At 68.6% G+C, this 48,176-nt stretch carries 44 protein-coding genes, 8 tRNA genes and 1 other RNA gene; 30 read left to right on the top strand and 23 right to left on the bottom strand.

From position 1 onward, the window contains the following. Positions 1–282: 282 nt before the first annotated feature. Positions 283–852 carry a hypothetical protein gene (locus tag PV679_RS31260; protein ID WP_319684044.1) on the bottom strand — a complete coding sequence of 190 codons (570 nt, stop codon included), beginning with the start codon at positions 850–852 and terminating at the stop codon, positions 283–285. Positions 853–990: 138 nt separating this feature from the next. After that, a complete protein-coding gene (locus tag PV679_RS31255; RefSeq protein WP_319684042.1) occupies positions 991–1,239 on the bottom strand; it encodes a GntR family transcriptional regulator in 249 nt (82 codons plus the stop codon). Between the two features lie 148 nt (positions 1,240–1,387). Here PV679_RS31255 and PV679_RS31250 point away from each other — a divergent pair, with 148 nt between their 5' ends. The 3 genes from PV679_RS31250 (at position 1,388) to PV679_RS31240 (ending at position 3,045) form a co-directional block, all read left to right on the top strand. After that, on the top strand, positions 1,388–1,774 hold the full coding sequence (locus tag PV679_RS31250) for a hypothetical protein (RefSeq protein ID WP_319684040.1): 387 nt from the start codon (positions 1,388–1,390) through the stop codon (positions 1,772–1,774). A gap of 201 nt (positions 1,775–1,975) precedes the next feature. Then, positions 1,976–2,713: a GntR family transcriptional regulator gene (locus PV679_RS31245; protein ID WP_319684039.1), complete on the top strand. Its 738-nt coding sequence runs from the start codon at positions 1,976–1,978 to the stop codon at positions 2,711–2,713. Next, on the top strand, positions 2,710–3,045 hold the full coding sequence (locus PV679_RS31240) for a hypothetical protein (RefSeq protein WP_319684038.1): 336 nt from the start codon (positions 2,710–2,712) through the stop codon (positions 3,043–3,045). Before PV679_RS31245 ends, PV679_RS31240 begins: the two co-directional genes overlap by 4 nt. A gap of 256 nt (positions 3,046–3,301) precedes the next feature. On the opposite strand, the gene PV679_RS31235 is transcribed toward PV679_RS31240, so the two are convergent. The 3 genes from PV679_RS31235 to PV679_RS31225 are packed head-to-tail and all read right to left on the bottom strand — an operon-like array spanning position 3,302 to position 5,800. Next, entirely contained in the window at positions 3,302–4,213 is a 912-nt protein-coding gene (locus tag PV679_RS31235; RefSeq protein ID WP_319684036.1) for an FkbM family methyltransferase, read from the bottom strand. A gap of 37 nt (positions 4,214–4,250) precedes the next feature. Continuing rightward, entirely contained in the window at positions 4,251–5,006 is a 756-nt protein-coding gene (locus PV679_RS31230; RefSeq protein ID WP_319684034.1) for a glycosyltransferase family 2 protein, read from the bottom strand. A gap of 5 nt (positions 5,007–5,011) precedes the next feature. After that, positions 5,012–5,800: a GntR family transcriptional regulator gene (locus PV679_RS31225; RefSeq protein WP_319684032.1), complete on the bottom strand. Its 789-nt coding sequence runs from the start codon at positions 5,798–5,800 to the stop codon at positions 5,012–5,014. A gap of 565 nt (positions 5,801–6,365) precedes the next feature. Here PV679_RS31225 and PV679_RS31220 point away from each other — a divergent pair. Further along, positions 6,366–6,659 (top strand): hypothetical protein, encoded by a 294-nt coding sequence (locus tag PV679_RS31220; protein WP_319684031.1) that lies wholly within the window; start codon positions 6,366–6,368, stop codon positions 6,657–6,659. After that, complete coding sequence (locus PV679_RS31215) at positions 6,656–7,798, top strand: DUF2637 domain-containing protein (protein ID WP_319684030.1); 1,143 nt, start codon at positions 6,656–6,658, stop codon at positions 7,796–7,798. The genes PV679_RS31220 and PV679_RS31215 overlap by 4 nt, the downstream gene beginning before the upstream one ends. A gap of 221 nt (positions 7,799–8,019) precedes the next feature. Here the strand turns inward: PV679_RS31215 and PV679_RS31210 are convergent, their stop codons facing one another. Further along, complete coding sequence (locus PV679_RS31210; protein WP_319684028.1) at positions 8,020–8,490, bottom strand: hypothetical protein; 471 nt, start codon at positions 8,488–8,490, stop codon at positions 8,020–8,022. A gap of 159 nt (positions 8,491–8,649) precedes the next feature. Between PV679_RS31210 and PV679_RS31205 the strand changes: the two genes are divergently transcribed. From PV679_RS31205 to PV679_RS31165, 9 genes are all read left to right on the top strand, one after another. Continuing rightward, entirely contained in the window at positions 8,650–10,926 is a 2,277-nt protein-coding gene (locus tag PV679_RS31205) for a cell division protein FtsK (RefSeq protein ID WP_319684026.1), read from the top strand. Positions 10,927–11,066: 140 nt separating this feature from the next. Continuing rightward, positions 11,067–11,318: a hypothetical protein gene (locus PV679_RS31200; RefSeq protein ID WP_319684024.1), complete on the top strand. Its 252-nt coding sequence runs from the start codon at positions 11,067–11,069 to the stop codon at positions 11,316–11,318. 38 nt (positions 11,319–11,356) lie between these two features. Further along, on the top strand, positions 11,357–11,545 hold the full coding sequence (locus PV679_RS31195; protein WP_319684023.1) for a hypothetical protein: 189 nt from the start codon (positions 11,357–11,359) through the stop codon (positions 11,543–11,545). 14 nt (positions 11,546–11,559) lie between these two features. Continuing rightward, entirely contained in the window at positions 11,560–12,165 is a 606-nt protein-coding gene (locus PV679_RS31190) for a hypothetical protein (RefSeq protein WP_319684022.1), read from the top strand. Beyond that, a complete protein-coding gene (locus PV679_RS31185; RefSeq protein WP_319684020.1) occupies positions 12,162–12,377 on the top strand; it encodes a hypothetical protein in 216 nt (71 codons plus the stop codon). The genes PV679_RS31190 and PV679_RS31185 overlap by 4 nt, the downstream gene beginning before the upstream one ends. A gap of 86 nt (positions 12,378–12,463) precedes the next feature. After that, the gene (locus tag PV679_RS31180) at positions 12,464–13,399 is read left to right on the top strand and encodes a bifunctional DNA primase/polymerase (RefSeq protein WP_319684017.1); all 936 of its coding nucleotides are present in this window, start codon (positions 12,464–12,466) and stop codon (positions 13,397–13,399) included. Next, positions 13,396–14,931 (top strand): YfjI family protein, encoded by a 1,536-nt coding sequence (locus PV679_RS31175; protein WP_416069840.1) that lies wholly within the window; start codon positions 13,396–13,398, stop codon positions 14,929–14,931. Before PV679_RS31180 ends, PV679_RS31175 begins: the two co-directional genes overlap by 4 nt. 279 nt (positions 14,932–15,210) lie before the next feature. Continuing rightward, a complete protein-coding gene (locus PV679_RS31170; protein ID WP_319684014.1) occupies positions 15,211–15,453 on the top strand; it encodes an excisionase family DNA-binding protein in 243 nt (80 codons plus the stop codon). An 11-nt stretch (positions 15,454–15,464) separates the two neighbouring features. After that, a complete protein-coding gene (locus tag PV679_RS31165) occupies positions 15,465–16,748 on the top strand; it encodes a site-specific integrase (RefSeq protein ID WP_319684013.1) in 1,284 nt (427 codons plus the stop codon). Between the two features lie 146 nt (positions 16,749–16,894). Here PV679_RS31165 and PV679_RS31160 read toward each other — a convergent pair. Beyond that, a tRNA-Ser gene (locus PV679_RS31160) sits at positions 16,895–16,982 on the bottom strand. A gap of 73 nt (positions 16,983–17,055) precedes the next feature. On the opposite strand from PV679_RS31160, the gene ffs reads away from it, so the two are divergent. The 6 genes from ffs to PV679_RS31130 all read left to right on the top strand — a co-directional run bounded on the left by ffs (position 17,056) and on the right by PV679_RS31130 (position 25,948). Continuing rightward, positions 17,056–17,150, top strand: an RNA gene (gene ffs / locus PV679_RS31155) — signal recognition particle sRNA small type. A gap of 52 nt (positions 17,151–17,202) precedes the next feature. Then, the gene (locus PV679_RS31150; RefSeq protein WP_319684011.1) at positions 17,203–19,512 is read left to right on the top strand and encodes a DNA polymerase III subunit gamma and tau; all 2,310 of its coding nucleotides are present in this window, start codon (positions 17,203–17,205) and stop codon (positions 19,510–19,512) included. Between the two features lie 72 nt (positions 19,513–19,584). Continuing rightward, on the top strand, positions 19,585–20,835 hold the full coding sequence (purD, locus tag PV679_RS31145; protein WP_319684009.1) for a phosphoribosylamine--glycine ligase: 1,251 nt from the start codon (positions 19,585–19,587) through the stop codon (positions 20,833–20,835). A 567-nt stretch (positions 20,836–21,402) separates the two neighbouring features. Next, positions 21,403–23,112: a hypothetical protein gene (locus tag PV679_RS31140; protein ID WP_319684007.1), complete on the top strand. Its 1,710-nt coding sequence runs from the start codon at positions 21,403–21,405 to the stop codon at positions 23,110–23,112. 362 nt (positions 23,113–23,474) lie between these two features. Continuing rightward, positions 23,475–24,932, top strand: a complete 1,458-nt coding sequence (locus PV679_RS31135; protein ID WP_319684005.1) for a N,N-dimethylformamidase beta subunit family domain-containing protein — start codon at positions 23,475–23,477, stop codon at positions 24,930–24,932. Between the two features lie 116 nt (positions 24,933–25,048). After that, positions 25,049–25,948 carry a phosphoribosylaminoimidazolesuccinocarboxamide synthase gene (locus tag PV679_RS31130; RefSeq protein WP_319684004.1) on the top strand — a complete coding sequence of 300 codons (900 nt, stop codon included), beginning with the start codon at positions 25,049–25,051 and terminating at the stop codon, positions 25,946–25,948. Positions 25,949–26,018: 70 nt separating this feature from the next. Here PV679_RS31130 and PV679_RS31125 read toward each other — a convergent pair. The 8 genes from PV679_RS31125 to PV679_RS31090 form a co-directional block, all read right to left on the bottom strand. After that, positions 26,019–26,091 (bottom strand) — tRNA-Gly (locus PV679_RS31125). Positions 26,092–26,113: 22 nt separating this feature from the next. Next, positions 26,114–26,752 carry a response regulator transcription factor gene (locus PV679_RS31120; RefSeq protein ID WP_319684002.1) on the bottom strand — a complete coding sequence of 213 codons (639 nt, stop codon included), beginning with the start codon at positions 26,750–26,752 and terminating at the stop codon, positions 26,114–26,116. Then, positions 26,749–28,095 (bottom strand): sensor histidine kinase, encoded by a 1,347-nt coding sequence (locus PV679_RS31115; protein WP_319684000.1) that lies wholly within the window; start codon positions 28,093–28,095, stop codon positions 26,749–26,751. Before PV679_RS31115 ends, PV679_RS31120 begins: the two co-directional genes overlap by 4 nt. Before the next feature lie 29 nt (positions 28,096–28,124). Beyond that, the gene (locus PV679_RS31110) at positions 28,125–28,904 is read right to left on the bottom strand and encodes an ABC transporter permease (RefSeq protein ID WP_319683999.1); all 780 of its coding nucleotides are present in this window, start codon (positions 28,902–28,904) and stop codon (positions 28,125–28,127) included. A gap of 5 nt (positions 28,905–28,909) precedes the next feature. Then, positions 28,910–29,881, bottom strand: a complete 972-nt coding sequence (locus tag PV679_RS31105) for an ABC transporter ATP-binding protein (RefSeq protein WP_319683997.1) — start codon at positions 29,879–29,881, stop codon at positions 28,910–28,912. Positions 29,882–30,174: 293 nt separating this feature from the next. After that, positions 30,175–30,247: transfer RNA gene (locus PV679_RS31100), tRNA-Gly, on the bottom strand. A 68-nt stretch (positions 30,248–30,315) separates the two neighbouring features. Then, positions 30,316–30,387 (bottom strand) — tRNA-Gly (locus PV679_RS31095). Positions 30,388–30,489: 102 nt separating this feature from the next. Beyond that, a complete protein-coding gene (locus tag PV679_RS31090) occupies positions 30,490–30,825 on the bottom strand; it encodes an Lsr2 family protein (RefSeq protein ID WP_319683995.1) in 336 nt (111 codons plus the stop codon). Between the two features lie 374 nt (positions 30,826–31,199). Between PV679_RS31090 and purS the strand changes: the two genes are divergently transcribed. The 8 genes from purS (at position 31,200) to purM (ending at position 39,151) form a co-directional block, all read left to right on the top strand. After that, on the top strand, positions 31,200–31,445 hold the full coding sequence (purS, locus tag PV679_RS31085; protein ID WP_319683994.1) for a phosphoribosylformylglycinamidine synthase subunit PurS: 246 nt from the start codon (positions 31,200–31,202) through the stop codon (positions 31,443–31,445). Then, entirely contained in the window at positions 31,442–32,125 is a 684-nt protein-coding gene (purQ, locus tag PV679_RS31080; protein WP_319683992.1) for a phosphoribosylformylglycinamidine synthase subunit PurQ, read from the top strand. Before purS ends, purQ begins: the two co-directional genes overlap by 4 nt. Continuing rightward, positions 32,122–34,371, top strand: coding sequence for a phosphoribosylformylglycinamidine synthase subunit PurL (gene purL / locus PV679_RS31075; RefSeq protein WP_319683991.1), 2,250 nt, complete (start codon positions 32,122–32,124; stop codon positions 34,369–34,371). The genes purQ and purL overlap by 4 nt, the downstream gene beginning before the upstream one ends. Before the next feature lie 83 nt (positions 34,372–34,454). Then, positions 34,455–34,667, top strand: a complete 213-nt coding sequence (locus PV679_RS31070; RefSeq protein ID WP_319683990.1) for a DUF4177 domain-containing protein — start codon at positions 34,455–34,457, stop codon at positions 34,665–34,667. 81 nt (positions 34,668–34,748) lie between these two features. Continuing rightward, a complete protein-coding gene (locus tag PV679_RS31065) occupies positions 34,749–35,540 on the top strand; it encodes a maleylpyruvate isomerase family mycothiol-dependent enzyme (protein ID WP_319683988.1) in 792 nt (263 codons plus the stop codon). 93 nt (positions 35,541–35,633) lie between these two features. Continuing rightward, positions 35,634–36,443: an META domain-containing protein gene (locus PV679_RS31060; protein WP_319683987.1), complete on the top strand. Its 810-nt coding sequence runs from the start codon at positions 35,634–35,636 to the stop codon at positions 36,441–36,443. A 63-nt stretch (positions 36,444–36,506) separates the two neighbouring features. Then, on the top strand, positions 36,507–38,033 hold the full coding sequence (gene purF / locus PV679_RS31055; protein WP_319683986.1) for an amidophosphoribosyltransferase: 1,527 nt from the start codon (positions 36,507–36,509) through the stop codon (positions 38,031–38,033). A gap of 47 nt (positions 38,034–38,080) precedes the next feature. Next, the gene (purM, locus tag PV679_RS31050; RefSeq protein ID WP_319683985.1) at positions 38,081–39,151 is read left to right on the top strand and encodes a phosphoribosylformylglycinamidine cyclo-ligase; all 1,071 of its coding nucleotides are present in this window, start codon (positions 38,081–38,083) and stop codon (positions 39,149–39,151) included. Positions 39,152–39,283: 132 nt separating this feature from the next. On the opposite strand, the gene PV679_RS31045 is transcribed toward purM, so the two are convergent. Both PV679_RS31045 and PV679_RS31040 read right to left on the bottom strand, forming a co-directional pair. Beyond that, complete coding sequence (locus PV679_RS31045; RefSeq protein ID WP_319683984.1) at positions 39,284–39,535, bottom strand: DUF3073 domain-containing protein; 252 nt, start codon at positions 39,533–39,535, stop codon at positions 39,284–39,286. Between the two features lie 280 nt (positions 39,536–39,815). Then, on the bottom strand, positions 39,816–40,898 hold the full coding sequence (locus tag PV679_RS31040; protein WP_319683983.1) for a Leu/Phe/Val dehydrogenase: 1,083 nt from the start codon (positions 40,896–40,898) through the stop codon (positions 39,816–39,818). A 155-nt stretch (positions 40,899–41,053) separates the two neighbouring features. Here PV679_RS31040 and PV679_RS31035 point away from each other — a divergent pair, with 155 nt between their 5' ends. Together PV679_RS31035 and bldC are read left to right on the top strand one after the other, a co-directional pair. Beyond that, positions 41,054–41,893 (top strand): hypothetical protein, encoded by an 840-nt coding sequence (locus PV679_RS31035; RefSeq protein ID WP_319683982.1) that lies wholly within the window; start codon positions 41,054–41,056, stop codon positions 41,891–41,893. 466 nt (positions 41,894–42,359) lie between these two features. Continuing rightward, complete coding sequence (gene bldC / locus PV679_RS31030) at positions 42,360–42,566, top strand: developmental transcriptional regulator BldC (protein WP_003949541.1); 207 nt, start codon at positions 42,360–42,362, stop codon at positions 42,564–42,566. 375 nt (positions 42,567–42,941) lie between these two features. On the opposite strand, the gene PV679_RS31025 is transcribed toward bldC, so the two are convergent. The 6 genes from PV679_RS31025 to PV679_RS31000 form a co-directional block, all read right to left on the bottom strand. After that, positions 42,942–43,139: a DUF6274 family protein gene (locus tag PV679_RS31025; protein WP_319683981.1), complete on the bottom strand. Its 198-nt coding sequence runs from the start codon at positions 43,137–43,139 to the stop codon at positions 42,942–42,944. A gap of 275 nt (positions 43,140–43,414) precedes the next feature. After that, positions 43,415–43,489: transfer RNA gene (locus PV679_RS31020), tRNA-Asp, on the bottom strand. A 113-nt stretch (positions 43,490–43,602) separates the two neighbouring features. Continuing rightward, positions 43,603–47,637: an ATP-dependent RNA helicase HrpA gene (gene hrpA, locus PV679_RS31015; RefSeq protein ID WP_319683980.1), complete on the bottom strand. Its 4,035-nt coding sequence runs from the start codon at positions 47,635–47,637 to the stop codon at positions 43,603–43,605. A gap of 122 nt (positions 47,638–47,759) precedes the next feature. After that, a tRNA-Phe gene (locus tag PV679_RS31010) sits at positions 47,760–47,836 on the bottom strand. A gap of 20 nt (positions 47,837–47,856) precedes the next feature. After that, positions 47,857–47,931 (bottom strand) — tRNA-Asp (locus PV679_RS31005). Between the two features lie 38 nt (positions 47,932–47,969). Then, positions 47,970–48,042, bottom strand: a tRNA-Glu gene (locus PV679_RS31000). Positions 48,043–48,176: the final 134 nt, after the last annotated feature.

The raw sequence follows: 48,176 nt of genomic DNA, 5'->3' as shown, positions 1-48,176 counted from the left end.
ACCCGGCCCACCGCGCCGGGCCCTCACCATGCCCACCGACCGACACCGCTCCAAACGACCCCGCTCAGCCAGCCATCAGCCGCAACTGAAACGGCGAGGTTAGGATCTTGCTCCGTTCAGTCCAATACGCCGCGGTTCGTGACCGTTCAGGTCCGTTCAACGTCAGGCCACGCATGGCCCACATGCCTGCTCCGGCCGAGGCGCACGAACAAGCGGTTCGCCGTGTTGCTCCGATGCGGGGCAGCCATGAAACCTGGCCAAGTGGGCCGACCTCGGCAGGGGTTACGTGGCCTGACCGTCGTCCTCACGACGAGCGGCCGGCAGCAGAAGGTCGCGCTCGGGGTGCTTCTCGCCGCTGACGTTCCCCTGCACGCCGAGATCCACCCGGGCGGCTTCGTGGAAGGCGTTGATGCCCCGGAACCCGGCGCGGTTGCGCTCGCGCCATTCTTCTAAGGTGCCCACGGTTTTCCCGGTGGCCTGCCACTCGATCGCCACCGTCGCGGCGTTCAACTCGTGCGCGGCCTCGACCACGTCATCGCCCCCGAGCAGCATGACTTGCTCGAAAGCCCGCCCGCGGTATCGCTCGGCCTCGGCCATCTCCGCAACCATCTCCACCTCGGAGTGCTCGCTACGGCGAAGCCCCTCCCGATGCTCATAGAGCTGTACAGCGAGGAAGATCCCAGCCCGCACCCGGTCGACGTAACCTCCGTAGGCGTCCAACTTCCGGTTGTCCCACCGAGTCACCAACTCCCGCTGATGACGACTCCGCTCCATCGCGTAGTTGGTCAGGTGCGTGGTGAGCGCGCCCAGCAACACAGCAGCGATCGTGACGAGTTGTTCGCCGGTACCCAACTCGTCCCCCAGAGATCAAGTCATCTACAGCTCTGGAGAATCTTAGGAGTCGGCCCGCCAAGTAGACCAGGGGATGCCTGAAACACGGCAGCACGGCCGGTCAGGTGCAATGAAGCTGTGGCGGCGGCAGGCCCAGCGTCACCCCTCGTCGGCTGGCTGAGCGATGACGTATACGCCCATGCCTTTCACCGTCTCGACCAGGCCCTCATCCTTCAGCACCTTCACCGCTTTGCGGAGGGTGTCCCGCGCGACGCCGTATTCCTGCTCCAACTCGACGAGCGAGGGAATCCGCCTGCCCACAGGGATCGACCCGTCAGAGATGCGGAGGCGCAGGATCGCGGCGATTTGCTGGTACGGCGGGATGGGCCCCTCGCGGTCGATGGTCACGAATCGAAACTAGGCAGGGGGCGACGGCTTGCCATAGCTAGCCACGTGGGTAGTAGGGGGTAGTACAGTCTATATGGGTGAACCAAAGACCCCCGCAGCCGATGGCACGGCCCGGGGGTGTGGACGATCGCTTCGAAGGAGCGACGACATGGCCAATCCTACTGAGACCCTCGCCCACTCGGATGAGCCCCCGGACGGGTGCGCTCTGAACCGGGAGTACGGGCAACATCGCAAGATCGGCGTGATCGCGCGTATGTGGTGTGCTGCGGCAGGGGCAAGACGTCAGCTCATGCCTACTCCGAAGGGCGAGCACCGGCGCCGGGAGACGACAAACGGGCCTGAGGCGCGCTACGCGGGGCCCGCACTTGCATCTCAGTTGCTGCCACACCGCCACGGCGAGCCGATCCGCGCCGAAGACAAGGCCCTGGTCCGTCCGTATGTACTGACGGCAGAAGAACGCGCGCAACAGCGAAGCGCGGTCAAGCGGCGCATTCTGCTGGTCAGTCCGCACTTCGATGCTGCGGAGCTCTGCTGATGTCCATCAGCTATCCGCGACGACCACCAGGTCGTGCCAACGCAGTGCCCTATCGCTCAATCCGCTGCCGGTTGGGCGCGCACGCTGAGTGCAAAGAAGCCGTCCCCAGGCACCCGCTGGCCGAACTGCCGCTGATCTACGAGACGTGCGCGTGCCCGTGCCATCAGAGCCGACTCGACACCTCCGGCAAAGGAGAAATCCATGGCTAACCGCTACGAGCGCATCGCGGATGACCTGCGGCGCCTCATTGCAATGGGTACGTGGCTGGTGGGCGAGCGCCTGCCCTCGGAGCTTGAACTTGCCGCGCGCTACAGGGTCAGCACCCCGACCCTGCGGAACGCTCTCGAAGTACTTCAGAGCGAGTGCCTGGTGGAGAAGCGCCACGGTAGCGGTAACTATGTCCGTCGGCCCGGACAACGGATGACGTACGTGGTCGACGGATGTGGAGCGGAACAGAGTGCGGTGACCAGCGTGGCTGTCGACGTCAGTTTCGAAACCGCCATGGTGGCGGCCGACGGCCGGCTGTCTCTGCTCTTGGACGTGCAAGCGGGCAGTCCGCTGACCGAGTACGTCTTCATCAGCCATCTGGGAACCTCGCCGCGCAGTTTGACCCGCGTCTACGTGCCACACGCCGTGGCGCAGCTCGGCACGCTCGAAGAGAACGGGTCCCCCTGGGGCAACGGCGTCCGGAACTTGTTGGCTGCGGCCGGAGTCCAGGTGATGAGTACCACCGAGCGGGTCACCGCCCGATTCCCGACGGCGGACGAGGCCCAGACGCTGCACATCACGAGCCGCACACCCGTACTGGCTGTGCAGCGCGTGTCGATCGACGTCAACGAGCGTGTCGTGGAAGGAACTCTCTTGGTTATGCCCGGGGACCGCACTGAGATTCTCTTCACCACTGGTTCGGCGGTCAAGAAGTTGGCGGTGGCAGGATGACCGAACACGAAAGCATTCTTCGCTTGCTGCCATGGACCAACTCGGATGGAAACCCGTGTTTTTTGAGCACTGACGACAACGACGGTTTCATGTCCCGGCTCGCCGATGCGGCGGAAAGGGAGCAGACCGACCTGGGGGCCGACGTGCTTGAAATGGTCAAGGCCGTCCTTGCGAATCCTCAGACAGATCGGCGTGAGCTCCGGTCCGCCCTTACCCACGCAGCCGAGGCACTCGGCGACGTGCTGCGAGTGGCAGAGAGCCGAGGCGCACGCTTGCCAACGCCGGAATTCGAGAATGGAGGCCCCCAACAGCCGGCGGAAACTTTCGGATGACTGGCTCTACCCAAACCCGTGTGAGGGCAGCACCGCCCGGGACTCACTGCGGGTCCTGCGCTGGACACCGGGTCATCTGGTGCCCGGACTGCTGCGGCTTCGAAGGTTGCCTGACGTGCCATCGAACGTACCGGGTTCCCTGTCCTGTCTGCGCGAACGGGACCCACAACCCGATCAGGTGGTGAAGAACGCCATCACCAACTATGGCCCGACTCCTCGTACCGAGGGGCCGGGCCATAGCACATACGTGAAAAGGTCAGCCGAGCGTCTCCGCATCCACCCGGGAAAAGATCAGATCACTTTCGTCGACAACCGGTCCACGCCACCGGACAGGGGCGACAGATTCCCCACGCAATGCCAACGGATAACTCTCCGGTGCGTAGTCGTTTGTGAGCCGATAGACGTGAAACCCATGGCTTCGCATCGTCTTAAGCAAATCATCAGCTGAATCGCCAATTCGGGCCATTCGATCGGGAGTCACCTCGACAGTGATCTCTGCGTCGGGTCTAAGCATGTCGAGCATGGGCGCCATCCCTCGCACGACTGGCCACTCAGCGCCCTCGACATCAATCTTGATCACCCGTGCGCTGGCGATTTCCGCCGGTTCTAGAAGCTCCGGGAGCGGGCGGGCCTCGATCTCGAATGAGGACTCTGCGGGTCCGTCGTATGGCACGATGCTATTCGCGCCCATATTCGCTGAACTGGCCAACACGAACTTCAGATTCTTCCGACTGTCGGCAACAGCGGCATTGACCGCACGCACATTGCGGCACTGATTGAGCCGCACCTGCTGTAGCAGCGTCTGATGGAACGCCGGTGACGCCTCAAGCGAGACCACCCGCCCCGAGTCCCCGACGAGCCGCGACGCCAACACGCTGTAGTACCCGATGTTCGCGCCGACGTCGATGAACGTATCCCCAGGACGTAGCCGACTCTGAAGCCATCTCGTCATGTGCGGTTCCCACACGCCGAAGAGGTAGAGGTAGCGCTGAATGAGGTCCTGAGTGTCAACGGCGAACCGGGCCCCGAACTGAGATCGGACGACCCGCTGAAGCGGATGGTCGCGCAACTGCGGATTCAAGAACTCTGCGGAAAGCTGCATTTTCCCGAGCAACCCCGGACCATGACGCACGTACGTGCGGCTAAGGCAGACCAGTGCGGCCAGCATCTGGCTATTCACCTGATTGCCACGGGCCCATTACGCCTCACGCTCCCGGATAGGTCCAACGAAGGCACGAGAGCGCTCGTGTTCTGGCCTCCACCACCGCCATGCGGGCATCGCGTTCGGATGGATCAGTGTGCGCCGCCTGGCCGGTCGCCTGGCCTGGCCACTTGCGATACAGCAGACCCACATCGGCTGAGAACCAGCCGCGGCTGACCGAGTCCAGCGCGAGGAGAAGGCCCGTATCCTCCGAGGCCGGCAGCGCCATCCAGCCGCCGAGCGCGACCACCAGGTCCCGGCGGGCGAAGAGGGTCGCCGGGTGGACCGGCGCCCGGAAATCGTGGGCTGTCCAATACTCCGATACCGTCCCGCGTTCCAACGGGCCGTGGTCCGGGTCCCCTTCGAAGCCGACCGTCGTGCCGTCGGGCAGCAGATCCAGTACGCGTGAGGTCGCCCAGCCGAGCGTGGGGTCACCTTCGAGCGCGGCCAGGTCTCGGGCCAACGCGCCTGCGGGCAGCTGGTCGTCGGCGTCCAGGACCTTGATGTACTCACCGTCCGCGTGCGCCAAAGCCAACGTACGGGCGGTACCAGGACCACCGTGGCGCCCCTGCTTGAACGTCACGCGCGGGTCGTCGGGCACATGCGGAGCGACTTCCTCGCCCTTGCCGTCCTCCTGGACCAGCCAGTGCCACTCCCAGCCGTCGGGCAACTCCTGCGCGCACAGCGACTTGTACGCCTCCTGCAGGAAGTGAGCGGACGGCCCGTGTACGGCGGTGATGACGATGATGCGCCGGCTCACGGCGTTCACCACTTTTCCAGGGGAGTGGTGAAGTGCAGTTCGGTGCGGTCACCGGGGAATGTCACGTCGGACATCTCTACGACGCGGTCACGAATGTCGTACGACGTCTTCCGCAGTACCAGGACCGAGGTGCCTGGCGGCAGTTCCAGTTCCTCCGCTTCCTCCGGGGTCGGAGGGCGGGCGGTGACACGTTCTTCAACACGGTCCAACTCGACGCCGACCGTGTGCAGTTGACTCTGCGTGCCGCCCGGCCATGGCTCCTTGGTCTCGTCCAGGAGGTCCGGGTTGGCTTCCACCATCGTGCGGACGAGGTACGAGGTGACCAGCGTGAACGGTGCGCTCTCGACCGCGTACCGAGTCCGGTACGTACGGACCACGACTCCGGTCCCCTCCGGGACGCCGAAGGCCTCCGCGATGTCCTTCTCTGCCTTGCCCTCCCGGTAGGACGCGTGGAAGACGAGATCGTCCACCTGGAGCCCGGTGTCGTGCTCCGTCGAGCCCGTCCTCAGCCGCTCGCTCTCCGGCTCGCGTGCCCGGTCCTTTTCCCACTGGTGGCGGTCGTTCGTGCGCAGCACCCTCGTACGTGCCTTGCGGACGAAGGTGCCTCGGCCGTGCTGCTTCTCGACCAAGCCCTCGTCCTGCAAAACCCGGAGCGCGTCACGGATTGTCGGCACGCTCCGCCGGTGGTCCTCGGCGAGCTGCGCCTCCGAGGGCAAGCGGTCGCCAGGCCGTAGCTCACCTGCGCGGATGGACTGTCGGAGCGCGTCTGCGATCCGCTCGTACGCCTTGGCCATGAGTGTTCACCGTCCTGTTTTCGTGACGGCGACAGCATACGACTCCTAAAGAGGTCTTGACGACTAGAGGAGAGCTGAGTCATAGTCAGGGCAACTCCTAAAGAGGTCTTGAAGACAAGATCTCTTGAAGAGTTCATCGCGCCCTGAGGGCCCCGTGAAACGGGTCCGAGGGAAGCGCTTGCTCCTTGCGAACTGAACAGTGTGCTGAAAGCACGAGTGCTTTTGATCTCCGGCACCCGGCCACCTCCACACAAGGGCAGTGGTCAGGGCGTCGGAGGTCATGACCACTCGTCTCCTGACGAGCGGTCTCGTCGGCCAGTCAGTCCGCCCGCGCGCTCGGCACCGACTGGCCCCTGATGTTCCTGTCGGGCCTCTGCGGCTTCACCGCGGTGATGACCGCATACCGATGGGCACCCCGCCTCACCGGCCCTCGACGCTTCCGCGTCTGAGCGCCATTTTTTCTCCACCACCGTCTGACCCACCTACCACCCAACGGCCAGCGGCCCCGGTGTTCGAGCACCGGGACCGCTGTAGGGCCGCCTGCCTTCTGAGGAGAGCACGACCCATGAAGAACATTGTGTCTGGTCATGTGGCCGTTTCGGCCGATGAATTTGTAGAACTGGCCCTCGGTACCCCGCTGGATCTGTGGCTGGGCGTCGAGGGCGAGAGCGAGATGGAGCGGGCGGCCCGTATGGACGCGGCCCGCGACATCCTCGCGGAGGAGCTGGAGCTCCTGGACCGGGTGAGCGTGGTCGCTGCTGAGGCGATCGAGGCGTTTGCCCCGAACCTGTTCAACGTCATCCCGCTGTCCTGCGCTGCGGCTCGGCGCCGTCCGGTCCGGAAGGGAGCGGTGGCATGAGCACCCGGAACGGGGCCCACGTCATGAGTTCTTCTGAGATGGAACTGCGCGGGGTTCCGCCCCTGACTCGCCCGGAACTAGGTCTCATGGGCTCGGTGGCGCTTGCTGCGGCCGGTGTCGGTGCGCTCGGTCTGGCGTCGTCCTTCAGCGCGGTTTCGGAGGCGGCGGCGCGGTGGGAGTTCTCTTCACCGTGGATGCTGCCGATCGGTATCGACATCGCGATCCCGGTGTTCACCGGGGCCAACCTGCTGCTCATCCGTACGGATATGGCGTTGGGGTGGGTGCGGTTCGTGCCGTGGGTACTGACGCTCGTGACGTGTTACCTGAATGTCGCGGCTGGCACGTCGGCGTCGGCGAAGGCGGCGCACGGGACCATGCCGTTGCTGTGGGTGGTGTTCTCCGAGATCACCGCGCACGTCTACGCGGTGCGGATCGGTGCGGCGACCGGTAAGCGGATGGAGAAGATCCGCAAGAGTCGATGGCTGCTCGCGCCGCTGTCGACGTTCGCCTTGTGGCGCAGGATGACGCTGTGGGAGATCACTGCCTACGCGGTCGCTCTCGATCGGGAGCGGGAACGGCAGTTGGCGCGGGCCGATCTGCGGGAGCGGCACGGTCGACGCTGGCGGTCGAAGACCCCGCACCGTGAGCGGGTGCTGTTGAAACTGGGGGAACTGACCCCCGATTCGCCGGCCCCAATCACTCCGGTCGTAAACCAGGAGGAAACACCGTTCAGTGCAACAAATCAGTCGGGGTCTGATCTGCCGGTATCGACCCCAACGCCCACCGAGCCGGATACCGGCTCATCGGCTGCTGTGGAGGTCGACTCCGCACCGGCTCTTCCCGGGCCGGTTGAGTCGATTCCCGTGGAGTCCGCTCCGGTCGATCGGGTGCGGCGTGGTTCCGTGCGTCGCCCGACGGGTCCGGTTCCCTCGGCTGCCCGATCGAGTCGGCCGCGCCGCACGATGGATCAACTCCTTCTTGAGGCACGTGAGTTGACTGCTGATTGGTCGGACAGTGCGCTGACGGGTGAGGCGATCCGGAAGGCGCTGCGGACCGCTCCGGACAAGGCCCGGAAGCTCCGCGACACGCTCAGGGCGGAGCGTGGCGAGGCCGACGGTACTGAGGTTGACGCCGCGTAGTGGGTGGTCGTTTCTTCGACCCGGACGGGGCGCGCTACGGCATCCCAACTGGAGTTCACCCGGGTCCCCCAAGACGTCCGGCGGCTGCATCGGCCCAAGTGCGCAGGTGAGCACCTGCCGCCGGATAATCCGACAAGCGCACCAGGTTCTCGCAATCACGAGCAGATTTGCGAGTACAGCCAGGAACTTGCCTGTTCATCCGGGGATTCGGAACTCGCTCCTCAAGCGATCCATGCCTCGCCGTGTCGATGCCGGTCCAACCCCACGGCTGAGAACTCGTCCTCGCTGGCGCTTGCCACTACGCCCAACCGCCGAAGTGCCTGAGAGATGGGACTGCCAGCAGGCGGAAACGGCTCGCCCTCCTGCACATGGAGGGGTCCCAGCACGATGGTGCCGGCGTCCCAGACGGCAGCCTGCTGCTCGCCCACACCGCCGAAGTACTCGGCTTCCACGTAGGCCACTGGCCCAGCGGTAGACCAGTCAGCCAGAGTTTTTCCGAACTCTTCCGGCAGCCGCCAGAACCCCAAAGTGCCCACGTCGCTGCCGTCTGCGAAGGAATCAAAGAAGACGTCTGTCATAGGCATCAGCGACAGCCCCTGACCGATCGATGCCAGCCGCGCATCCGGCACGTCAAGCGCCGTGCCGCGCAGCACTTCCCCGTCAGCAATCACTGCTCGCAGGTCGTAACCCATCCCAATGCCCCCTCCACCGATCGGAGGCCCCATCTTGACGCAGACACCGAAACCGAACCCGCGCGGCACCCCCGACCAAGACCACCACACCCCCAGCGGGTTCTCGCAAGACCGCCGTCCAGACCCCTTCCAACCCCTTGTGTCCGGGGAGGACATTCAGTGAATCACGAGGAAGAGAACGAACACCTCAACCAACTCGAAGCCGACCTCGTGGCCGACTTCACCCCCGACCCGTCGCCCGATTCCGGGGGCGACTCGGGGGCGGATGTGGTCGACCTGGACAAGGCACGGTCGGCCCGCAACGATTTGGCCGACCCGTCGCCCGAATCGGCTGCTGGGCAGTCGGGCAGCGGGTCTGCCGACGGGTCAGTCCCGGAGTCGCGCGACCCGTCGGCGACCGTGATGGTCGACGGTCCGGCGCCGGTCGGCCCGGGTTACCTGGGTCGGCTGATGGGGGCGAAGCGGCGGGACACGATCCCGGTGTGGCTGCGCTCCAGCGCTGAACTGAAGACGGCTACCCGGTGGGCGGCCGGGCACTACGGCCACCTGGTCGGGTACCACGCGTTGCGTTCCCCGTACTACGCGGGCCGACTGGCGTTGCAGTCGCCGCGTGGGGCTGCGACGTTCCTGGGTGGGTCGATGCGGTGGGTTGCCGACCGTGAGGGCGAGCCGGTCAGGCTCGCGTCGGTCCGCCGCGAGGATGCTGCCGAGTACCTGAAGCTGTCCCGTCAGCGGGATGGTCGGGTACGGATGCGTACGCTGGTCACGGCGTTGGCGATCTTCGTCGGGCTCGGTGCGGCACTCGCCGTCTACGTGCTAGCGCCCGGTTGGTTGCAGGCCCTGTCCGTCGGGGCGGTGGTGCTCGCTTTGGGTGCGGCCGGCACACGGGCCGATGCGCCGGTCGTGACCCGCGCGGTCGAGTTGCCGACCGCGCCGAAGTTGACCAGTGACATCGTGCTGCGGGCCCTCGGGTCGCTCGGCGTCCCCGCCATCAACCAGGCGCAGAGCAAGGGCCGGGACGGTTTCCAGTTCACCGCGCCGATCACCCGAGACGGGCCCGGGTGGCGTGCGGAGGGGAACCTCCCGTACGGGGTCACGGTCACCGATGTCATCGAGCGCCGTGACCGGCTCGCGTCCGGATTGCGCCGCCCGCTGGGGTGTGTGTGGCCCGAAGCGGTGCCGGACGAGCACACCGGCCGGTTGGTGTTGTGGGTGGGTGATCAGGACATGTCCAAGGCAGTCAAGCCCACGTGGCCGCTGGTCAAGGGCGGTGCGGTCGACCTGTTCAAGCCGGTCGCCTTCGGCACCGACCAGCGCGGGCGGTGGGTGGAGATCACCCTCATGTACATCGCCGGTGTCATCGGGGCGATCCCGCGTATGGGCAAGACGTTCCTGCTGAGGTTGCTGCTGCTGATCGCCGCGTTGGATGTGCGTGCTGAGCTGCACACCTACGATTTGAAAGGCACCGGCGACCTTGATCCCGTGGGCGATCCGGTCTCGCACCGGCACCGCGCGGGGGAAGAGGAAGAGGACTTCGAATACGCCCTGGCCGACCTGCGGGAAGTACGTGAGGTGCTGCGGCAGCGGGCGAAGTTGATCCGCTCCCTGCCCCGTGATCTCTGCCCCGAGTCCAAGGTGACATCCGAGCTCGCGAGCAAACGCAAGCTCGGGCTGCACCCGATCGTGATCGGGGTCGACGAGTGCCAGAAGTGGTTCGAACACCCCAAGTACGGGGCGGAGTTCGAAGAGATCTGCACCGACCTCGTCAAGCGCGGCCCAGCCACCGGGATCGTGCTGCTGCTCGCCACGCAGCGGCCGGACGCGAAGGCCCTGCCCACGGGTATCAGCGCGAACGCCTCGGCCCGGTGGTGCCTGAAGGTCATGGGCCAGTTGGAGAACGACATGGTCCTCGGCACGTCCAGCTACAAGCGGGGCATCCGGGCGACCATGTTCGCCTGGGGCGACAAGGGCATTCACTACTTCGTCGGCGAAGGCGCGGACGCCCGCATCGTCAGCGCCGCGAACATCGACGCGGTAGTAGCCGAACGGATTGCCCTGCGGGCCCGCAAGTTGCGCGAGGCGGCCGGCACGCTCTCCGGGTACGCGCTCGGCGAAGCCTTCGAGGTCAGCGACACCAGCGGGGAAACGCTGTTGGCGGACGTCCTCGCCGTGATCCCGGCGGATGAGGCGAAGGTGTGGAACGAGAGCGTGGTCGAACGCCTCGCGGACCTGCGCCCGGAGCGGTACGGCGACTGGGCCCGTATGTCGGGTGAGGAGCAGACCGCGCACCTGACGGCTGCCCTCAAGCCGTATGGCATCGCAGTGGGGCAGGTCGGGCGCCGCATCGACGGAAAGTTCGTCAACAAGCGCGGTATCAAGCGAGCTGACATCGCCTCTGCTGTTGCGGAGCGTGACGAAAACCGGGACGCGAGCTGACCGTCCGGGGCTGCTATCGATAGCGCCTGCACCTGCTATCGATAGCAGCCCCGATAGCGGCCCATTCGGTATCTGATCAGGCCGCTAGCGCATAGCGGCCTGCCTGCGAAAACCCTGGAAACTGCCCGGGAGGGCCTCTGATGACCCCTGTCTTCGCTGCTAGCGCACTCCTTCTCGCTGTCACGTTCTGTTATGTCGGGTGGTGTGCGGTGTCCCCGTTCGGGAACTGCCGCCGCTGCCGTGGGTGGGGCTTCGTGATGAAGACCGACCGCAAGGGCCGGGCCAAGCGCGGCAAGGACTGCCGCCGCTGCAAGGCCACCGGCAAGCGCATACGCGTCGGCCGCCACCTCTACAACGTCGCGACCCGCATCCACCACGACGGGACCAACTGACCGCCCCTGCCTCACCTCACCGAAGGGAGCCCGCTGCCGTGGCTCTGACCATCTCTCTCGTCTTCCTGTTCGGCCTCGTCCTGTTCTTCCTGCTCCGCTCCAACTCCCTCGGCTACGGGGCCGCGTTCATCGCCGTGATGTTCGGGTTCTTCCTCGCCTCGACCGGGGCGGCCGGGCCCATCAACCAACTCGCCACCGCCGTGATGACCGCCGTCCAAAACCTGTGAAGGAGCGGCCCACCATGAACGAACCACTGACCCATTCCCACTGGCTCGCTCACGCCGCCCCCAAGGTGGTACCCGCCGTCGCGACATCGACGGTGCTGATCCTCGGCAGGATCTGGAACGCGAACGGGGCCGAACACAGCGTCGGCAACGCCGCGTTGATGATCGTGCTCTCGGCTGGAGCTGGAGTCGCCGGGGTGTTCGCGGCGGCCGGCCGCTCCGGGGGTGACGGGGTCCTCGCAGGAATCGCGTTCGCCACCTCCGGGAGCCTCGCTCTCGCAGGGGTCGCCGGATACGCCGACGGACTGCCGCTCCCCCTCCTGCTGTGGGCCGTGGCGACGGCCGTCGCGTACGGGATCGCTGCCCGGTACTGGCGCACCGACCGGCGGGACACCCTCGCCTACGAGCGCGGCACCACGATCCGGCACGAGGAACACGCGCACGTGGAACGGATCGAGACCATCCGTGGCCACACGCAGATCGAGGTAGCGCGCGAGGGAGCGGCGTATGCCGAAGCGCTCGCGCAGGCACTGGCTGCCCGCGCCGCTCTGCCCGGCTTCAATCCGCAGACGCTCGAAAAGGCCGGACTGCCGGAACTCCCCGCCGGAAAGGACGCGGCATGAGGGCCAATGACCCCGTCTCCGACGGACCGATCCCCGCCCCACCGTTCGGCTTTGCCGGCGACGCCGGGCAGCGCGACGTCCTGTTGAGCGAACTCGAAGCGGCAGGCGTCGATCTCGGCACCTACGACCTGCGGATCGTGGACTGGCTCGCGGGATGGGACTGGTCGACCGTCTCGGTCATCGCCAGCCTGATCCGCCGCGCCGCCAAGTAGCTACGCCCGGGGCGGTCCGTGCCTCGCCAAAGTCCCGGACCGCCCCGGCTCTCCCCGCTCCATCACAGAACAGGAGAACCGCCAGCATGACCCATCCCCCCGCAACCGCGTTGCTGTCCGCCGCGCTGAGCGCAGCCGAACACGGCTGGCCCGTCTTCCCTCTGCGCCCCAGCGACAAGCGGCCCACAGGACACCCCGAACGCCACTGCCCCCGCACCGGCCGCTGCGCAAGCGGTCACCGCACCCCCGAGCAGCGCGCGACCCTCGACACCGCCACCATCACCACGTGCTGGCAGAGGGCCCCGTACAACGTCGGTATTGCTACCGGACCTGCCGGGCTTGTCGTGGTGGACCTGGACCTGCCCAAGCGTGCCGATGACGTCCCGCCGCCGGAGTGGGCCGCGTTGGGCGTCGCGGACGGCCTGGACGTGTTCGCCGTGCTGTGCGAGCGGGCCGGAGCGCGGATGCCGACCGAGACGTACACCGTGCGCACCCGAAGCGGTGGGCAACAGCTCTACTTCACGGCGCCTGAGGGAAAGCGGCTACGCAGCACGGCGGATGCCCTGGGGTGGAAGGTCGATACCCGGGCCTGGGGCGGGTACGTGGTGGCGGTCGGCAGCATCGTGGGCAACCGCCAGTACGAGGTCATTCACGACGCGCCCCCGATCCCCCTCCCTGCGTGGCTTACTGACCTGCTCACCCCGCCGCCCGCACTGGCCCCGATGCCGCTCGCGGACCTGGCCGCCCGCATGCGCAACGCCACCGCCTACAGCACCGTCGCTCTTCGTGGGGAGCTGGAAAAGGTGCAGTCCGCCCGCGAGGGCGGCCGTAATCGTGCTCTGTACTTCGCCGCCTACGCCCTCGCCCGGCTTGTACGGACGCAAGACCTCACCGAGGCAGATGTCACCAGCGAACTCACGGCGGCCGGGATGGCGCTGGGCTTGTCGGCGGGCGAGTGCCGCACCGCTGTCTGCTCCGGACTCACCCGGGGCGGTGCCCTGGAAAGGGTGAGTGCGGCATGAGCACCGACCTGTGGGACGACGCGTCCCCGCCCGAGGCGGACGAGGTGCTGCCGCCGGTGTGGGAGGAGCCCGTACCGCTCACCGGCAACCGGAAGCTGCGCGACTTCCCCTCCCACACGTTCCCCGCGTGGGTGCGGGAGTTTGTCGAGGCGGTGGCTGAGGAGACTCAGACCCCGGTGGACCTCGCCGGATGCGTCGCCCTGTCAGTGCTGGCCACGGCCGCCGGTGGGCGTGCGGTGGTCCATATCCGGGGGAACTGGCGCGAGCCGACGAACCTGTTCACGGTCACCGCGCTGCCGCCGGCCAACCGGAAGTCCGCCGTCTTCGACCTGCTGACCGGCCCCATCTTCGATGCCGAGAAGCAGCTCAAGACCAACACCCAACCGGCCATCGCCGAAGCGCAGATGACCGCCCGCATCGCCAAGGAAGCAGCAGAACGAGCCGCGACCAAAGCGGCGTCCGCCGATGCCGGACAGCGCGACGCGCTTGTAGTAACGGCCGTGGGCATGGCGGAGGCCGCCGAAGCCGTGACTATCCCGGTGGAGCCGCAGTTGCTCGCGGACGACGCCACGGCGGAAACCGTCATTTCCCGCATGGCAGAGCAGGGCGGACGCATCTCCGTCATGTCGGCGGAAGGCGAGATCTTCGACATCATCGCGGGCCGCTACTCCGGCGCCCCGAACATGGGGCCGTTCCTCAAAGGCCACGCCGGGGACCGGCTGCGCGTGGACCGGCAGACGAGAAGGGAGTACATCGACCACCCCGCGCTGACCATGGGCCTGTGCGTGCAACCTCAGGTTCTGGATGACATCGGCCGCATCAAAGGCGGACGCGGTCGTGGCTTGCTCGGGCGTTTCCTGTACTCGCTGCCCGAATCGATGGTCGGTCGCCGCAAGTCCGCCCCGGACCCCATCCCGGCGGAAGTCCGTGAGAAGTACACGCAGCGGATCATCGATCTGACGCTGTTCCTGGCCGATTGGACGGACCCGGCGGTACTTCAGCTCACCACTGACGCGGACGCGGCTCTCCTGGCCTTCCAGGACCGCGTAGAGCCCAAACTCGCCGCGAGGGGTGGGGCGTTCGGGCACATCAGCGACTGGGCGGGAAAGCTCGTCGGCGCGACCGCCCGGATCGCCGGGCTTCTGCACCTTGCCGAGCACGGCACCAACGCCCACACCCGCCCCGTTACGGCGGACACCGTGAGCGCGGCCATCGAACTGGGCGAGTACTTCGCCACACACGCCCTGGCCGTCTTCGACCGCATGGGAGCCGATCCCACCGTCGCCCGCGCTACCACCGTGCTGGAGACGTTGCGCCAGCACGACGCGGTGGACATCAGTAAGCGCGATCTGCTGGTCAAGCTCTCGCGCTCCGAGTTCGCCACCGTCGCGGACCTCGAACCCGCCCTCGATCTCCTCGACGACCACGGCTGGGTGCGCATGCAACCGGTCCAGCGGACCGGCGGACGCGGCCGGCCGCCCTCCCCCCGCTACCTCCTTCACCCCCGCATCTGTGGCGTCGCCACCGGCTGAGCGGGCCGGACCGCGTAACAGAAACCACGTAATACACAAAAACCCGACTGCAACCCCCTGACCAGCACCGGAACCCCCAACCGGGGGTCCTGCGCCCCTGCCACAGAAACACCCGGAAGTCACACAAAATACCCGCGCCTTATTTCTGTGGGACTTCCAATCCTTTCTGTGGCAGCCAGCCCAACCGCCCAACAGTCCACGAAACCGCAGATCAAACCGTCGACCCCGGCTTTCTGTGTATTACGTGGTTTCTGTGGCGGCACGCAGAGGAGCGAGCCCATGAACGCCCCTGAGAGCGCTGCGACGCTCACCGACTACGACCAGACCCTTGTCCTCCTGAAGGTGGAAGAGGCAGCCAGGCGCCTCCGCATCGGCCGGACGCTCTGCTACAGCCTCGTGAGCTCAGGGCAGATCGAGTCCGTCACCGTCGGCCGTCTCCGCCGGATTCCAGCGGATGCGGTCATCGATTACGTCGCCCAACTTCGCCAATCCCGGCACACCCCTCTCACTTCCGCTGCCTGAGGAGGCTGTCTGTGACAGAGAAGAAGCGCACACGCCAGCCGAATGGTGCCTCGTCCATCTACCTCGGCAATGACGGTAAGTGGCACGGCCGCGTCACCGTCGGCGTCCGTTCTGACGGCAAGCCGGACCGCCGACACGTCGAGCGAAAGACCCGCGCCGAAGTCACCGAGGCAGTTCGCGAGCTGGAGCGTCAGCGCAAGGACGGGAAGGTACGGAAGGCGGGGCAGCAGTGGACCGTCAAGACCTGGCTTGAGCACTGGGTCCAGAACATCGCCAAGAAGTACGTCAGCGAGAACAGCTACGACGGATACGAGGTGGACGTCAGAGTCCACCTCGTGGCCGGCCTCGGTGCCCACAAGCTGGAGAGGTTGGAGCCAGAACACCTCGAAGAGTTCTACGAGCGGATGCAGAAGAGCGGCAGCGCCGCCGGAACCGCCCACCACGTTCACAGGACCATCCGCGTCGCGCTGAGCGAGGCGGTCCGTCGCGGCCACGTCACCAAGAACGTTGCCGAGATCGCCAAGGCCCCGAGCCTCGATGAGGAGGAGATCGAGCCGTACACCATCGAGGAGATCCAGAGTCTCCTACTGGAGGCGTCGAAGCTCCGGAACAGCACCCGCTGGGTCATCGCCCTTGCCCTCGGCCTGCGCCAGGGTGAGGCGCTCGGGCTGATGTGGGAAGACGTGTATCTGGACGCCGGGTACATCCGTATCCGCAAGAACCGCCTGCGCCCGCGGTACGAGCATGGTTGTGGCGACAAGTGCGGCCGGAAGCCCGGCTATTGCCCGGAGCGCAAGCAGATCCGCCGGGAGTTCAAGAAGACCAAGTCCCGTGCCGGCCGTCGGACCATCGGTCTCCCGAGCCCGCTCATCAAGCTGCTCCGCAAGCACATGGAGGAACAGGCAGGAGAGAAGAAGGCAGCCGGTGAGCTGTGGGAGGAGAAGGGATACGTCTTCGCGCAGCCGACCGGCGGACCGCTCATCCCGAACACGGACTACCACCGCTGGAAGCAACTCCTTAAGGACGCGGGCGTACGGGACGGGCGCCTGCACGATGCGCGCCACACCGCCGGGACCGTGCTGCTCCTGCTCGGGGTTCCCGATGTGGTCGTGGACGCCATCATGGGATGGGAGCCGGGCGGCTCAGCACGGATGAGGGCCCGGTACATGCACGTCACTGGACCCATGCTGAAGAACGTCGCGCAGCAGGTCGGTGAAGCGCTCTGGGGCCCTGCGCCGGAAGCGAGCGCAGACAGCGGAGACGGCTCGAACGAGGGCCCCTCAGACCGTAACTGAGACGAAAACTGAGACGGAAGATCACGAAGGGCCCACCGCGTCGCCGCGTGTGATGTCTCACTGCCCGGTCTCGGACCGGCACGCGAAGAAGGCCCTGACCAGTCGAAACTGGTCAGGGCCTTCTTCGTATTGCCCGGTGAGAGCAATGGCGGAGGATACGAGATTCGAACTCGTGAGGGGTTGCCCCCAACACGCTTTCCAAGCGTGCGCCCTAGGCCTCTAGGCGAATCCTCCGCGGCAAACAATACAAGACGCCGAGGAGTGCTCGCGAACTCGTTCCCCACCTCTGGCATCGGGTACTGTGTGCGGAGCCCCTCACGTGGCGCTATCTGACTGAACTCCCCCAGGGCCGGAAGGCAGCAAGGGTAGGTCGGCTCTGGCGGGTGCGTGAGGGGCGCTTGCGTGGGGTGGTGGTACGGGTGCGTTGTCGGAGCGGGCCGATATCGTCGTAGGTGTGTCGTCCCTTGCGCTGTATCGCCGTTATCGCCCCGAGTCATTCGCCGAGGTCATCGGGCAGGAGCATGTCACTGATCCACTGCAGCAGGCGCTGCGGAACAACCGGGTCAACCATGCGTACCTGTTCAGTGGCCCGCGTGGCTGCGGGAAGACGACGAGCGCGCGCATCCTCGCCCGCTGTCTGAACTGCGAGCAGGGGCCCACGCCGACGCCGTGCGGGAAGTGCCAGTCCTGCCAGGACCTGGCCAGGAACGGTCCGGGGTCGATCGATGTCATCGAGATTGACGCCGCCTCGCACGGTGGTGTGGACGACGCCCGTGACCTCCGGGAAAAGGCGTTCTTCGGCCCGGCGGGCAGCCGGTACAAGATCTACATCATCGACGAGGCGCACATGGTCACCTCGGCGGGTTTCAACGCCCTGCTGAAGGTGGTCGAGGAGCCGCCCGAGCATCTCAAGTTCATCTTCGCGACCACCGAGCCGGAGAAGGTCATCGGCACGATCCGGTCGCGTACGCACCACTATCCGTTCCGGCTGGTGCCGCCGGGGACGCTGCGCGACTACCTCGGCGAAGTGTGCGGGAAGGAGCAGATCCCCGTCGCGGACGGCGTGCTGCCGCTGGTCGTACGGGCCGGTGGCGGGTCCGTGCGTGACTCGATGTCCGTCATGGACCAGCTCCTCGCCGGCGCGGCCGAGGACGGTGTGACGTACGCCATGGCCACGTCCTTGCTCGGATATACGGACGGATCGCTGCTGGACTCCGTCGTCGACGCCTTCGCGGCAGGTGACGGAGCCGCGGCGTTCGAGGTCGTGGATCAGGTCATCGAGGGCGGCAACGACCCGCGGCGTTTTGTCGCCGACCTGCTGGAGCGGCTGCGCGACCTCGTCATCCTGGCCGCCGTGCCGGATGCCGGGCAGAAGGGGCTGATCGACGCTCCCGCCGATGTCGTCGAGCGGATGCAGGCCCAGGCCTCGGTCTTCGGCGCGGCCGAGCTGAGCCGGGCGGCCGATCTGGTCAACACCGGGCTGACCGAGATGCGCGGTGCCACGTCGCCGCGGCTGCAACTGGAGTTGATCTGCGCGCGGGTGCTGCTGCCGGCGGCCTTCGACGACGAGCGTTCGGTGCAGGCGCGGCTCGACCGGCTGGAGCGCGGTGCCGCGGCCGCCGTCTCCACCGGTGCGGCCGCCTTCTCGGCCGGAGGCCCGGTTTCCGCGATGGGATACGTGCCGCAGCCGGGGCCGCACGCTCCCGCACCACCGTCGATGCGTGGCGGCCCGGATCCGGCGCCGCCGCAGGGCCCCGTGCCCTCCATGCCCGCGCCTGCCATGCCCGCGCCCGCCGCCCCGCCCGTGTCCGATCCCGTCGCGGAGCCGGCGCGGCCCGGCGCCTGGCCGGGTGCCGCCGTGCCGGGTGCCGCCGCGCCCGGTGCCGCCGCGCCGGAGGCCGGTCGCCGTCCCGGTGGCTGGCCCACCGCGTCCACACCGGGCCAGGGACAGAGCCAGGGGCAGGGCCAGGGTCAGGGCCAGGCAACAAAACAGCCCGTACCCGCTGCCGCGCCGGAGCCCGCCGCGCCTGCCGCTCCCGCGCCCGCCGTCGCCGGCTCCGGCGCGGCGCAGGGCGCCGGCCAGGTGCGGAACATGTGGCCGGACATCCTGGAGGCCGTGAAGAACCGCCGCCGGTTCACCTGGATCCTGCTCAGCCAGAACGCACAGGTCGCGGGCTTCGACGGGACGACGCTCCAGATCGGCTTCATCAACGCGGGAGCCCGTGACAACTTCACCAGCAGCGGCAGCGAGGAAGTGCTCAAGCAGGCGCTGGCCGAGCAGTTCCACGTGCGGTGGAAGATCGAGGCGATCGTCGACCCGTCGGGCGGCACTCCGCAGCCGGTGACGGCCGGTGGCGGCGGCGGGACCGGTGGCGGATTCGCCGGTGGCGGCGGGTACGGCGGTGGTGGCGCCGGAAGCGGCGGCGGTGGTTACGGCGGCGGAGCGGGGAACGGCGGTGGATACATCGCCGGGCCGGCCGGCCCGGCCCAGGCCTCGCCCTCGGCGCAGCGCCCCGCTCCTCCCGCCGCACCGTCGCCGCCGCCCGCGGCTCAGGCGTCCACCGGCCCCGCACCGTCGCGTTCCGCGCCGCCACGGCCGCCGGACGGCAGATCCGGCTCGCCCGTCGCACCGCCTCCGGTGGCCCCGGAGGACGACACTCCGGAGGAGGACGATCCGGATCTCGTCGACTCCGCGCTCTCCGGTCATGACCTGATCGTGCGCGAGCTGGGCGCGACGGTTGTGGAGGAATACACCAACGAGTAGCGGGCCGTCTCTCGGCGGCCCCTCCAAGGCCCGCAAACGAAGACGGCCTCCGTCCCGGCTAGGCTGCCCCACGTGAAGGTCCTTGTCATCGGCGGCGGCGCCCGCGAACACGCCCTGTGCCGCTCTCTCTCCCTCGACCCCGACGTCACCGCTCTGTACTGCGCGCCCGGCAACGCCGGGATCGCCGACGTTGCCGAGCTCCACCCGGTGGACGCGCTGGACGGGACGGCCGTGGCCCGGCTCGCGACCGAGCTGGAGGCCGGGCTTGTCATCGTCGGGCCCGAGGCGCCGCTCGTGGCCGGGGTCGCGGACGCCGTACGGGACGCGGGCATCCCGTGCTTCGGCCCGTCGCGGGAAGCGGCCGAGCTGGAGGGCTCCAAGGCCTTCGCCAAGGACGTGATGGCCGCGGCGAACGTGCCGACGGCCCGTAGCTATGTCTGCACCACTCCGCGGCAGATCGACGACGCGCTCGACGCCTTCGGTCCGCCGTTCGTCGTCAAGGACGACGGGCTCGCCGCAGGCAAGGGCGTGGTCGTGACCGAGGATCTCGCCGTGGCCCGCGAGCACGCGCTGGCCTGTGGACGGGTGGTCATCGAGGAGTTTCTCGACGGTCCCGAGGTATCGCTCTTCGCCATCACCGACGGCGTGACGGTCCTTCCGCTTCAGCCCGCGCAGGACTTCAAGCGCGCCCTCGACAACGACGAAGGTCCCAACACCGGCGGCATGGGCGCGTACTCCCCGCTTCCCTGGGCCGATCCCAAGCTGGTGGACGAGGTCCTGGAGACCGTCCTCCAGCCCACGGTCGACGAACTGCGCCGTCGCGGTACGCCTTTCTCGGGCCTGCTGTACGCGGGGCTCGCGATCACGGGCCGCGGAGTACGGGTCATCGAGTTCAACGCCCGTTTCGGCGACCCGGAGACCCAGGTGGTCCTGGCCAGGCTCAAGACGCCGCTGGCGGGTGTCCTGCTGGGCGCGGCCGAGGGAACGCTCGCGGATCTGCCGCCGCTGGCCTGGCGTGACGACGCCGCGGTCACCGTCGTTGTCGCCTCGCACAACTATCCGGACACACCGCGCACCGGCGACCCGATCGAGGGCCTGGACGAGATCGTGACGCGGGACGCGCCCGACGCGTATGTCCTGCACGCCGGGACCAGGCGGGACGGCGACACGGTCGTGAGCGCCGGTGGCCGCGTGCTGTCGGTCACGGCGACGGGCAAGGACCTGACACAGGCCCGCGAGCGGGCGTACACGGCGCTCGGCCGGATCCGCCTGGCGGGCTCCCAGCACCGTACGGACATCGCCCGCGAGGCAGCGGGCGCCTGACCGCCTGACCCGGCGCGCGGCCAGCCGTACAGCGCGCGGCCTCAGCCGTACAGAGCGCGGCCTTCGTCCTACGGCGGATGTCGCGCGCTCCCCGCCGTACGGCGGACATCGTCGTACGGCGGACCTCGCCAGGGTCCTCGGCACTCTGTCCCGCGTGTTCCGGTGGCCCGGTGCCCCGGCGTCACGGGACAGGGATTCCCACTCTCGCGCACGCCGCCCGATGGCGCGCCCGGAGCGCCGGTCCTGTCCGCTCCGGGCGCGCCCATCCCCGCAGGTCACCGGCGGATCCCGGCCCGCACTCCGGCTCACGCGCCCGCGCGTTCCGGCGGCGCCCGCGGCCGGAACGCCCTCAAACCTGGGCCCGAACCCCGCCGCGTCAGCGGCTTTGACCAGAGCCATTCCATCGGGTGATGGATGGTCCATCCGGATGACGGGTCTCCGGAGCCCAACTAGGGTGCGGCGCAAGCGCTCCGGCACTTGGCCCACCGGCATTGCGATGTCGGTGGCGGGTGCCACAGTGGGGGAGTGAGCTACACCGCCGCAGGGCAGAGGGGGTGAGGTCCGACCATGTCCGGTTCCGGTTCACGTATCGGCGAGGAAATGGGTGCTCTGGGTGCCCGTGCCCGCGCCCTCGCCGTGCTGCGTATCCGCAGCAGGGCGGTTGCCGTCGCCCTGCTGCCTGCGGCCTTCGCGGTCGTGCTGTTCGCGGGTGAGGCCACCGGCCATATGCGAGGCGGGAGTTGGGACGCCGCCCGCTGGGTCGTGACGGCCCTCGCGCTGGTGGTGCTGGTCCTCGCCGGCGCCGTCGCGGCCGTCGTCGCCCGCGCCCGGCCCGCCCTCAGCCCCACCGTGGCGCTCACGGAGAAGGCCGCGCCCGATCTCTACCGGCTGGTCCGCGATCTCGCGGAGCGGCTGGACGTACCGGCTCCCTCCGCCATAGCCCTCACGCCCGACTGCGACAGCTGGCTGGAGGACCGTACGCATCCGGCGCACGCCCATGCCCATCCGCGCCCCCTCCCGGGCGCCGGACGCCGAAGAGGCCGCGCACGGAGCGCCGCCACACCCGTACTGGTGATCGGCTCGCCGTTCCTCTGGTGGATGCGGGTCGCCGAGCTGCGCGCGGTGCTCGCCCCGGTCGTCGCCGGTACGGGGCCTTCGGCGCATCCGGACATAGCGGCCGCCCGCCGTTTCGTCCGCGGCCTGGACGCCGCGGTCGCCGTCGCGTCCAGACCGGGCCGCTGGACCGTACGCGGCGCGGTGCTCGGGATCGTCGGCCGTGTCGCCCGGCTGCTGCTGCGCAGTTGTGGCGAGCATGCCGCGCAGATGGAGCGTGGCGTGGCGGCGGCCGCGTCCGAGCGTGCGCAGGCGGTGGACTACGGCGTGCGGATCGTCGCCCAGGAGCAGGTCGGCCTCGCCTACGCGGGCTGGGACCGGCTGCTGACCCGGGTCGCCCTGCCCGCCTGGCGCATGGGCCGCTGGCCCTCCCGGCTGGACGCGGGCGTGGTGTCGGCCCTCACCGAGCTCGCGCGCCGCGACCGCCTCGCCGAGGGCTTCGCGTCCCGGCTCGGCGAGCGGCCCGCCTGCGATCTCCTCGAAGAACCCGGCGCGATCGACGAGGCCGCTTCCCTGCTGGCCGCGCGCCTCTTCCACGGCGGTCCGGCCGGGTCCGGTTCCGACTGGTCTCCGGTCGACTGGCAGCAGTATCCGGAGGAGGTCGTCGACCGTAAGTGGCGTACGGAAGCCGCCAGGCTGCACCGCGTCCTGGACGCCATGGGGATACGGCGCTCGGTCGATCCTTCGGGTGCCGTCCTGGCGCCCGGCCCCACGCTGGAGCGGGTGCTGGACCACCTCTCCGGATACGAGAGCGGATCCGCCGGAGGCCGGCCGGCCGGTGCCGCTCTGGCCGCCGGGATCAGCGCGGAGCTGGCCCGCGAGGAGGCGGCGAGCCCACCGGCGCCGGCCGAGGGCGGAGGCGACGCTCTCGCGCTCTGGGGCGCCGAGCCGCTGCCTCTCTTCCCGCTTCAGCCGCCCCGCACCGAACGCGAGCTGCTCGCCGACCATGTCACGGCGATGGTCTGCTGTTCGGCCGTCGACACGGCGGGCGCCGCTCCCGGCCTGGACTGGCTCGACGGTCCGGCTCTGCTTGTCGACGGCCGGCGCCGCACGGATCTGGGCGGACGCGTCCTCAGCCTGGTCGAGGACGGCGACGCCGAGCCACTGCGCTCCTGGCTGGCCGCGCTGGGAGTGCGCGCCGAGAAACCGGTACGACTCGTGTGAGCCCCCGCGCCGCCCTCGCGCCTCCCGCGCCCCACGAGCCGCCTTCTGCGCCTCTACGCAACACCTACGCTCCCCGTCCACTCCCCTCACCACATCTGTCCGTTCCCGCACTCCGACACGCACGCCCTACCACACTCCGCACGCGAACCAATACGTTCCGTTAACGTCTTTTCGCGACGAACGGTGACGGACCGCGTGCGTTATGTGATGTGCTGGGGGTCGGGGCTCGCAGCCGGCCGCGTCATCGGCCGGATAAACGGTCGTATCACCGGCTCGTCGACGCTCACATCAACGCTCGTATCAGCGGCCGTGCCAACTGTTGTCGCCAACCGTTGGCACGGGGGCTCGGAGGAGGGGAGCACATGGGGGCGGACCACATCAGGCGATGGGAATCGGGCGCTCTCGCCCATGCGATCAGCGATCCCTTCGGCCAGGGCCCACTGCCCTGGCTGCGCGGCAGCGAGAACTACTTCGACGACACGGGCCAGGTCGTGCCCTGGTACGCCGACCCGAGCCTGGGACGCAGCGGCGGCGGCCCGCGTACCGCCGACGACGTACGCCGTCAGATCAAGGGCTTCGCGTCCAACGGCGCCGTCGCTCCCGGCGAGGCGATCGACTTCCATGTCACCGTCGACCCGCCCCAGCAGTTCTCCGTCGACGTCTACCGGATCGGACACTACGGCGGCGACGGCGCCTTCAAGATAACCACCAGCCCCCGGCTCTCCGGCATCGTCCAGCCGCCTCCGCTCGCCGCGGACCGCACGCTCTCCTGCCACCACTGGTGGCTGTCGTGGCGGCTCCAGATCCCTTCACACTGGTCGCTCGGCGCCTATGTCGCGGTGCTCACCACGCTCGACGGCCACCGCTCCCACATCCCTTTCACCGTCCGCGACAACCGGCCGGCCGATCTGCTTCTTCTGCTGCCCGACATCACCTGGCAGGCGTACAACCTCTATCCGGAGGACGGTCACACGGGCGCCAGCCTCTATCACGCCTGGGACGAGCAGGGCCGGCTGCTCGGCGAGGAGGACGCGGCGACCACGGTCTCCTTCGACCGTCCCTACGCGGGCGCGGGCCTGCCGATGCATGTCGGTCACGCCTACGACTTCATTCGCTGGGCGGAGCGTTACGGCTACGACCTCGCCTACGCCGACACCCGCGACCTGCACGCCGGCCGTATCGATCCGACCCGCTACCGCGGCCTGGTCTTCCCGGGCCACGACGAGTACTGGTCGGTTCCGATGCGGCGCACGGTCGAGCTGGCGCGCGAGCAGGGCACGTCCCTCGTCTTCCTCTCCGCGAACACCATGTACTGGCAGGTGGAGTTGGGGCCGTCGGCCTCCGGCGTCCCCGACCGGCTGCTCACCTGCCTCAAGCGCCGTGGCCCCGGGCGGCCCACGCTCTGGCGTGAGATGGACAAGCCGGAGCAGCAACTGCTCGGTATCCAGTACGCGGGCCGGGTCCCCGAGCCGCATCCGCTGGTCGTACGGAACGCCGATCACTGGCTCTGGGAGTCCACCGGCGCGGGCGAGGGCGACGAGATCGAAGGACTGGTCGCCGGCGAGGCCGACCGCTACTTCCCGCGCACGGCCCTGCCCGAGCACCAGGACCGGATCCTGCTCGCGCACTCCCCGTACCGCGACAGCGAGAACGCCCGGCGCCACCAGGAGACCTCGCTCTACCGCGCGCCGTCCGGAGCCCTGGTCTTCGCCTCCGGCACCTTCGCCTGGTCCCCGAAGCTGGACCGCCCGGGCCATGTCGACTCCCGCGTCCAGCGTGCGACCGCCAACCTCCTGGACCGGATCTGCAAACGGGACTGACGCCGCCCGTCCGCGCGGCGCGGAACCGGCGAACGCCACCCCTGCGAGCCCCGACTTCCGGCATACGGGAGAATCGAGACGATCTCCAAGATCGGACAGAACCACGGGGAGGAACCGTGTCCGGATTCGTAGAAAAGCCCGAGCCCCTTCAGGTGCCGGGTCTGGTGCACATCCACACCGGCAAGGTGCGTGATCTGTACCAGAACGAGGCGGGCGACCTCGTGATGGTCGCCAGCGACCGTATCTCCGCGTACGACTGGGTGCTGCCCACCGTGATCCCCGACAAGGGCCGGGTCCTCACCCAGCTCTCGCTCTGGTGGTTCGACCTGCTCCAGGACCTCGTACCGAACCATGTGATCTCGACCGATCTTCCCGATGGCGCTCCCGCCGACTGGGCCGGTCGCACGCTTGTCTGTACATCGCTCCGGATGGTCCCGGTGGAGTGCGTCGCCCGCGGCTATCTCACCGGCTCGGGCCTCATCGAGTACGAGGAGTCCCGCACCGTCTGCGGACTCGCGCTGCCGGAGGGCCTGGTGGACGGCTCCGAGCTGCCCGCGCCGATCTTCACGCCCGCCACCAAGGCCGCCGTCGGCGACCACGACGAGAATGTGCCGTACGAGGAAGTGGCCCGCCAGGTCGGCGCCGAGACCGCCGCACTGCTGCGCCGGACCACTCTCGACGTCTATGGCCGGGCCCGTGATGTCGCCCGCGACCGCGGGATCATCCTCGCCGACACCAAGTTCGAATTCGGCTTCGACGGAGAGCGGCTGGTGATCGCGGACGAGGTGCTGACCCCGGACTCCTCGCGCTTCTGGCCCGCCGAAACCTGGGAGCCGGGCCACGCCCAGCCGTCGTACGACAAGCAGTACGTACGCGACTGGCTGACCTCGCCGGCCTCCGGCTGGGACCGCAAGAGCGAGCAGCCGCCGCCCGCGCTGCCGCAGGAGGTCGTCGACGCCACCCGGGCCAAGTATCTGGAGGCGTACGAACGCCTCACGGGCACGAGCTGGCAGTAGACCGGCAGACCGCCGAAGCGGCGGACACGAAGAAGTCCCCGGCCGAATCGACCGGGGACTTCTTCTTCTGAGCGGACGACCAGGTTCGAACTGGCGACCTCAACCTTGGCAAGGTTGCGCTCTACCAACTGAGCTACGTCCGCATGCGCCGTGGCGCGAGCACCACTATACCCAACCCCGCTCGCGGGCGAGACGCACTGCCGTATGACGGTTCTCCGCTCCCAGTTTGGAGGCGGCCGAGGACAGATAGTTACGTACGGTCCCCGGCGAGAGCGAGGCGCGCTCCGCGATTTCCGCGATCGGAGCGCCGTCCTCCGCGAGCTCAAGCACCTCGGCCTCCCGCGCCGTCAGCGGCGAGTCACCGGCGGAGATCGCGTCGGCCGCCAATTCCGGGTCGACAAAGCGGTTTCCGGCGTGCACGGTACGGATGATCTCGGCGAGCTGCCGTGCGCTGACCGTCTTGGGTACAAAGCCCCGGACGCCCGCGGCCAGCGCCCGCTTGAGATGGCCGGGCCGGCCGTGGCTTGTCACGATCATCGTCCGGCAGCCGGGCAGTTCGGTACGGAGCGATGTGGCGACTCTCACACCGTCCGCGCCCGGCATCTGGAGATCGAGGACGGCCACATCGGGCCGGTGCGCCCGGGCCATCGCCAGCGCCTCGGGGCCGGAGGCCGCCTCGGCGACCACCACCAGATCGTCTTCGAGCGCGAGCAGCGCGGCCAGCGCGCCGCGGATCAGATGCTCGTCGTCGGCGAGCAGGACGCGCACGGGCGCGGGCCCGGAGGAAGCGGGTACGGATGTCACGCGGCCACCTCGTCACCGGACATTGAGCCGTGGCCGGACATGGAATCACCGGACACGGAATCACCGGACACGGAGCCGGCCGGCCCCGGCGCGGGCAGCGGCACCCGGGCCGTCAGCCGGAAGCGGCCGTCGTCCGTCCGGCCCGCCTCCAAGGTGCCGTCCAGCGCGGCCAGCCGCTCCCGCAGTCCGGCCAGCCCGGAGCCCGTACGAGCCGGAGCCATGGCACCGGCGGCGGCCGGATCCGGTGCGCCGTCGTTCTCGACGACCAGCACGGCCGCTCGCTCCTCCTGTCCCGCCGGCGCCGTCAGCCGCACCGTGCACCGCCGCGCGTCACCGTGCCGCAGTACGTTTGTCGTCGCCTCGCGCACCACCCAGCCCAGGGCCGACTGCACCTCGGCCGACAGCGCTCCGCCGTCGTCTCCCTCGATCCGGCAGTCGATGCCCGCCGCCTTCAGCACGCCGCGCGCTCCTTCGAGCTCATTGCGCAGATCCGCCTCCCGGTAGCCGCGTACGACATCCCGGACCTCCCGCTGCGACTCCCGCGCGATCCGCTGCACCTCGGTCATCTGGGCCACGGCCTCCGGCCGGCCGCGCTCGGCGAGCTGGACCGCCAGCTCGCTCTTCAGCGCGATCACCGCGAGATTGCGGCCCATGACATCGTGCAGATCGCGTCCGAAGCGAAGCCGCTCCTCCGCGACCGCGAGCCGGGTCGCCAGCTCACGGGCTGTTTCCAGTTCCCAGACGGCGTGGACCAGCCAGGCCGAGAAGACATAGGTGAAGACAAGGCCGGTGCCCGAGGCGGCGACCCCGATCGCATGGGGCAGAACACTGCCGGCCCCCAGCCCGAACAGCAGGCCGGCGAGCGCCGTGGTGGCCGCCGCGCCGAGCACGGCGTACGCCATGTGCGCGGTCGTCCGCAGGCCCAGCGCGGTCGACGCCAGACCGAAGCCGGAAAAACCCGTCAGCAGGAACGCGTAGTCCTCATTCCGTGGAATGGCTCCCGTGCTGAGCAGGGCAAGGACGGTGAGGACGGCCGCCGTCGACAGCGCGGCCGTGCCCAGCAGCAGCCGTACGGGCCGCTCGCGCCGGCCGAGCCGCCAGTCCAGGGCCCGGGACTGGAGGACGGTGCACAGCCCGGCATGCGCGCAGACCAGCAGGAACAGCCAGCCGCCCAGTCGCCCGCCACCGGCGCCGAGCGCCGGGACGCCGATCAAGCCGGCCTCGAAGCCGCCGAAGGAGTGGAACGACCAGCGGGTGTAGAGCTCGACCTTGAACGTATTGCTCCTGGTCCTGTTTCTCTTCCATCTGCTTCGCCAGCGCCAGAAGTCCGTCAGCCAGAACATCGATTCCTCTCTTCCGAGCGCGCCGTGCCTCAGCGCCGTGGCTCCCAGCGGAACCACCGCCCTACAGCAAACACTGCGAGCGCGGTCCAGACCAGTGCGTTCAGTCCCGCGCCGAGCAGGTCGTATCCTTCGACACCGCCCAGCCAGCCCGCCCTGATCAGGGTCATGGCGCCGGTCGCCGGCAGCAGCTCGCAGAAGGACGCGACCCGCTCGGGCAGCGCCTCCAGCGGCACGAACAGGCCCGAGCCGGCCACCGAGAGAAGAAACAGCGGCATGGTGGTGAGCTGGGCGCTCTCGACGGTGCGGGTGAACGCCGAGGTCGCGGCGGCCAGCGCGGTGAGCAGCACCACACCCGCCAGCACTCCGCCGACAAGCAGCACGGGCCACCGCGGCGCGCTCAGCCCGAGAAACGCGATCCCGGCCGCGACCAGCACGGCACACTGAGTGAACGCCAGCGCCGCCGCGGGCAGCGCGGTGCCGGCGAGGATCTCCCGGTCGGACACCTCGACCGTACGGAGCCGCTTGAGCACCAGTTCCTCGCGCCGGGCCGTGTAGGCGGAGGAGAGGTTGGCGTACACGGCCATGATCAGCACCATGCCGATCCCGCCGGTCATCGATGCCTCGGCGACACTGATCCCGGTCCCGTCGAGGTCGATCCCGCTCAGCGACGCCCTGATCGCTCCGATCATGGCCACCGGCACGAACAACGCGGCGAAGAGCGCCGCCCTGTTCCGCACGAGCAGCGTCAACTCGGCTCGTCCCAGCGCGCCCAGACGTCCCGTCACCGTGGTGCCTTCCGAGACCGCCATCGCGCTCATCGTGCGTCCACCGTTTCCGCGCTCCGCGCCGCGATATCGAGAAACGCCTCTTCGAGGGAGGCGGTCCGTGCGTCCAGTCCGGCGAGCGGTACATCCGACTCCTCGGCCCACCGCAGGAGTTCGCCCAGGTCCCGCTGGAGCCGCCGGGTACGGATCTCGACGCGGGAGCCGTCCGCCGCCGCCCGCAGCGTCAGCGGCAGCCGGGCCGCGCCGACACCGTCGGGCAGGACGAAGGAGATACGGGCCGGCCGCGCGGCGGTCACCTCGGCCGGGGTGCCGGCGGCCACGATCCGTCCGTCCCGCATGATCGCCAGCCGGTCCGCGAGGCTCTCGGCCTCGTCCAGGTAATGCGTGGTCAGCAGGACCGTCGTACCGCCGTCCCGCAGCGCGCGTACCAACTCCCAGGTGTCCCGCCGTCCTTCGGCGTCCAGCCCGGTCGTCGGCTCGTCGAGGAAGAGCACCTCGGGCCGGCCGAGCAGCGCGAGCGCCAGATCCAGCCGGCGCCGCTCACCGCCGGACAACTGCTTGACCCGGACGCCCGACCGCTTGCCGAGGCCCACCAGCTCCAGCGCCTCGGCGGCCGGCCGTGCGCCACTGGTGCAGCCGGCACACATGCGTACGGTCTCGGTGACCGTCAGATCGGAGGGAAAGCCGCCCTCCTGGAGCATCACACCGACGCGAGGCCGGACGGCCGCCCGCTCGGTGTACGGGTCGTGGCCCAGCACCCGTACCGAACCGCCGCTGGGCCGGGCCAGACCTTCCAGCAGCTCGACGGTGGAGGTCTTGCCCGCGCCGTTCGTGCCCAGCAGCGCGAAGAGTTCACCCCGCGCCACGGAGAAGGAGATACCGCGCACGGCTTCGTAGCCGTCGGTGTAGCCGCGCCGCAGCTCGTCCACCTCGATCACCGGCTCGATCACCGGCCGGTCCGCATGGCGGTCGTGTCCGCCGTTCCAAGAAGACTCAGTCATGTCCTCCAGATTTCCGCCGGACCGGGCCGCCGGACAGTGCGCGCCGTCATCACCGCTCATGACATTTGTCATCGGCGCCGGTGCGAGGAACGCCGGACATCACGTACGCCGGACATCACGTACGCCGGACATCACGTACGCCGGACATCACGAACGCCGGACATCACGAACGCCGGACATCACGAACGCCGGACACCAGAAACGTCGACCGCCAGAAACGCCGGTCGCGGCCAACTCGGCCGACAGAACACGAAGAAGCCCCCAGTCGATTCGGCTGAGGGCTTCTTCTTCTGAGCGGACGACCAGGTTCGAACTGGCGACCTCAACCTTGGCAAGGTTGCGCTCTACCAACTGAGCTACGTCCGCAGCGCACCGGACCTCTGGTGCGGCCATCACTCTACCGGATCCACCGGAGTGGTCGGAGAGCGATGCGGAGCGGGTGACAGGAATTGCACACTGCGCCTCCCCCTTGGAAAGGGGGCGTTCTACTACTGAACTACACCCGCACGCTCCGTGAGGTTCGGGCCTTTCGGCCTTGCCCCTCGGCGTGCTCCAGACTCTAGCCGATCAACGGGGGTGGTTCGCAACTCGGTGCGGATCCGCGTCCCTCAACTGGCGTCATGGAACGCCTCGTAGACCCGCTTCGGGATCCTGCCGCGGGCCGGTACGTCCATCTTGTGCGAGAGCGCCCACGCGCGGACCGCCGCCGGGTCGGGCGCGAGGGAGGTGTGCCGGTATGTGATGCGGGACTTGCCGTACTTGCCAGCGTTTGTCTGCTTTCGACCCGCGGCCATGAACGGGGCCAGGGCCTTGCGCAGTTTCTTGGCATTGGCGGGATTGAGGTCGATCTCGTACGACTTCCCGTCCAGGCCGAACGTGACCGTTTCCGCCGCCGCTCCGCCGTCCATGTCGTCGGAGAGTGAGACCACCACGCGCTGCGCCACGGATATTGGTCCTTTCTTGCGGTACCACCCTGCCCGCTACGTGTAGGAAACACGGCTGACGTGCGGCGATACCGGCCTTCCGGCTGTTAAGGGGCAATGCTGCTTTCCTCTGTATTCCTTTGTACAGCGGCAAGCGTCGCATTGTGAAGCCCAGCCAATTACATCAGCGTGTCCTCAGGCAATGGGGAGTCCGGTTTTTTCCCTGGATTTTTCCGGTCGTTGTCCGCCGGCCGAAATCGCGGCGTGATCTGCGGACACCATATCTACCCGCGTAGATTCTCCGGGCGGGTACGCTGAGGGAAGCTCGGGGGGCCGGGGGATTCCCCGGAGAACACAGCAGCAGAACCAGCCGCACCACACCACCGGGAGTGCCAGTGGCACGCGTCGTAGTCGACGTCATGCTCAAGCCGGAGATCCTCGACCCGCAGGGACAGGCGGTGCAGCGCGCACTGCCCCGTCTGGGCTTCGAGGGGATCGCCGATGTCCGCCAGGGAAAGCGCTTCGAGCTCGAAGTGGCGGGGCCGGTCGACGACGCCGCCCTCGCCCGCATCCACGAGATGGCCGAGACTTTCCTCGCCAACACCGTCATCGAGGACTTCATCGTGAAGGTGGAGTCGTGACCGCTCGTATCGGAGTCGTCACCTTCCCCGGCACGCTCGACGACCGGGACAGCCTGCGGGCCGCCCGGATCGCCGGGGCCGAGCCCGTCCAGCTCTGGCACCGCGACAAGGACCTCAAGCAGGTCGACGCGGTGGTCCTGGCCGGTGGCTTCAGCTACGGCGACTATCTGCGCGCCGGAGCCATCTCCCGCTTCTCGCCGGTGATGGAGACGGTCATCGAGCAGGCGAAGGCCGGCATGCCGGTTCTCGGGATCTGCAACGGCTTCCAGATCCTCACCGAGAGCCATCTGCTCCCGGGCGCGATGCTGCGCAACAACCATCTGCACTTCATCTGCCGCGACCAGAAACTCCGGGTGGAAACCGCCGACACCGCCTGGACCGCGGATTACTCCGCCGGCCAGGAAATCTCGGTTCCGCTCAAGAACATCGACGGCCGGTACGTCGCCGACGAGCGTGTCCTCGACGAGCTGGAGGCGGAGGGCCGGGTCGCCTTCCGCTACCTCGACGGCAACCCCAACGGTTCGCTGCGCGACATCGCCGGTGTCACCAACGCGGCGGGCAACGTCGTCGGCCTGATGCCCCACCCCGAACACGCCGTGGAGCCGCTGATCGGTACGGGCCGTACCGACGGCCTCGGATTCTTCACCTCGATCCTGAAGAAGCTGGTAAGCGCCTCATGACTCTGGACACCGTCAAGCACGCGAGCGAGACGCCCGACGTCGAGCAGCCCTGGAAGGAGCTCGGCCTCAAGGAGGACGAGTACGTCCGGGTCCGCGAGATCCTCGGCCGCCGCCCGACCGGTGCCGAGCTGGCCATGTACTCCGTGATGTGGTCCGAGCACTGCTCGTACAAGAGCAGCAAGGTGCACCTCAAGCAGTTCGGCGAGAAGGTCCCCGCCAACGAGGCGATGCTGGTCGGCATCGGTGAGAACGCGGGCGTCGTGGACGTCGGCCAGGGATACGCGGTCACCTTCAAGGTCGAGTCGCACAACCACCCGTCGTACGTCGAGCCGTACCAGGGCGCCGCGACCGGCGTCGGCGGCATCGTGCGCGACATCATCGCGATGGGAGCGCGGCCGGTCGCGGTCGTCGACCCGCTGCGGATGGGCGCCGCCGACCACCCCGACACCAAGCGGGTGCTGCCCGGCGTGGTCGCCGGCATCGGTGGTTACGGCAACTGCCTGGGTCTGCCGAACATCGGCGGCGAGCTGGTCTTCGACGCCTGTTACCAAGGGAACCCGCTGGTCAACGCCGGTGCCATCGGTGTGATGCGGCACGAGGACATCCATCTGGCCAAGGCCTCGGGTCCGGGCAACAAGGTGATCCTGTACGGCGCCCGCACCGGCGGCGACGGTATCGGCGGCGCCTCCATCCTGGCCTCCGAGACCTTCGACGACAGCAAGCCGTCGAAGCGTCCGGCCGTCCAGGTCGGTGACCCGTTCCAGGAGAAGCTCCTCATCGAGTGCACCCTGGAGGCGTTCGCCGAGAAGCTGGTCGTCGGTATCCAGGACCTCGGCGCGGCCGGTCTGTCCTGTGCGACGAGCGAGCTCGCGTCCAACGGCTCCGGCGGTATGCGGGTCGAGCTGGACGACGTACCGCTGCGCGACTCCACGCTCTCGCCCGAGGAGATCCTCATGAGCGAGTCGCAGGAGCGCATGTGCGCGGTCGTCGAGCCGGACAAGGTCGGCCGCTTCCTGGAGATCTGCGAGAAGTGGGACGTCATCGCCACCGTCGTCGGTGAGGTGACGGAAGGCGACCGGCTGGAGATCTTCTGGCACGGCGAGAAGATCGTCGACGTCGACCCGCGCACGGTGGCCCATGACGGCCCGGTCTACGAGCGCCCGTACGCCCGTCCGGACTGGCAGGACGCCCTCCAGGCCGACGACGCGAACAAGCTGGCGCGGCCGGAGACCTCCGAGGAGCTGCGCGCGCAGGTCCTCAGGCTGGTCGGCTCGCCGAACCAGGCGTCGAAGTCCTGGGTCACGGACCAGTACGACCGGTTCGTCCAGGGCAACACCGTCCTCGCGCAGCCGGAGGACTCCGGCATGATCCGCGTCAACGAGGAGACCGGCCTCGGCGTCGCCATCGCCACGGACGGAAACGGCCGCTACACCAAGCTGGACCCGTACACGGGCGCGCAGCTCGCGCTGGCCGAGTCGTACCGCAATGTCGCCGCCTCCGGCGCCAGGCCGCTCGCCATCTCGGACTGTCTGAACTTCGGCTCGCCGGAGGACCCGGACGTCATGTGGCAGTTCGCCGAGGCCATCCGTGGTCTGGCGGACGGCTGTCTCCAGCTCGGCACTCCGGTGACCGGCGGAAATGTCTCGCTCTACAACCAGACCGGCGAGGCGGCGATCCATCCCACGCCCGTGGTCGCCGTCCTCGGTGTGATCGACGATGTCTCCCGCCGCACCCCGATCGCCTTCAAGGAGAAGGGACAGCTTCTCTATCTCCTCGGTGACACCCGTGAGGAGTTCGGCGGCTCGGCCTGGTCGCAGGTCGTCCACGACCACCTCGGCGGGCTGCCGCCGGCCGTGGACCTGGACCGGGAGAAGCTGCTCGGCGAGATCCTGATCTCGGCGTCCCGCGACGGAATGATCGACGCGGCGCACGATCTGAGCGACGGCGGTCTGATCCAGGCGATCACCGAGTCCTGCCTGCGCGGCGGAAACGGCGCGCGTCTGGTGGTGCCGGACGGGCTCGACGCCTTCACGTTCCTGTTCAGCGAGTCGGCGGGCCGCGCGGTCGTCGCCGTCCCGCGCAGCGAGGAGCTCCGCTTCACCGACATGTGCGGTGCGCGCGGGCTGCCCGCGACCCGGATCGGCGTCGTGGACGGCGACGGTGTCGAGGTCCAGGGTGAGTTCAGCCTCGCGCTGAGCGAGCTGAAGGACGTGCACGAGGCGGCCATCCCGGCGCTGCTCGCCTGACCGCCTGGTGATCACCTTCTCGTGATTGGCTGGTGCCGCACGCGTTCGCCGTGCGGCACCAGCCACCGACAAGGGGAGGGCCCATGTCCGGGTCGTACGAATACAAGGTCGTCACATTCCGGGAGTCGCTCATCGGCGACGCCCTGGACAGCGACAAGCTGGAGAAGACGCTCAACAAGCACGCGGAGGACGGCTGGGCCCTCAAGGCCATCACGGCCGCCGACGTCAAGGGCCGTATCGGTCCCGGCGCGGTGGAGGGTCTCCTGCTCACCCTGGAGCGTCCCCGCCAGGCGTGATCTCCCGGCAAGTGGCCCGTCGTCCGCGCGCACGCGGCCGGCGGGCGGCCCGGCTCACCGGGGTCGGTTAGCCTCGCCGCTATGCCACCGGCCAAGAAGCGCACCCGCAGCTACGACCCAGCCAAGACCCGTACCGCCGTGCTGGCCCAGTTCGGGAACGTACGCGAAGCGGTCGGCGCGCTCACACCGGACCAGCTCGCACTGCCCACCGCGCTCGGTGACTGGACCGTACGCGAGCTGGCCGCGCATCTGGCCATGGCGGTCGAGGCCGTGAACCGCGGGCTGGAACAGCCGGCGCCGGCCGGTCCACTGATCACTCCGCTGGAGTGGCCGTTCGCGACGGCGTCCCGCGCCGCCGCCATCGCCGAGGACATCCGGGCGGTTTCGGCGTCGTCCGCACCGGACGAGCTGTTCGAGCGCGCCGCGGACCGGATCGCCCGGCTGCTGCCCGGAGCGCCGGACGACCGGCCGGTGGCGTTCCGCCTCGGCGCCATGCGGCTGGCGGACCTCCTGGTCACCCGTACCGTCGAGCTGGTCGTGCACACCGACGATCTGAACCGGGCGGCCGGGCTGAGCATCCCGTACGACCGAGGAGCGCTCGCCGTCTGCACACGGCTGCTGGCCGACGCCCTCGCGGTGAAGGCCCCCGGCGCGTCGACCGAGGTACGGGTGCCGCCGTACGCGGTGGTGCAGTGCGTGGAAGGCCCGCGGCACACTCGCGGCACGCCGCCCAATGTCGTCGAGACCGATCCGATCACCTGGATACGGCTGGCCACCGGCCGTATGTCCTGGAGCGAGGCGCTGGACACGGCGCGGGTGAGCGCGAGCGGGGAGCGCGCGGATCTCTCCGCGCTCCTGCCGCTCATGGGATGACTCGGAGCGGGACGGAGCGGCGGGCGCACCGGCAAGCGGGTGACGGGCGCCGGGAGGACGGAACCGGAGTCCCACGGGCCTCGTCCCATCGGCATGCAGAAGCAGCAGATCATCACTGTCACTGCCGTCGCACTGCTCACGCTCGCCGCGTGCGGCACGGATCCCGGGTCCGGCTCGGGAGGCGGCGGAGGTTCGGTACGGACCGGGCTTCCGCTCACCGATGTCCGCTGGAACGTCGACAGCGTGACCGTCGGCGGCAAGAAGACAGCCGCGCCCGCCGGAGCCAGCGTGGAGATCGGCACCGAGGGCCGGGCCAGCGCCCGTACGGGCTGCAACTCCATCGGCGCGGATGTCACCGTCGACGGCGACACGATCACCGTGGGTGACAAGCGGTCCACGCTGATCGGCTGTCCCGAGAAGCTCAAGGACTTCGAGAAGGCTCTGAACGGCGCCTTCTCCGGGAAGCTGAAGGCCGAGGTGGACGACAAACGCCTCACGCTCACCACGGCGGGCGGCGACTCCATCGCTCTGACCTCCGAGCCGCCGGCGCCTCTCGCGGGCACCGAGTGGACCGTGAACGCCCTGGTCGCCGGCGCCACCGCGAAGTCCCTGCCAGGAGGGACGGACGGGAAGGCGTACTTCACGCTCCGTAACGGCTCCGTGGAGGGCAGCCTCGGCTGCAACCGCTTCAGCGGTCCGGTGGAGATCTCCGGGTCCACGGTCACCTTCGGCCGGATCTCCGCCACGCGCAAGCTCTGTCCGGGGCCGGAGATGACGCTGGAACGCCAGGTGCAGAAGGTGCTGGAGGGGAAGGTCACATATGACCTGCACCACCGCGGTCTGACCCTCACGACCCCGGACGGCCAAGGCCTGAGCGCTGTCGCGGCCCCGTCCGGGAAGTGATCCGGAGGCCCGGGCCGTATCCCCAATTCGGACCAGTGGTCGATCTCGCCTACACTCGGTGGCGTGCCTCGTGGTGATGGACGACTCAACCACGACCTGCTCCCCGGTGAGAAGGGCCCCCAGGACGCTTGCGGCGTCTTCGGAGTCTGGGCCCCGGGTGAAGAGGTCGCCAAGCTCACCTACTTCGGACTGTATGCCCTGCAGCACCGTGGACAGGAGTCCGCGGGCATCGCAGTGAGCAACGGCTCCCAGATCCTGGTTTTCAAGGACATGGGCCTGGTTTCCCAGGTCTTCGACGAAACCTCCCTCGGCTCCCTCCAGGGCCATATCGCGGTGGGCCATGCCCGCTACTCCACCACCGGAGCCTCGGTGTGGGAGAACGCGCAGCCGACCTTCCGGGCCACGGCCAACGGCTCCATCGCGCTCGGACACAACGGCAATCTGGTCAATACCGCCCAGCTCGCCGAGATGGTCGCGGATCTGCCCAAGCGGAACGGCCGGTCGACCCAGGTCGCCGCGACCAACGACACCGACCTGGTGACGGCTCTCCTGGCCGGCCAGACGGACGAGGACGGCAAGCCCCTCACGGTCGAGGAAGCCGCCGCGAAAATACTGCCGGACGTGCGAGGCGCCTTCTCGCTCGTCTTCATGGACGAGCACACGCTCTACGCGGCCCGTGACCCGCAGGGCATCCGCCCGCTGGTGCTCGGCCGTCTGGAGCGCGGCTGGGTGGTCGCCTCCGAGAGCGCCGCTCTCGACATCTGCGGCGCGGCGTACGTCCGTGAGATCGAGCCGGGCGAGCTGATCGCCGTCGACGAGAACGGTCTCCGTACGCAGCGATTCGCGGAAGCGAAGCCCAAGGGCTGCGTTTTCGAGTACGTCTATCTGGCCCGTCCCGACACGGACATCGCCGGGCGGAACGTCTATCTGTCCCGCGTGGAAATGGGCCGGAAACTCGCCAAAGAAGCGCCCGTCGAGGCGGATCTGGTCATAGCGACTCCGGAGTCCGGCACGCCGGCCGCGATCGGCTACGCGGAAGCCAGCGGCATTCCCTACGGCTCGGGCCTCGTCAAGAACGCCTATGTCGGCCGGACCTTCATCCAGCCGTCCCAGACCATCCGCCAGCTCGGCATTCGCCTCAAGCTGAATCCGCTCAAGGAAGTCATCCGCGGCAAGCGCCTGGTGGTCGTCGACGACTCGATCGTCCGCGGCAACACCCAGCGCGCCCTGGTCAGGATGCTCCGTGAGGCGGGCGCCGCCGAGGTCCACATCCGGATCTCGTCCCCGCCGGTCAAATGGCCGTGCTTCTTCGGCATCGACTTCGCCACCAGGGCCGAGCTGATCGCCAACGGCATGACGATCGAGGAGATCGGTGCCTCCCTGGGCGCCGACTCCCTCTCGTACATCTCCATCGACGGCATGATCGAGGCGACCACGATCGCCAAGCCGAATCTCTGCCGCGCCTGCTTCGACGGCGAGTACCCGATGGAGCTTCCCGATCCCGAGCTGCTCGGCAAGCAGCTCCTGGAGACCGAGCTGGCGGCGGGCCCCGCGAAGACCGCGGCCGCCGAAGCGCTCCGCCGTCCGTGACAACAGTCCCGTCCGACGACCGAATGCCGACAGGAAAGTTCCCAGCAATGTCCGAGACGACTACTGGTGCCAGTTATGCCGCCGCGGGCGTCGACATCGAAGCCGGTGACCGCGCGGTCGAGCTGATGAAGGAGTGGGTGAAGAAGACGCAGCGCCCCGAGGTCCTCGGCGGTCTCGGCGGCTTCGCCGGCCTCTTCGACGCCTCCGCCCTCAAGCGCTACGAGCGTCCGCTGCTCGCCTCCGCCACCGACGGTGTCGGGACGAAGGTCGATCTGGCCCGCAAGATGGGCGTGTACGACACGATCGGCCACGATCTTGTCGGCATGGTCGTCGACGACCTGGTCGTCTGCGGCGCCGAGCCGCTCTTCATGACCGACTACATCTGTGTCGGCAAGGTCCATCCCGAGCGTGTCGCCGCCATCGTCAAGGGCATCGCGGAAGGCTGTGTGCTGGCCGGCTGCGCGCTGGTCGGCGGCGAGACCGCCGAGCACCCCGGACTTCTCGGCGAGGACGACTTCGATGTCGCCGGCGCCGGTACGGGTGTGGTCGAGGCGGACCGGCTGCTCGGCGCGGATCGTATCCGTACGGGTGACACGGTGATCGCCATGGCGTCCTCCGGGCTTCACTCCAATGGATACTCGCTGGTCCGGCATGTGGTCTTCGACCGGGCCGGCTGGTCGCTGGACCGCGAGGTCGCGGAGTTCGGCCGGACCCTGGGCGAGGAGCTGCTGGAGCCCACCAAGATCTACTCGCTGGACTGTCTGGCGCTGACCAGGACCACCGAGGTGCACGCGTTCAGCCATGTCACCGGAGGCGGTCTCGCCGCCAATCTGGCCCGGGTGATCCCGGACCATCTGCACGCCACGGTGGACCGCTCGACCTGGACGCCCGGCGCGGTCTTCGACGTCGTCGGCACGGCGGGCCGGGTGGAGCGCCTCGAACTGGAGAAGACGCTGAACATGGGCGTCGGCATGATCGCCGTCGTCCCGGCGGACTCAGCCGACACCGCGCTCACCACACTGGCCGACCGAGGCGTGGAAGCCTGGGTCGCCGGAGAGATCACGGAGCGCGCCGGTCATGCCACCGGAGCGGCCCTGACCGGCGACTATCTGAGCTGACGGCCCGAGCGCTCCTTGTCGTCGGCCGGTCCTGCGGTATCGGCCGACGGCGAAGCGCCCGCGGGCAGCACTGAACCCGGTCCAGGAGGAAGGCCCCGGACCGGGTCGGTGACTGATCGAGGTATACGGACGTCAAGCGCCGCGGCGCTGCGCCGAGGGCCCGGACTCGTCGTCCTCGTCCTCGTCGTCGTTGTACAGATCCGCGTACTGTGCGTACGGGTCATCTTCCTCGTCGTCATCCTCGAACGGCTCGCCGTTCGGCGGTTGACTCGAAGGCGATGCGCCCAGCTCGTTGGCCAGACGCGACAGGTCAGTCCCGCCGCTGTTGTACTTCAGCTGGCGGGCGACCTTCGTCTGCTTGGCCTTGGCCCGGCCGCGCCCCATGGCTCGACCCCCTCGGTGACGGGGCTCGACGGCCCCAGAGTCTTGACACGCGTTCATGAATCCGAACGAGCTCTCCGCGGAGAGACCCGTCCGTAGGGCTTCAACGGTACCTGCTTCCGCGGCCATACGGTACGCCGCCCGCATGACGCGCCCCGGAGCAGGACCAGCGGGGCGCCCCGTCCTCGCTGGTCAGCTGCGATTTTAACCTCTTCTTGAGGGGCGACCCGCCGACCGGCGTGAGTCTCGTCTCCCCGGCGCCCGGGCCGCCACCTCACCGGGCTCAGCGGCGGCGCGCCTCCGCCATGCGGTGCTCGGCGATCCGGTCCGCCGCCGCAGCCGGCGGAATACCGTCTTCATTCGCACGTGCGAAGATTTCCAGCGTGGTGTCGAAGATCTTCGCGGCCTTCGCACGGCACCGCTCGAAGTCGAATCCGTGCAGCTCGTCGGCGACCTGGATCACGCCGCCCGCGTTCACCACGTAGTCCGGCGCGTAGAGGATGCCGCGGTCCGCGAGATCCTTCTCGACACCCGGGTGGGCGAGCTGGTTGTTGGCCGCTCCGCACACCACCGTCGCGGTCAGGACGGGCACGGACGCGTCGTTCAGCGCACCGCCGAGCGCGCACGGCGCGTAGATGTCCAGCCCCTCGGTACGGATCAGCGCCTCGGTGTCGGCGACCGCGGCCACCTGCGAGTGCTGGTCGGTGATCCGGCGCACCGACTCCTCCCGTACGTCCGTGATCACGACCCGCGCGCCCTCCTGGAGCAGATGCCCGACCAGGTGGTGTCCGACCTTGCCGACGCCCGCGACACCGACCGTACGGCCGCGCAGCGACGGGTCGCCCCAGCGCTGCTGGGCGCTCGCCCGCATGCCCTGGAAGACGCCGAAGGCGGTCAGGACCGACGAGTCGCCCGCGCCGCCGTTCTCCGGGGAGCGGCCGGTGGTCCAGGCGCACTCACGGGCCACGACGTCCATGTCGGCGACATAGGTGCCGACATCGCAGGCGGTGACGTACCGGCCGCCGAGCGAGGCCACGAACCGGCCGTAGGCCAGCAGCAGCTCCTCGGTCTTGATCTGCTCGGGGTCGCCGATGATCACGGCCTTGCCGCCGCCGTGGTCGAGCCCGGCCAGAGCGTTCTTGTACGACATGCCGCGGGAGAGGTTCAGCGCGTCGGCGACGGCCTCGTCCTCGGACGCGTACGGATAGAAGCGCGTGCCCCCGAGGGCGGGGCCCAGGGCGGTCGAGTGGAGGGCGATGACGGCCTTGAGCCCGCTGGCGCGGTCCTGGCACAGAACGACTTGTTCATGTCCTCCCTGCTCCGAGCGGAACAGGGTCTGCAGGACGCCGTCGGTCACATCGGTCACTGTGGTGACTCCCAAGTACGAAGCGGCGGTGGGAAGCCCCTCCTGCGGGTGGGGAGGGACCAGTTGGGCAAGAGAGTAAGTCCTGCGCCGAGACAGATCAGCCGCAGTGCCGAGGATCACCCCCCTGGCGGGTACGGGCGTGGGACGATCGCCCAATGCCGGCGGTGTCTTCTGTGCTTGTCCCTTACGCGTCCTACCTGCGGGTGTACGAGCCGCTGGCGGCCTTCCCGGAGCCCGAGAGAGGCCACTGGGCACGCTACGCCCGGCGTGACCGTACGCCCACCGCACAGGACGAACTACGGCGTTCTCTGGCCGACTTGCTGCCGACCCCGCCGATGCCGGTGCCGGTCCACGAGAGCGCGGACGCGTTTGTGACCGAGGTGGACGGAGTTGTGTGCGTCTGTCCGTGGCGGACCCGGCTGCGCGGCTGGCTGGCGCTGGAGGAGCTCGGCAAGGTCCTGCCGACGCCGCTGCTGGACGTGGTGCTGCCGCCGGTGGTGCGGGGCCAGGCCGCGGCGGACTACGAGCGCTGGCGGGACCGCAATCCGGACGCGCGGCCGTGGATCAGGACGGCGGTCTGGCAGGTGCCGGTGCGCTGGTTCGCGCTCTTCTCGGACGACGAGCGCGAGTACGAGGCCGGCGGGCCGGAGGCGCCGGTGCTGCGCTACCGGACGCCGATGGTCCAGGCCCGGCGGCGGCTGGCCCGCGCGCTGAAGACCCTGCGGGACACGGTGGACGACGGCCCGCTGATCGCGGGCCTGGTGGATGTGGGACGGTGGCTGGAGGAGTTCCATCCGCGTTCGCTGGTCGAGCTGGACTACGGCGGCCTGGTGCACGCCCTGTCCGGGACCCAGCTCGCGGAGGACCGTTCCGCGGCCGATGTGGCGGCCGGTATCGCCGCGCTGCGGGACGGAAACGGCGAGGGAGCCACCGAGGCGTACGGACGGCTCATGGAGCGCTGGCGGGCCGTGAGCGACCGCCAGTTCGCGAACTGAGCCCCGCGTTGGGCACGCCCTAGGGCAGAGGTCCCGATCCGGGCCTTTGACTCAAGCGTGACGGACCGCACTAACGGGGCCCTTGCGCCCATCGCCCACCCTCGTGTCAAAATAGGACAAGGAGTCCGGTTGGGGCTCCTTCCGTACGGGTAGGGGCGGAATGCTCTGTATTGCACTCTGTGTGGGGGCCTGGTGACTCCTGATCGCTCTGTGACTGATCGTATCTGTGACGTGACTGTCCGCTATGGCATGGTCCATCGGCTTCCGCCGCTGATGAACACCTCAGAGGGCAATTCCATCGGTTTGGCCGACGTGGCTGGACGGATGGTGTAGTTGTAGTGCCGAGGACAAGCCGTTCGTCCTATAACCGACTCGGCCCGCGTCCGCCATTTCGGGCAACGCGGGTCAAGGTGCAGAATTTAGAGGAAAGAACCGAGATGGTTCGGTTCTCCCGAGGAGGCCGCTCATGACCGCTCGCACCCCTGATGCCGAGCCGCTGCTGACCCCGGCTGAGGTTGCCACGATGTTCCGCGTGGACCCGAAGACGGTCACTCGCTGGGCAAAAGCCGGCAAGCTCACGTCCATCCGCACGCTCGGTGGGCATCGCCGGTATCGCGAGGCAGAGGTCCGCGCACTGCTTGCGGGTATTCCGCAGCAGCGCAGCGAGGCCTGAACACCCCAGCAGGGCTCAACAGAGCTCTACAAGCAGGGCACAACCGGGTCCCCCAACTCGGTCGTCCCGACCCATAGCTCCACACGACGGGCGCCTGCCCCAACAGGCCCCATGCCCTCGCAACACGGGTAAGTCGTCGATCGCGCTGGACTCCGCCGAGTCCAGCGCGATCTTTTTTGTGTGCCGCGAAGGTGCTGTCCCGGTGCTGCTCGGCCCGTGTGTTGAGGGTGAGGCGGGTGCTTCGGGTGAGGGTGCGGAGTGGGTGCAATTGCACATATTAAATTGGTGCATTGTAGGCAGGGTGTAAGCGCCGCCATTCCAGAAACCCGTTCGGTGACTCCCGTCACACTGTCCGGCCCTTGCCGGACCACGGCGTCATGGGGTCGGAGAGCTCTGGCCGTCGCTCAACTCCTCGTCAGGGAAGTCGTCCTCGGCCGACACGGGCTCCATGACGAGCCGTTGGAGGCGATGGCAGACCGGGCAGTGGCCGGTGCGGTGCGGATGGCCGGAGGCGGCCGCCAGATGCGCGCGCAGCAGCGCGCGGGTCTCGTGTCTCACTGTCGATGCCGTCACGAACGCCACCCCCCGGTGGGCCCTGGATACGAGGAATCAGGAGTCCTGATGCTTGAGTACCCCCGACGGATGGCGCCGTCAAGACGGACGGGGCCGGGGCCGGCGGATTTGGGCCCGGCATTACTGCGGCGTTGCCGCGGCATCGACGGCACTTGCCGTGACCGATGCGGTCCGCCACGGGCCGGCGGAAGCGACCTGAGCGCCCGGACGCGTCATGGACGGACGGAAAGCGAGAGAGCCCGCATCCGGTGAGGATGCGGGCTCTCTCATTACTGCGGTCCTGACGGGATTTGAACCCGCGGCCTCCACCTTGACAGGGTGGCGAGCACTCCAAGCTGCTCCACAGGACCAGGGGCCACGGCCACCTGTGACTGAGTCACCCGGTGTCGCCGCTCTTGGCTGCGAGACAGACTGTACAGCAGCTCGAAGGGTCCGGTCGAACTCACGCCTGGCGACGAGCGCGTCACGGCGCGGCCGCGTCGATCGCCCTCAGGATGCGCTTGTCGGAGACGGGCTGGGCCGTGCCCAGGGCATGCGCGAAGTAGCTCACCCGCAGCTCCTCGATCAGCCAGCGGATGTCCAGGACCTCCTGCGGCACCGGCCGTCCCGGCGGCAGCTCACCGAGCAGCCAGGCGTATTCGTCCTGCATCTCGTGGACCTTCTCCATCCGCGTGGTGTCGCGCTGGACGCTCGTCGGCATCTGCTGCAACCTCCGGTCCACCGCGACGAGATAGCGCATCAGGTCCGGCAGCCGGCGCAGCCCGGTACGGGTGACGAAGCCCGCCGGCACGAGCGCCGCGAGCTGGTCCTTCACGTCCTGGACGTTGTTCACCAGCACCAGGCTGTTCGTGGCCTTCAGACGGCGCTCACAGGCCTGCCAGGCGGCCAGGATCTGCTGGACCTGGCCGACGGTCCGTACGGTCGCGTCGACGAGATCGGCGCGGACCGAGTCGTACAGCTTGCGATACGACTCCTCGTCCCAGGCCGGGCCGCCGTGATCCGCGATCAGCTTGTCCGCGGCGGCCGTCGCGCAGTCCTCGAACAGCGCCTGGACCGAGCCGTGCGGATTACGGGACAGCGCCAGCTTCTGCTGGTTGGTCAGTTTGTCCGAGGCGAACTTCGCCGGGCTGACCGGGATGTTCAGCAGGATCAGCCGCCGCGTACCGGCCCACATCGCCTGCTGCTGTTCGGCCTCCGTGTCGAAGAGCCGTACGGCCACGGTCGCGCCCTGGTCGACCAGCGCCGGATACGCCTTGACGGGCTGGCCGGCCCGGCGGGTCTCGAAGATCCGGGACAGCGTTCCGATCGTCCAGTCGGTCAGGCCGGTGCGTTCGATCGCCTCGCCGCCCGACCGCTCCGCGGTGGCCGCGGCGGCCTTGGAGAGGGCCCGGCGGGCCTTGGGCCGCAATTGGAGCTTCAGCGCGTCGAGATCCTTGTCCTCGGCGATCTTGCGCCGCCGCTCGTCGACGATCCGGAACGTGATCTTCAGATGTCCCGGCACCTTGGACAGATCGAAGTCGTCGCCCGTGACCGGCACCCCGACCATCCGCTGGAGTTCGCGGGCGAGGGTCACCGGCAGCGGTTCGGGAAGCGGCTGGGCCGGATCGCGGCCCTCCGGTGACGACGCGCGCTCCAGAAACGCCCTCGCGTAGTTCGGCGCGGGCACATAGTGGCGCCGGATCGGCTTCGGCAGGGAGCGGATCAGCTCCATGACCACTTCCTCGCGCAGCCCCGGGATCTGCCAGTCGAAACCCTCGGAGGTGACCTGGTTCAGCACCTGGAGCGGCACATGGACGGTCACGCCGTCCGCGTCCGCTCCCGGCTCGAACTGGTACGTCACGCGGAACTTGAGCTGTCCCTGACGCCAGGAGTCCGGATAGTCGTCCTTGGTGACGGACCCGGCCTTCTCGTTGATGAGCATCGACCGCTCGAAATCGAGCAGCTCGGGATCCTCCCGGCGCCTGGCCTTCCACCAGGAGTCGAAGTGCGCGCCGGAGACCACGTCGTCCGGCACCCGCTGGTCGTAGAAGTCGTAGAGCGTCTCGTCGTCCACGAGGATGTCGCGGCGCCGCGCGCGATGCTCCAACTCCTCGACCTCGCCGAGAAGTTTGCGATTGTCATGGAAGAACTGGTGGTGCGTGCGCCAGTCGCCCTCGACGAGCGCGTTACGGATGAACAGCTCCCGGGACGCCTCCGGATCGATCCGCCCGAAGTTGACCTTCCGCTGGGCGACGATCGGCACGCCGTACAGCGTCACCTTCTCGTACGCCATCACGGCCGCCATGTCCTTCTCCCAGTGCGGCTCGCTGTAGGTCCGCTTGAGGAGATGTCCGGCGAGCGGCTCGATCCACTCGGGCTCGATCTTCGCGTTGACCCGTGCCCAGAGACGCGAGGTCTCCACCAGCTCGGCGGACATGATGAAACGCGGCGGCTTCCGGAAGAGCGCGGAGCCCGGGAAGACGGCGAATTTCGCGCTGCGGGCGCCCAGGTACTCGTTCTTGCCCGCCGCGTTCCTCCCGCTCTCCGCGCCGGTGTTCTTGCCGCTCTCGCTCCCGGTGGTCTTCACATCCTTCATGCCGATGTGCGACAGCAGCCCGGCGAGCAGCGAGACATGGATGGCCTGGTCGGCCGCGTCCTCCTCGTTGAGATGGATACCGAGCTGCTTGGCGACGGTACGGAGCTGGGAGTAGATGTCCTGCCACTCCCGGATCCGCAGGAAGTTCAGATACTCCGACTTGCACATACGGCGGAAGGCGGAGGAGGACAGCGTCTTCTGCTGCTCCCTGATGTACCGCCAGAGGTTGATGAAGGCGAGGAAGTCGGACGTCTCGTCCTTGAACCGGGCGTGCTGCTGGTCGGCCTGGGCCTGCTTCTCGGCCGGGCGCTCGCGCGGATCCTGGATGGAGAGCGCGGCGGCGATCACCATCACTTCGCGTACGCAGCCGTTGCGGTCGGCCTCGATGACCATCCGCGCGAGGCGCGGATCGACGGGAAGCTGGGAGAGCTTGCGGCCGAGCTGGGTCAGCCGCTGTCCCTTCTTGCCGTCCTGGGCGGACTTCTGTTCCAGGTCGAACGCGCCCAGCTCCTGGAGAAGCTGTACACCGTCGCGGATATTGCGGTGGTCCGGCGGGTCGATGAACGGGAACTTCTCGATGTCGCCCAGGCCGGCGGCGGTCATCTGGAGGATGACGGAGGCCAGATTCGTACGGAGGATCTCGGCGTCCGTGAACTCGGGACGCGAGACGAAGTCGTCCTCGGAGTAGAGCCGGACGCAGATGCCGTCCGACGTACGGCCGCAGCGGCCCTTGCGCTGGTTGGCGCTGGCCTGCGAGATCCGCTCGATCGGCAGCCGCTGCACCTTGGTGCGATGGCTGTACCGGGAGATACGGGCATTGCCCGGGTCGATGACGTACTTGATGCCCGGGACGGTCAGCGAGGTCTCGGCGACATTCGTGGCCAGCACGATCCTGCGGGTCGCGTTTCCCGAGGGCCGCTGGAAGACACGGTGCTGCTCGGCGTGCGAGAGCCGGGCGTAGAGAGGCAGCACCTCGGTGTGGCGCAGCTTGCGCTTCTCCAGCGCGTCGGCGGTGTCGCGGATCTCACGCTCACCGGAGAGAAAGACGAGGATGTCGCCGGAGCCCTCGGACTGGAGCTCGTCGACGGCGTCGGAGATCGCGGTGATCTGGTCGCGGTCGCCTTCGTCGCCGTCCTCCTCCAGCAGCGGCCGGTAGCGCACCTCGACCGGGTACGTACGGCCGGAGACCTCGACGATGGGCGCGTCGCCGAAGTGGCGGGAGAAGCGCTCGGGGTCGATGGTCGCCGAGGTGATGACGACCTTGAGGTCCGGGCGTCTGGGGAGGAGCTGGGCCAGATAGCCCAGCAGGAAGTCGATGTTGAGGCTGCGCTCATGGGCCTCGTCGATGATGATCGTGTCGTACGCGAGCAGCTCACGGTCCGTCTGGATCTCGGCGAGCAGGATGCCGTCGGTCATCAGCTTGACGAAGGTCGAGTCCTGGTTCACCTGGTCGGTGAAGCGGACCTTCCAGCCGACGGCCTCACCCAGCGGCGTCTCCAGCTCCTCCGCGACCCGCTCGGCGACGGTACGGGCGGCGATCCGGCGGGGCTGCGTGTGGCCGATCATGCCGCGGACACCGCGGCCGAGCTCCAGACAGATCTTCGGGATCTGGGTCGTCTTGCCGGATCCGGTCTCACCCGCGACGATCACGACCTGGTGGTCGCGTATCGCCTCCAGGATCGTGTCCTTCTTCTGGCTGACGGGAAGCTGCTCGGGATAGGTGACCGCGGGCACCCGGGACCTGCGGCCCCGGGTCCGCTCGGCGGCCTTCTCGGCCTGACCCGCGATCTCGTCCAGCACGGCCTGCCGCGCGTCGGGTTTACGAATGCGCCGTGCGCCCTCAAGCCGGCGACCGAGCCGCTGCGCGTCACGCAGCGAGACGTCGGCCAGCAGGGTCTGGAGGTCGGCGAAGGAAGTAGACATACCGGAACCAGGATCTCACCCGTGGCTCGGCGGAGGCGAACCCATTTCGAGCGGCGGACGGGCGCATGCGAAAGCCCCTCGCCGAGGACCTCGGTAAGGGGCTTTCTGCCCTGGACGGGCGTTGGTGGCTGGGGCCGGGATCGAACCGGCGACCTATCGCTTTTCAGGCGATCGCTCGTACCAACTGAGCTACCCAGCCACGCAACCTCGCGGCTGCAGCGGTCCTGACGGGATTTGAACCCGCGGCCTCCACCTTGACAGGGTGGCGAGCACTCCAAGCTGCTCCACAGGACCAAGCAATGTGCGAGCACAAGTCTCGCACACGTGTTGCGTGCCCCCAACGGGATTCGAACCCGTGCTACCGCCTTGAAAGGGCGGCGTCCTGGGCCACTAGACGATGAGGGCTAAGGGCCCGCCTGGGCGCTTTGCAGCGCGTCGGGGACGTGAGAAGCATATGGGATGCGGGGAGCTATCGCCAAAACGGTTTACGGGGCGGGCCCTTAGCCTCCAATTCTCATTGCCACAGACACTTGTCTTAA

The sequence above is a fragment of the Streptomyces sp. AK02-01A genome (assembly GCF_033795305.1).
GTDB lineage: Bacteria > Actinomycetota > Actinomycetes > Streptomycetales > Streptomycetaceae > Streptomyces.
This window is presented reverse-complemented; position numbering and strand designations above follow the sequence as displayed.

Coding starts and splice junctions, on each gene's coding strand:
- PV679_RS31190 (WP_319684022.1), top strand. CDS start 11,560: ATGAACGAACCACTGACCCATTCCCACTGGCTCGCTCACGCCGCCCCC.
- PV679_RS31045 (WP_319683984.1), bottom strand. CDS start 39,535: ATGGGGCGCGGCCGGGCCAAGGCCAAGCAGACGAAGGTCGCCCGCCAG.
- PV679_RS31215 (WP_319684030.1), top strand. CDS start 6,656: ATGAGCACCCGGAACGGGGCCCACGTCATGAGTTCTTCTGAGATGGAA.
- PV679_RS31070 (WP_319683990.1), top strand. CDS start 34,455: ATGTCCGGGTCGTACGAATACAAGGTCGTCACATTCCGGGAGTCGCTC.
- PV679_RS31110 (WP_319683999.1), bottom strand. CDS start 28,904: ATGGCGGTCTCGGAAGGCACCACGGTGACGGGACGTCTGGGCGCGCTG.
- PV679_RS31250 (WP_319684040.1), top strand. CDS start 1,388: ATGGCCAATCCTACTGAGACCCTCGCCCACTCGGATGAGCCCCCGGAC.
- PV679_RS31105 (WP_319683997.1), bottom strand. CDS start 29,881: ATGACTGAGTCTTCTTGGAACGGCGGACACGACCGCCATGCGGACCGG.
- PV679_RS31180 (WP_319684017.1), top strand. CDS start 12,464: ATGACCCATCCCCCCGCAACCGCGTTGCTGTCCGCCGCGCTGAGCGCA.
- PV679_RS31170 (WP_319684014.1), top strand. CDS start 15,211: ATGAACGCCCCTGAGAGCGCTGCGACGCTCACCGACTACGACCAGACC.
- hrpA (WP_319683980.1), bottom strand. CDS start 47,637: ATGTCTACTTCCTTCGCCGACCTCCAGACCCTGCTGGCCGACGTCTCG.
- purM (WP_319683985.1), top strand. CDS start 38,081: ATGTCCGAGACGACTACTGGTGCCAGTTATGCCGCCGCGGGCGTCGAC.
- PV679_RS31240 (WP_319684038.1), top strand. CDS start 2,710: ATGACCGAACACGAAAGCATTCTTCGCTTGCTGCCATGGACCAACTCG.
- PV679_RS31235 (WP_319684036.1), bottom strand. CDS start 4,213: ATGCTGGCCGCACTGGTCTGCCTTAGCCGCACGTACGTGCGTCATGGT.
- PV679_RS31035 (WP_319683982.1), top strand. CDS start 41,054: ATGCCGGCGGTGTCTTCTGTGCTTGTCCCTTACGCGTCCTACCTGCGG.
- PV679_RS31175 (WP_416069840.1), top strand. CDS start 13,396: ATGAGCACCGACCTGTGGGACGACGCGTCCCCGCCCGAGGCGGACGAG.
- PV679_RS31200 (WP_319684024.1), top strand. CDS start 11,067: ATGACCCCTGTCTTCGCTGCTAGCGCACTCCTTCTCGCTGTCACGTTC.
- PV679_RS31135 (WP_319684005.1), top strand. CDS start 23,475: ATGGGGGCGGACCACATCAGGCGATGGGAATCGGGCGCTCTCGCCCAT.
- PV679_RS31065 (WP_319683988.1), top strand. CDS start 34,749: ATGCCACCGGCCAAGAAGCGCACCCGCAGCTACGACCCAGCCAAGACC.
- PV679_RS31115 (WP_319684000.1), bottom strand. CDS start 28,095: ATGTTCTGGCTGACGGACTTCTGGCGCTGGCGAAGCAGATGGAAGAGA.
- PV679_RS31060 (WP_319683987.1), top strand. CDS start 35,634: ATGCAGAAGCAGCAGATCATCACTGTCACTGCCGTCGCACTGCTCACG.
- bldC (WP_003949541.1), top strand. CDS start 42,360: ATGACCGCTCGCACCCCTGATGCCGAGCCGCTGCTGACCCCGGCTGAG.
- PV679_RS31185 (WP_319684020.1), top strand. CDS start 12,162: ATGAGGGCCAATGACCCCGTCTCCGACGGACCGATCCCCGCCCCACCG.
- PV679_RS31210 (WP_319684028.1), bottom strand. CDS start 8,490: ATGGGTTACGACCTGCGAGCAGTGATTGCTGACGGGGAAGTGCTGCGC.
- purL (WP_319683991.1), top strand. CDS start 32,122: ATGACTCTGGACACCGTCAAGCACGCGAGCGAGACGCCCGACGTCGAG.
- PV679_RS31220 (WP_319684031.1), top strand. CDS start 6,366: ATGAAGAACATTGTGTCTGGTCATGTGGCCGTTTCGGCCGATGAATTT.
- PV679_RS31245 (WP_319684039.1), top strand. CDS start 1,976: ATGGCTAACCGCTACGAGCGCATCGCGGATGACCTGCGGCGCCTCATT.
- PV679_RS31225 (WP_319684032.1), bottom strand. CDS start 5,800: ATGGCCAAGGCGTACGAGCGGATCGCAGACGCGCTCCGACAGTCCATC.
- PV679_RS31140 (WP_319684007.1), top strand. CDS start 21,403: ATGTCCGGTTCCGGTTCACGTATCGGCGAGGAAATGGGTGCTCTGGGT.